The organism is Sphingobacterium sp. (assembly GCF_032065005.1).
In the GTDB taxonomy this organism is placed as follows: Bacteria; Bacteroidota; Bacteroidia; order Sphingobacteriales; family Sphingobacteriaceae; genus Sphingobacterium.
Window position 1 is genome coordinate 346028 of the sequence record NZ_DAMBMM010000004.1, and the last position, 57671, is coordinate 403698.

At 41.1% G+C, this 57671-nt stretch carries 48 protein-coding genes (2 of these 48 running past the window's edge); 34 read left to right on the forward strand and 14 right to left on the reverse strand.

Annotated elements, in window-relative coordinates:
- The 3 genes in view from RT138_RS08890 to RT138_RS08900 are tightly spaced (at most 40 nt apart) and all read left to right on the forward strand, a layout consistent with a single transcriptional unit that may run on beyond the window.
- Positions 1 to 243 carry the 3' end of a DUF4254 domain-containing protein gene (locus RT138_RS08890; RefSeq protein WP_313190383.1) on the forward strand. It extends 363 nt beyond the left edge of the window, so the window shows 243 of its 606 coding nt (coding positions 364–606); its start codon lies beyond the left edge, outside the window; its stop codon occupies positions 241 to 243.
- A 9-nt stretch (positions 244 to 252) separates the two neighbouring features.
- Positions 253 to 1269 (forward strand): glycosyltransferase family 9 protein, encoded by a 1017-nt coding sequence (locus tag RT138_RS08895; RefSeq protein WP_313190384.1) that lies wholly within the window; start codon positions 253 to 255, stop codon positions 1267 to 1269.
- A 40-nt stretch (positions 1270 to 1309) separates the two neighbouring features.
- Positions 1310 to 2425 (forward strand): glycosyltransferase family 1 protein, encoded by a 1116-nt coding sequence (locus RT138_RS08900; RefSeq protein ID WP_313190385.1) that lies wholly within the window; start codon positions 1310 to 1312, stop codon positions 2423 to 2425.
- Here the strand turns inward: RT138_RS08900 and RT138_RS08905 are convergent.
- The gene (locus tag RT138_RS08905; protein ID WP_313190386.1) at positions 2422 to 3450 is read right to left on the reverse strand and encodes a hypothetical protein; all 1029 of its coding nucleotides are present in this window, start codon (positions 3448 to 3450) and stop codon (positions 2422 to 2424) included. The two genes, RT138_RS08900 and RT138_RS08905, sit on opposite strands and share 4 nt — an antisense overlap.
- Entirely contained in the window at positions 3451 to 4527 is a 1077-nt protein-coding gene (locus RT138_RS08910; RefSeq protein WP_313190387.1) for a glycosyltransferase family 1 protein, read from the reverse strand.
- 144 nt (positions 4528 to 4671) lie between these two features.
- Here RT138_RS08910 and RT138_RS08915 point away from each other — a divergent pair, with 144 nt between their 5' ends.
- From RT138_RS08915 to RT138_RS08935, 5 genes are all read left to right on the forward strand, one after another.
- Positions 4672 to 6708, forward strand: a complete 2037-nt coding sequence (locus RT138_RS08915; RefSeq protein ID WP_313190388.1) for a glycosyltransferase — start codon at positions 4672 to 4674, stop codon at positions 6706 to 6708.
- Positions 6709 to 6786: 78 nt separating this feature from the next.
- Positions 6787 to 7272 (forward strand): histidine phosphatase family protein, encoded by a 486-nt coding sequence (locus RT138_RS08920; protein ID WP_313190389.1) that lies wholly within the window; start codon positions 6787 to 6789, stop codon positions 7270 to 7272.
- A gap of 21 nt (positions 7273 to 7293) precedes the next feature.
- Entirely contained in the window at positions 7294 to 9303 is a 2010-nt protein-coding gene (locus RT138_RS08925) for a thioredoxin domain-containing protein (RefSeq protein ID WP_313190390.1), read from the forward strand.
- 20 nt (positions 9304 to 9323) lie between these two features.
- On the forward strand, positions 9324 to 9824 hold the full coding sequence (locus tag RT138_RS08930) for a peptidylprolyl isomerase (RefSeq protein WP_185210923.1): 501 nt from the start codon (positions 9324 to 9326) through the stop codon (positions 9822 to 9824).
- Positions 9825 to 9905: 81 nt separating this feature from the next.
- The gene (locus RT138_RS08935; protein WP_313190391.1) at positions 9906 to 11375 is read left to right on the forward strand and encodes a sulfatase; all 1470 of its coding nucleotides are present in this window, start codon (positions 9906 to 9908) and stop codon (positions 11373 to 11375) included.
- 6 nt (positions 11376 to 11381) lie between these two features.
- Here the strand turns inward: RT138_RS08935 and mnmD are convergent, their stop codons facing one another.
- Positions 11382 to 12047 carry a tRNA (5-methylaminomethyl-2-thiouridine)(34)-methyltransferase MnmD gene (gene mnmD, locus RT138_RS08940; RefSeq protein WP_313190392.1) on the reverse strand — a complete coding sequence of 222 codons (666 nt, stop codon included), beginning with the start codon at positions 12045 to 12047 and terminating at the stop codon, positions 11382 to 11384.
- A gap of 60 nt (positions 12048 to 12107) precedes the next feature.
- Between mnmD and RT138_RS08945 the strand changes: the two genes are divergently transcribed.
- From RT138_RS08945 to RT138_RS08965, 5 genes are all read left to right on the forward strand, one after another.
- Entirely contained in the window at positions 12108 to 13340 is a 1233-nt protein-coding gene (locus RT138_RS08945) for a dicarboxylate/amino acid:cation symporter (protein ID WP_313190393.1), read from the forward strand.
- Between the two features lie 284 nt (positions 13341 to 13624).
- Positions 13625 to 14044, forward strand: coding sequence for a cytochrome c maturation protein CcmE (locus tag RT138_RS08950; RefSeq protein WP_185210929.1), 420 nt, complete (start codon positions 13625 to 13627; stop codon positions 14042 to 14044).
- Positions 14045 to 14066: 22 nt separating this feature from the next.
- On the forward strand, positions 14067 to 16535 hold the full coding sequence (gene ccsA, locus RT138_RS08955) for a cytochrome c biogenesis protein CcsA (RefSeq protein WP_313190394.1): 2469 nt from the start codon (positions 14067 to 14069) through the stop codon (positions 16533 to 16535).
- Positions 16535 to 17314 carry a Rossmann-like and DUF2520 domain-containing protein gene (locus tag RT138_RS08960; protein WP_313190395.1) on the forward strand — a complete coding sequence of 260 codons (780 nt, stop codon included), beginning with the start codon at positions 16535 to 16537 and terminating at the stop codon, positions 17312 to 17314. Before ccsA ends, RT138_RS08960 begins: the two co-directional genes overlap by 1 nt.
- A 172-nt stretch (positions 17315 to 17486) precedes the next feature.
- The gene (locus RT138_RS08965) at positions 17487 to 19040 is read left to right on the forward strand and encodes an FMN-binding glutamate synthase family protein (RefSeq protein ID WP_313190396.1); all 1554 of its coding nucleotides are present in this window, start codon (positions 17487 to 17489) and stop codon (positions 19038 to 19040) included.
- Between the two features lie 7 nt (positions 19041 to 19047).
- Here RT138_RS08965 and RT138_RS08970 read toward each other — a convergent pair whose 3' ends face one another.
- Positions 19048 to 19491 carry a MarR family transcriptional regulator gene (locus RT138_RS08970; RefSeq protein ID WP_313190397.1) on the reverse strand — a complete coding sequence of 148 codons (444 nt, stop codon included), beginning with the start codon at positions 19489 to 19491 and terminating at the stop codon, positions 19048 to 19050.
- An 89-nt stretch (positions 19492 to 19580) separates the two neighbouring features.
- Here RT138_RS08970 and RT138_RS08975 point away from each other — a divergent pair, with 89 nt between their 5' ends.
- A complete protein-coding gene (locus RT138_RS08975; RefSeq protein ID WP_313190398.1) occupies positions 19581 to 20048 on the forward strand; it encodes a hypothetical protein in 468 nt (155 codons plus the stop codon).
- Between the two features lie 75 nt (positions 20049 to 20123).
- Here the strand turns inward: RT138_RS08975 and RT138_RS08980 are convergent, their stop codons facing one another.
- Positions 20124 to 20900 carry an amidohydrolase gene (locus RT138_RS08980; RefSeq protein WP_185210940.1) on the reverse strand — a complete coding sequence of 259 codons (777 nt, stop codon included), beginning with the start codon at positions 20898 to 20900 and terminating at the stop codon, positions 20124 to 20126.
- A gap of 70 nt (positions 20901 to 20970) precedes the next feature.
- Positions 20971 to 21948 carry a polyprenyl synthetase family protein gene (locus tag RT138_RS08985; protein WP_313190399.1) on the reverse strand — a complete coding sequence of 326 codons (978 nt, stop codon included), beginning with the start codon at positions 21946 to 21948 and terminating at the stop codon, positions 20971 to 20973.
- 113 nt (positions 21949 to 22061) lie between these two features.
- Between RT138_RS08985 and RT138_RS08990 the strand changes: the two genes are divergently transcribed.
- Both RT138_RS08990 and RT138_RS08995 read left to right on the forward strand, forming a co-directional pair.
- Positions 22062 to 23225: a glycosyltransferase family 4 protein gene (locus RT138_RS08990; RefSeq protein WP_313190400.1), complete on the forward strand. Its 1164-nt coding sequence runs from the start codon at positions 22062 to 22064 to the stop codon at positions 23223 to 23225.
- An 18-nt stretch (positions 23226 to 23243) separates the two neighbouring features.
- The gene (locus RT138_RS08995) at positions 23244 to 23558 is read left to right on the forward strand and encodes an iron-sulfur cluster assembly protein (protein ID WP_409529450.1); all 315 of its coding nucleotides are present in this window, start codon (positions 23244 to 23246) and stop codon (positions 23556 to 23558) included.
- A gap of 4 nt (positions 23559 to 23562) precedes the next feature.
- Here RT138_RS08995 and uvrC read toward each other — a convergent pair whose 3' ends face one another.
- Together uvrC and RT138_RS09005 are read right to left on the reverse strand one after the other, a co-directional pair.
- A complete protein-coding gene (gene uvrC / locus RT138_RS09000) occupies positions 23563 to 25365 on the reverse strand; it encodes an excinuclease ABC subunit UvrC (protein WP_313190402.1) in 1803 nt (600 codons plus the stop codon).
- A 67-nt stretch (positions 25366 to 25432) separates the two neighbouring features.
- Complete coding sequence (locus RT138_RS09005) at positions 25433 to 27694, reverse strand: transglycosylase domain-containing protein (protein WP_313190403.1); 2262 nt, start codon at positions 27692 to 27694, stop codon at positions 25433 to 25435.
- A gap of 223 nt (positions 27695 to 27917) precedes the next feature.
- Between RT138_RS09005 and RT138_RS09010 the strand changes: the two genes are divergently transcribed.
- The gene (locus RT138_RS09010) at positions 27918 to 29135 is read left to right on the forward strand and encodes a TCR/Tet family MFS transporter (protein WP_313190404.1); all 1218 of its coding nucleotides are present in this window, start codon (positions 27918 to 27920) and stop codon (positions 29133 to 29135) included.
- On the opposite strand, the gene ispF is transcribed toward RT138_RS09010, so the two are convergent.
- On the reverse strand, positions 29129 to 29614 hold the full coding sequence (gene ispF, locus RT138_RS09015; RefSeq protein WP_093098616.1) for a 2-C-methyl-D-erythritol 2,4-cyclodiphosphate synthase: 486 nt from the start codon (positions 29612 to 29614) through the stop codon (positions 29129 to 29131). The genes RT138_RS09010 and ispF overlap by 7 nt on opposite strands.
- An 836-nt stretch (positions 29615 to 30450) precedes the next feature.
- The gene (locus tag RT138_RS09020; RefSeq protein WP_313190405.1) at positions 30451 to 31272 is read right to left on the reverse strand and encodes a glycogen/starch synthase; all 822 of its coding nucleotides are present in this window, start codon (positions 31270 to 31272) and stop codon (positions 30451 to 30453) included.
- A gap of 145 nt (positions 31273 to 31417) precedes the next feature.
- Here RT138_RS09020 and panC point away from each other — a divergent pair, with 145 nt between their 5' ends.
- From panC to RT138_RS09060, 8 genes are all read left to right on the forward strand, one after another.
- Positions 31418 to 32266 carry a pantoate--beta-alanine ligase gene (panC, locus tag RT138_RS09025; protein ID WP_313190406.1) on the forward strand — a complete coding sequence of 283 codons (849 nt, stop codon included), beginning with the start codon at positions 31418 to 31420 and terminating at the stop codon, positions 32264 to 32266.
- A gap of 44 nt (positions 32267 to 32310) precedes the next feature.
- Positions 32311 to 32658, forward strand: a complete 348-nt coding sequence (panD, locus tag RT138_RS09030; RefSeq protein ID WP_094255370.1) for an aspartate 1-decarboxylase — start codon at positions 32311 to 32313, stop codon at positions 32656 to 32658.
- Between the two features lie 52 nt (positions 32659 to 32710).
- Entirely contained in the window at positions 32711 to 33073 is a 363-nt protein-coding gene (locus RT138_RS09035; protein WP_312696318.1) for a hypothetical protein, read from the forward strand.
- A 172-nt stretch (positions 33074 to 33245) separates the two neighbouring features.
- Positions 33246 to 35585: a TonB-dependent receptor gene (locus RT138_RS09040; RefSeq protein ID WP_313190407.1), complete on the forward strand. Its 2340-nt coding sequence runs from the start codon at positions 33246 to 33248 to the stop codon at positions 35583 to 35585.
- The gene (locus RT138_RS09045; RefSeq protein ID WP_313190408.1) at positions 35585 to 36058 is read left to right on the forward strand and encodes a thioredoxin fold domain-containing protein; all 474 of its coding nucleotides are present in this window, start codon (positions 35585 to 35587) and stop codon (positions 36056 to 36058) included. The genes RT138_RS09040 and RT138_RS09045 overlap by 1 nt, the downstream gene beginning before the upstream one ends.
- 76 nt (positions 36059 to 36134) lie before the next feature.
- Entirely contained in the window at positions 36135 to 36704 is a 570-nt protein-coding gene (locus tag RT138_RS09050) for an FKBP-type peptidyl-prolyl cis-trans isomerase (protein WP_313190409.1), read from the forward strand.
- A gap of 306 nt (positions 36705 to 37010) precedes the next feature.
- Complete coding sequence (locus tag RT138_RS09055) at positions 37011 to 38657, forward strand: NAD+ synthase (RefSeq protein WP_313190410.1); 1647 nt, start codon at positions 37011 to 37013, stop codon at positions 38655 to 38657.
- 43 nt (positions 38658 to 38700) lie between these two features.
- The gene (locus RT138_RS09060; protein WP_313190411.1) at positions 38701 to 39258 is read left to right on the forward strand and encodes a DUF4136 domain-containing protein; all 558 of its coding nucleotides are present in this window, start codon (positions 38701 to 38703) and stop codon (positions 39256 to 39258) included.
- Positions 39259 to 40046: 788 nt separating this feature from the next.
- Here the strand turns inward: RT138_RS09060 and RT138_RS09065 are convergent.
- From RT138_RS09065 to RT138_RS09080, 4 genes are all read right to left on the reverse strand, one after another.
- Positions 40047 to 40418, reverse strand: coding sequence for a DoxX family protein (locus RT138_RS09065; protein WP_313190412.1), 372 nt, complete (start codon positions 40416 to 40418; stop codon positions 40047 to 40049).
- A 105-nt stretch (positions 40419 to 40523) separates the two neighbouring features.
- Complete coding sequence (locus tag RT138_RS09070) at positions 40524 to 41564, reverse strand: GntR family transcriptional regulator (protein WP_313190413.1); 1041 nt, start codon at positions 41562 to 41564, stop codon at positions 40524 to 40526.
- A gap of 39 nt (positions 41565 to 41603) precedes the next feature.
- Positions 41604 to 41918, reverse strand: a complete 315-nt coding sequence (locus RT138_RS09075; RefSeq protein WP_313190414.1) for an L-rhamnose mutarotase — start codon at positions 41916 to 41918, stop codon at positions 41604 to 41606.
- A 13-nt stretch (positions 41919 to 41931) separates the two neighbouring features.
- Positions 41932 to 44742, reverse strand: coding sequence for a family 78 glycoside hydrolase catalytic domain (locus RT138_RS09080; RefSeq protein WP_313190415.1), 2811 nt, complete (start codon positions 44740 to 44742; stop codon positions 41932 to 41934).
- Between the two features lie 271 nt (positions 44743 to 45013).
- On the opposite strand from RT138_RS09080, the gene RT138_RS09085 reads away from it, so the two are divergent.
- From RT138_RS09085 to RT138_RS09125, 9 genes are all read left to right on the forward strand, one after another.
- Positions 45014 to 45328 (forward strand): GIY-YIG nuclease family protein, encoded by a 315-nt coding sequence (locus RT138_RS09085; protein WP_313190416.1) that lies wholly within the window; start codon positions 45014 to 45016, stop codon positions 45326 to 45328.
- Positions 45329 to 45579: 251 nt separating this feature from the next.
- Complete coding sequence (locus RT138_RS09090) at positions 45580 to 45942, forward strand: hypothetical protein (protein WP_313190417.1); 363 nt, start codon at positions 45580 to 45582, stop codon at positions 45940 to 45942.
- 414 nt (positions 45943 to 46356) lie between these two features.
- Complete coding sequence (locus tag RT138_RS09095) at positions 46357 to 49446, forward strand: TonB-dependent receptor (protein ID WP_313190418.1); 3090 nt, start codon at positions 46357 to 46359, stop codon at positions 49444 to 49446.
- 10 nt (positions 49447 to 49456) lie between these two features.
- Entirely contained in the window at positions 49457 to 50941 is a 1485-nt protein-coding gene (locus tag RT138_RS09100) for a RagB/SusD family nutrient uptake outer membrane protein (RefSeq protein ID WP_313190419.1), read from the forward strand.
- A 42-nt stretch (positions 50942 to 50983) separates the two neighbouring features.
- Positions 50984 to 53665, forward strand: coding sequence for a c-type cytochrome (locus tag RT138_RS09105; RefSeq protein ID WP_313190420.1), 2682 nt, complete (start codon positions 50984 to 50986; stop codon positions 53663 to 53665).
- A gap of 8 nt (positions 53666 to 53673) precedes the next feature.
- A complete protein-coding gene (locus RT138_RS09110; RefSeq protein WP_313190421.1) occupies positions 53674 to 54747 on the forward strand; it encodes an aldose 1-epimerase family protein in 1074 nt (357 codons plus the stop codon).
- Positions 54748 to 54758: 11 nt separating this feature from the next.
- On the forward strand, positions 54759 to 55970 hold the full coding sequence (locus RT138_RS09115; RefSeq protein ID WP_313190422.1) for a hypothetical protein: 1212 nt from the start codon (positions 54759 to 54761) through the stop codon (positions 55968 to 55970).
- A gap of 23 nt (positions 55971 to 55993) precedes the next feature.
- The gene (locus RT138_RS09120; protein ID WP_185210995.1) at positions 55994 to 57034 is read left to right on the forward strand and encodes a sugar phosphate isomerase/epimerase; all 1041 of its coding nucleotides are present in this window, start codon (positions 55994 to 55996) and stop codon (positions 57032 to 57034) included.
- A gap of 18 nt (positions 57035 to 57052) precedes the next feature.
- Positions 57053 to 57671, forward strand: partial view of a Gfo/Idh/MocA family oxidoreductase gene (locus RT138_RS09125; RefSeq protein WP_313190423.1) — the 5' portion only. The gene runs 542 nt beyond the window's last position; 619 of the gene's 1161 nt are visible here — the first part of the coding sequence; the start codon lies at positions 57053 to 57055; its stop codon lies beyond the right edge, outside the window.

Consider the following 57671-nt stretch of genomic DNA (forward strand, 5'->3'; position numbering starts at 1 on the left):
TTAGCCCTGAAGATCTACCATATGGAACAGGAAACCCTACGTAGTGATGTTTCTAAGGCACACCAAGATGCTTGTCAGCAAAAGTTAAATGTGCTGTTGGAGCAACGCAAGGACCTTTCCCAGAGTATAGATGAATTGCTTGCAGACATTGAAGCTGGCAAAAAATTCATGAAGGTGTACAAGCAAATGAAAATGTACAACGACCCGAACTTAAATCCTGTACTTTACGGGGCTCAAAAATAATTTCCTGAGATGAAGCGAATCTTGGTCACTAGATTTTCTGCAATGGGTGATGTCGCCATGGTTGCTTCGGTTTTAAGGGAATTCCAAGAACAACATACGGACACTGAAATCATTATGGTTTCACGTCCGTTTTTTTCTGCTTTTTTCGATGGAATACCGCGCTTGATCTTCCACCCTATCGACCCCAAGGGAAAACATAAAGGTTTACCTGGTTTAATAAAGCTATTCAAGGAACTGAAAAAGTACAAGACGAAGCAGGTTGCTGACCTACACAATAATATTAGGTCAAGGTTTTTGGACGTCCTTTTTCGGACTGCGGGATATCAGGTTCAAATCCTAGATAAAGGGAGGCCGGAAAAGAAAGCTTTAACACGAACCAAAGACAAGGTTTTTAAGCTCTTGAAGCTGACTACAGAACGATACGCTGATGTTTTCAGGAAATTGGGATATAACCTTCACTTAAGCCATCAATTGGCAAAGCAACATCGACTGATTCCTCCGGGTATGATGCCTATTCTGGCCTCAAATGCGAAAAAAGTTGGTATATCTGCTTTTGCTCAGCACCCCTATAAAGTTCTTCCCACAGAAAAAATGACCGAAGTAATCCATTCCTTATCGGATTTAGGGGTTCAGGTTGTGCTTTTTGGAGGTGGAGCAAAAGAGAAAGAGATTACGGAGAACTGGGAAAAGCAATTCCCCAATGTGCATTCTGTAGTAGGAAAATATAATTTAAGTCAGGAGTTGGATATCATTGCCCATCTCGATCTGATGGTAAGCATGGACAGCTCAGGCATGCACATGGCCTCCCTTATGGGTATTCCTTGTGTATCAGTATGGGGAGCAACCCACCCTTATGCCGGATTTTTGGGATATGGTCAGTCATTGGAAGATTGTGTTCAGGTGGGACATCCCAATAGACCGAATTCTGTTTATGGCAATAAGTCCTGTCTTTGTGATGGCGTAGAGGCAATTGATTTAGTAAGTAGCGAAATGGTTGTCGAGAGGATAAAAAAACACTTATTTTAATTAAATTCACGAAATTAATTACCTGAAAAAGAAATTCTGAATGTTGACAATAGGATTTGACGCCAAAAGATATTTCCTAAACTATACTGGCCTTGGTAATTACAGCAGGGATTTAATCAGGATACTTGAAAAACACTATCCTGAGAATAATTATATTAAATACACGCCAAAACTTGGGGATAACCTGACGTCCAACCAATTGACTGATAGAAAAATTCAATTACCGACTTCCAAGATTTCGAAAATGCTTCCCATGGTATGGAGAAATTGGAACATCATTTCTGATCTAAAGCGGGATAAGGTTCAAATCTACCATGGACTATCCGGTGAAATACCCATTGGACTGCAAAAGGCAGGAATTAAATCAGTCGTTACCATTCATGATCTAATCTTTTTACGATATCCGGAATTATACCGAGCTGTGGACAGATGGATTTATGATAAAAAGGCGAAATATGCCGTGGAAAATGCCGATCGAATCATAGCCATCAGTGAACAGACCAAACAGGACCTGATTTCATACTACCAGGTTCCCGAAGATAAAATATCGGTGATCTATCAGGTGAGCCATCCTGCATTTAAAACGGAAAAGACTGAGGAGGAAAAAGAAAGAATTCGATCAAAATATAACCTCCCAAGAGATTTCGTATTGAATGTTGGTTCCATCGAACCGAGAAAAAATGCATTTCAAATAGTAAAGGCCATTGAAGGATTGGATATTCCCTTGGTAATAATTGGGAAAGAAACCCCTTACACCCAGAGTATAAAGGAGTATATCGCTTCAAAAGGGATGGAGAAGCAAGTTGTATTTATGAAAGGATTAAGTATGGAGGAATTGGCCACGATATACGCCATGGCTAATATTTTCATTTATCCTTCCAAATTTGAAGGATTCGGCATTCCAATCATTGAGGCGCTCTACTCAGGCACACCCGTTATTACGACCAATTCTGGCGTGTTCCCAGAAGCAGCAGGACCTTTCTCGAATTATATTGATCCGGAAAATGTTGCAGAAATAAGAAAAAGCATACAACTGATCCTTTCTGATCCCGAATTAGCAAACAACATGGCCGTAAAGGGTAGAGAATATGTACAGCGGTTTAATGATGAATTCATTGCCCAGCAGATCATGGGGCTGTATCAGCAATTGGTTTAGCTTTTTGGAAGATCGATTTTTTGGTAAGGCTCAATATCCAGGACATATCTGATCCAGTTTTCAAAGGAGTATTTGTGTTTGATGTCTTCTGGTAATGGCTCGTATGGAGAATTGATAAATTCTTTCAAGCCTTCATAATTGTCCCCCTGCAGGAGGAAAAAGTTTGAAGGATTATAGAATTCATATTTTTTTATTTCTGGATTGTCTAATATTAGTTTTTTATCATTCCCGATTGCTTCGAAAACCCTAAAGGACAAGCCTTTGTGTACATCGTGCAAGAAATCAACCATAATCCTAGACCTATTCACCAAATCTAGGTTTTCCTCATAAGAGACATAATTCTTTGTCAATTCAAAGGATCTATCGCCATATTTCTTTTGAATCTTCTCTTTATCAGAATGGACCTTGATCACGGAATTAGAATGGATGTTTTTTAGATAGTCACTTAATTTTTCCAGTTTATTTATCCTAGACCGCACATAGTTCCCTAAATAATAAACATCGATATCCTTTTCAACATGGGGATCATGGCTATTGAGGTAAAAATTGCTGGCAGATTGAACCGAAGGGAAATTCAGGTCCGAAGGGTCAAAGACGAAAAATCGGTCGAACTCGGGAATTAAATCTTTTATCCCTGGAAAGCGATCTAATCCATCCCACTGGTAACCAACCAAGACCTTACTTTTTTCCTTGATCTTCTTAACGATATCCAAAGGGTAATAATCTGCTCGAAACATCAGGCAGTAATCAACGATCTCGTTCAATTCTTCTACGGCCTTGGTAATCCCTTGGCCAGTATCACGATATTTTAAATAGGGTTTGTATTTCCTGTCATTGAAAAAGACTTTCCTCAAGAAGTTAATGGTTCTATCAGCAAGGTTTTTATACTTAAATTTCCCAGTAAAAGGAATACCAATGACGCGAAACCCAAATAATTCCAATTGCTGTTTCACGGAATGGTATAGGAACCAATCTGGCATTGCCAATAAAATAGTTTTTCCTTCTCCAAACTTTACTTGACTCATTTAAGCTAATTCTTTATAAATTTTCCAATAAGCTCCAGCTGCTTTTTCCCAGCTAAACATTTTACTTCTTTCCACTACTGCAAGTTCCATTTCCATTGAAAACTGGAAAGAACATAATTCTTTTCCGTATTCAATTAAATAATCTTTATCAAAGGATTCAAGATATCGCACTACATTTCCTCCAATCTCCGGAAGACTGGTGGAATTTGATAATATGATATCCTTGCCAAAACTCATCGCCTCCACGACAGGCAATCCAAAGCCTTCAGTTTTTGAAGGGAAGCAAAAATATCTACAATTCTTTAAAAGGTAAACTTTTTCTCCCTCACTTATTGCTCCAATAAAATAAATCCTATCCATCACGCCCAATTCCTTACCTAATTCAAGGACTTTCTTTTGATAGTTTTTGTCAAAGATCTCTCCTGCTATGACTAAGTTAAATTCATTTTTCACCAACAGATAGACTAAGCTTTCGATGTTTTTTTTCGGCAAGATTGCTCCTACGAAAAACAAATAGGGAACCGACAAGTCCAAAAGTGGGAAATTGATTGCTGTTGGGCTAACTGCTGGATTAATATTATTGCCATTGTAGATCACGGAACATGGTTTATTCCGCACATCTATATACTCCATAACTTCTTGCTTCACATATTCTGAAATGCAGACAATTTCATCCGATTGATCGACATTGGATTGAACCTTGGACAGGTATTTCTTTTGCTTATCCTTAGGTTTTTCCCGTAAAAAATTCAGATCATGGATCGTCAGGACCTTGGCTATCTTATTGTTCCTTGGTAGATAGTCTGTCATTTGGTTGCTGGCATGCCAAACATTTAGATCAACCTTGAAAGACTGGATATATTTATGGATCGGCTTGCTGTTTATGTAGTTAGGGGTTCCCTTCAAGATTTGGCTGTTTTGGGGAGCATAAAAATACAGTTTTAGGGTAGAGTCGGAATCAGCGATATCAATTAAGGCATTTCCCAATTGAAGGCAAAAATGAAAAAGTCCAACGTTTCTATATTTTAAACGTTCGACGTCGAAACAAACATTTGCAGGTTGTTCTGGGATCATCATCAAACATAAAAAATATTCACAGGAATTTGATGGTTTAGCATTTAAAATCGACTAGTTCTGTAGCATTTTTATTATAAATTTCGTCTAAAATTTACTTACGGTTAGATTTTTGATAGTTATTATAAAATACTTTACAATATATAAATGGGTTTATCTAAGCAGATCAGATTATATTTCGAGAAAAAGAAACGACTAAAGAATACGATCAATGAATTTACAATAAATGTTCAAGAGCCTGATTTAGTTAAAGAAACCCTTGTTTTTCCTGAAACGAAACAACCCTTAGTCTCTATTATCATTCCATATTATAACATGGAAGCGACAACTAGAGCCTGTATAAAATCCATCCATCAAAATTTACCCGAGAATAGCTTCGAACTCCTATTAATCAATGATTGCAGCCAAGATGCCATCGATTTTTCGGATATTGAGAACACCGTTCAAATAACCAATGATACCAATTTAGGCTTTTTAGAGAGTGTAAATAAAGGTATTAGGACAGCAAAAGGCGATTTCATCTATTTATTAAACAATGACACCCTCGTGAATAAAGGTTTTTTAGATGAATTGGTCAATGTATTCAACACGAAAGAGGATGTTGGAGCAGTGGGATCTATGATCTTGAATACCGATGGTTCCCTTCAGGAAGCTGGTTCGCTTTTATTAAGTGCGGAAAGAATCCATCAGGTCAATAATGTTCCTGCATATTTTCCAGAAGTTAATTATGTGTATGAGGTGGATTATGCATCTGGATGCAGCCTACTCTTCAGGAAAACGGATGATCTAGGAAATCTCAATCTATTAGACCCTATTTATAAACCTGCATATTTTGAAGAAACAGACCTTTGTTTTAGAATAAGATATGACCAAGGGAAGAAAATTTACTTCAGTCCATTTTCAAAAGTGATTCATTTTGACGGTCTGACCTATAAGAATAAAAGTCAAGAGAAAGCGCTTCAAAAAGAAATGATCTTTAAGAAAAACAAGGAAATATTTTATTCTCGCTGGGGCAAATACCTTGATAAAATAAAGTCTAATACCGTCGAAGAAAGGAAGTTGGAAATCAATAACAACAAACAGATAATTTTCTTTCACGACCAAATGCCTAAAGTTGACAATAATTCAGGAGAGATACGGTTTACAGAGATCATGAAGGAATTTTGTGAATTGGGCTATCAAGTCACCTTGATTACAACGCAGAACAAATTTGAGAATGATTCGAACGAGTTTTACCAGAAGTTAGGGATTTGCGTGGTTTATGAGCATCATGCTAAAAATGATGTGGTTCAATTTTTAAAAAGAAGTGTATTCCATCAGCCGATCGTATGGTTCCATACGGCCATTAGTTTTAATAAATATTACAAAACTGCCCAAAAGTACATTCCAAATGCCAAAGTAATCTTTGATATGGTAGACATCCATCATTTAAGATTTAAAAGGGCATTAGAGTTTGAGGAAAACAATAAAGAACTCAAAAAGCTCTATAAAAAGTTTTACCAGTATGAATTGGAAGCAGCCGAAAAAGCTGATATCGTAATTCCAATTTCTGAACAGGAAAAGATTTATATGGGTAAATTCTGTGACGACAGGAAACTTCATGTGATTTCAAACATCCACTATCCAAGGATCAAGATAGAAGAAACACCGCGCTTCCAAGATCGTTCAGGAATCCTATTTGTCGGATCTAAACATACTCCAAATATTGACGCTGTAAATTACTTGATTGATGAAATCATGCCCGCGGTTTGGAAAGTCAATCCAGTAATAAAACTACATGTTGTAGGAGACTTGGATGAACATATTGATGAAGAAAAGAAAACCTTAAAAAACGTTGTTTTCCATGGTTTCGTTGAAGATATAGAACCTTTTTACCTCAACACGAAGTACATGATCGCTCCACTTCGTTACGGCGCAGGCGTTAAAGGAAAAATCGGCCAAGCCTTTGAATATTATTTACCAGTAATCACCAACAAGATTGGGGCAGAAGGAATGAATCTTCAAGATGGAATCAATATTCTTGACGCCAATACGACAGAGAAATTCGCTGAGCAAATCTTACGCTTGTACAATGATGAAGTGCTTTGGAAAAAACTGCAAGATAATTCTGAGAAAAGTTTGAGGCCATTTTCGGTTGAAAAGCTTAAGGACAGCATACAATTCATTGAGAATTACAGGGTTTAGTTATAATACTTAACAATTTCAGAACGATTTGTTAATTAATATTTCTTTATCTTGGTGTTTTAACTAGGTATTCAAAACATGAAAACATTATATCTTATCAGGCACGCCAAAGCTGAAGAACACTCTTTTTCAAAAGATGATTTTTATAGAGACCTACAAAAAAAGGGCAGAGAAAGAGCGGAAAGGATTGCTCAAAAGCTAAAAGACTCTTTTAAAATAGATGAAAAGACCCTTGCCATCTCATCCTCTGCAAACCGTGCCATCCAAACAGCAGAATTATTTTGTGAAGTGCTTGGCTACCCTAAAGAATCCATCCACCAGACGAGAGATATTTATGAGGCCCATTTTATGGATATCCTAAAAGTGATCAATAGCGTTCCGGATGAATATGATACCCTGTTGATATTTGGTCATAATCCAGGGCTTTCTAACCTGACCAACTATCTGAGCCATTCTGAAATTGAGCTGGCTACTTCCAATGTATCAATTTTACAGCTTGAAGGTGATCTGACCTTTGAAATGTTAGGAGGAGGAACTGCCAACCTAGTAGGATTATTAAAATAATAGTTTTTACCTTCGTATGTTATGGCAAACAAACTACAAGGTGAAAGTTCCCCATATTTAAAGCAACATGAACACAATCCTGTTCATTGGTTTCCATGGGGTGAAGAAGCATTAAATAAGGCAAAAGAAGAGAACAAGTTAATCATCGTTAGCATTGGCTATTCGGCTTGTCACTGGTGCCATGTAATGGAGCGCGAGAGTTTCGAAAATGAGGCCGTCGCGCAAACCATGAATAAGTTTTTTGTTTGCATTAAGGTAGATCGAGAAGAACGTCCGGATATTGATCAGATCTATATGATTGCGGTTCAATTAATGACCAATTCCGGTGGCTGGCCCCTAAACTGTATCTGTCTCCCAGATGGCAGACCAATCTATGGCGGAACTTATTTTAAGCCAAATGATTGGCAACAGATTCTGCTACAGATTGCGCAAATGTGGGAAGAAAAACCTGAGGTTGCCATAGATTATGCTGAAAAACTTACCCAAGGCATCCAGCAAGCTGAAAAACTCCCCATACAGAACATTCCTGAACAATATACCCTAAGTGATATCGTCCAGGTCGTAGAACCGTGGAAGGAGCAATTTGATGGTAAAAACGGTGGTTATACTCGTGCTCCTAAATTTCCTCTTCCCAATAACTGGATCTTTTTCTTACGTTATGGTTTCTTAAACCATGATAAAGGGGTGGTAGACCATGTTCATTTTACATTAGAAAAAATGGCAAATGGTGGCATCTATGATCAGGTTGGGGGTGGATTTGCCCGCTATTCTGTGGATGGGAAGTGGCATGTCCCCCATTTTGAAAAAATGCTCTATGATAATGGTCAGTTATTGAGTCTCTATAGTGAAGCTTATCAAAACAGACCCCAAATATTATATAAAAACATTGTTGAAGAAACCATAGCTTGGGCTGAACGCGAAATGCGGGATCCAAATGGAGGCTTCTATTCAGCACTTGATGCTGATTCGGAAGGTGTAGAAGGTAAATTCTATACCTTCGACTATGCAGAGTTTGATGTTTTGGGTGAAGATGCTGAACTCGCGAGAAACTTATTCAACATCAAAAAAAGTGGAAATTGGACTGAAGAACAAATCAACATCCCATTTGTAAACCCCGAGGATAATCAACTCATCAAGGAAGCGGGTTACAGTGAGGATGAATGGCAGGAGCACCTAAAAGAAATAAAAGCAAAACTCCTTCAATATAGAAGCAAAAGGATTAGACCAGGATTGGACCATAAACAGTTGACTACCTGGAATGCCTTGTTCATGAAAGGGTTAATTGACTCCTATAGGACCTTTGCTAATTCCCATTTTTTAGAATTAGCGGAAGGCATTGCAACCTTTATCGAAGAGCATTGTTGCCAAAATGGCAGACTTCTTCATCAGCCGTCAGACCACAACAGAACAATTTTTGGTTTTCTAGATGATTATGCATTTACCATTGAAGCCTATATAGCTTTATACGAGGCAACCTTTGAGGAAAAGTGGCTTGAGCGTGCAAAATCTTACCTAGAAATAGCGATATCCCAGTTTTTTGATGAGAATGAAGCTGTATTTTATTACAGCAGTAAGGACGCTGAAGTTCTGATTGCGAGAAAAAGTGAGATTATGGACAATGTAATTCCGGCTTCCTCTTCCACAATAGTGCGTTCATTGTTCAAACTCGGCGTATTATTTGATAATAGTAGGTACACGGAAATTGCAGATCGAGTTTTTGCCAATGTTTTTCCTCATATTAAATCCTATGGTTCGGCCTATTCAAATTGGGCAATCCAACTCTTAGAACTCCACTTTGGCGTTTGGGAGATCGCAATCACGGGAGATCAAGGTGAGGCTTGGCGAAAGGAATTAGATCAATATTACATCCCCAACAAAATCACTTTAGGGGGAACAAAAAGCAGTCTTCCTTTGTTAGAGCATAAAAACACAGTGGAAGACAAAGCATACCTTTGTCAGAAGAAAACCTGCAGCCTTCCACAATCGTCAATTACGGATATTATAGAATTAATAAATAATAAACAGGGATAGATTCCCACAATCTAATCAGAATGGCAGTAGAAAACAACAATGTAGTAACATTGAATTACGTTCTTCACACAATTGAAGATAACGGTGAAAAAACATTTGTAGAGCAAACAACGACTGAAAATCCTTTAACATTTTTATATGGTGTAGGCATGATGCTTCCTAAATTCGAAGAAAACATCGCTGGTTTAGCTGCTGGTGACAAAAAATCATTCGAGTTAGAAGCGGTTGATGCTTATGGCGAACGCGATGATCGTGCTATTGCACAATTACCTGCTGATATGTTCAAAGAAACTGGACTTCCTCCAGTTGGTGAAGTTCTTCCTTTACAAGACAACCAAGGAAACCAATTCCGTGCTGTTGTTGTAGAAGTAACTCCAGATGCAGTTGTTGCTGACTTGAACCACCCAATGGCTGGTAAAAAATTAAACTTCGATATCGAAATCTTAGACACTCGCGAAGCTACTCCTGAAGAATTATCTCATGGACATGCTCACGGTGCCGATGGTAACGAAGGACACTAAGAAAATTTAACACAAAAAAGGTCGCTGGGGTTTATCTCAGCGACCTTTTTTTGCTTATATTAGTTAAAAGACCTAAGCCCTATGATTTATCGAATTCCCTTGCTGCTCGCAATAAGCATCCTCTTTAACAATGCTTTTGCACAGAAAAATCTGACTAAGCCTAATATTATCCTCGTCTTTATGGATGACCTTGGCTATGGTGACCTTGGTGTTACCGGAGCGTTGGGATATCATACAACAGAATTGGACAGGATGGCAAATAATGGAATCCGCTTCACCAATTTCCTTGTACCTCAAGCGGTCTGCTCAGCCTCTAGATCGGCATTATTGACGGGTAACTATCCTAATCGGATGGGGATCAGTGGAGCATTTATGCCTTCTACTGGAGTGGGCCTGAACCCAGATGAGATCACCATGGCTGAATTGCTCAAGAGCAAAGGCTACAGCACACAGATCATCGGCAAATGGCACCTTGGAAGCGAACCGGAATTTCTTCCTACCAAACAAGGCTTTGACGCCTATTATGGAATCCCCTACTCCAACGATATGTGGCCAGTAGGCTTTGATGGTAAGCCTGCTAAACCTGATAGCTATGTTTCAAAATACCCTGTATTACCTCTATTGAAGATAAAAAATGGACAAAGTATTCCAGATACGGTGTTGAAAATTAACAACCTTGAAGATCAAGCGGTATTAACTGAAAACTACACTAAACAGGCTCTAGACTTTATCAAAGCCAATAAGGACAATCCATTCTTTCTGTATTTAGCCCATAGCATGACCCATGTGCCCATTGCTGCTTCAAAAAAATTCCGAGGTACATCTGATCAAGGGCTATATGGGGATGTCATGCACGAAATAGATGATTCCATGGGGCAGATTTTCCAAACCTTAAAATCAAATGGCCTGAGCGACAACACGATTGTAATTTTTACCAGTGATAATGGGCCTTGGCTTAACTTCGGCAATCATAATGGTTCATCAGGAGGGTTTAGAGAAGGCAAAGGAGCCAGTTGGGAAGGTGGGCAGCGTGTCCCTTGCATCATCTATTGGCCAAACATGATTAAGGAAGGTCAGATCAACAACAACCTTACCAGCAGCATGGATATTTTTGCTACGGTTGCTGAGATCGTGAATTATAAAGACAATCCTAATCAAATTGATGGAATTAGCTTCTTGGCACAGATCAAAGATCCTAAGGCAGAAGCTCCACGCAAATCCATGTACTATTATTACAACCAGAATGACCTGGAGGCAGTCCGTTTTGAAAACTGGAAGCTGGTCTTTCCACACAAGTCCAGATCTTACGAAGGTATACTTCCCGGAAATGATGGCTTTGGAGGCAATTACAAAGAACTAGAAATAAAAACCATGGAGTTATACGACCTCCGCCGCGATCCTGGAGAACGGTACAATGTCATCGAACAGAATCCAGAGGTATTAGAGAAATTACTCGAAATTGCTGATGAAGCCCGTAGAGATCTTGGAGACAACCTGACCAAGGCTGAGGGACAAAATCGAAGACCTGTAGGGAGAATCCCTAAAAAATAAGAAATCCTAAAGCTTGGTTGCTCTCAACATTTCACGTTTTCCGGGAGCACCAGGCGCTTTTTCAATGCTAAAACCCAAAGCTTTCATCGCTCGTTTTAAGTTGCCCGTAATGGCATAAGTCACAAAGACACCTCCCGATTTCAGGAATTGGCAAACATGAGCTAAAGTCTCAGGAGTCCACATTTCTGGCTGATGAATCTCTGCAAAGGCATCAAAATAGATAACATCAAAAAGTTCATCACTATGAAATTCCATCACTTTCTGATGAGCAACTTCAACCTGTACAGTATCTAAAAGTTTGGTTCTTGAATTGATTGCATTTGGGTATTTTTCAACAAAACTCTCCCAAATAACGTCAGCAACATATTGACCATAATCAGACTGCTGAATCAATTCTTGGCTCAAGGGGAAAGCCTCAATGCCAACATAATCAAGGGAAATCTGATGCTGATGGCAATAATCTGCTGTCATCAAGAAATTCAATCCCGTCCCGAATCCAATCTCCAAGACAGATGCCGAACCACTTGATTCCTTCTCCAACCAATACCGTAACCCTGTATTCAAAAATACATGGACACTTTCTTGATGCGCACCATGTTTAGAATGGTAATGCTCTCCCACCTCCTCATGGTACAAAGTTTTTGAGCCATCTGCTGTTTTAACGAATTCCATTATATATTTTTGGCAAATCTAAAATAAAAACAACTATTTTAGCTTGAGCAAATTACTTAAATGAAAGAAATCCTAAAAAATTACGGAAGTATCATCTTACTTCTAATAGGTATTACTATTGGTAGTCTGATCGGAATATTCTTCCCTCAGGCTGTTGATATCCTTAAACCCATAGGTGATATTTTCTTAAACTTACTCTTCGTTTCCGTAATCCCACTTCTATTCTTTGCCATTTCATCTTCCATTGCCAATATTGAGGACAGTAACAAACTTGGAAAGACCATAGGGGTTATGACAGCGGTATTTATCGGAACGATTATCATCGCAGCCATAGCGACCATCGCTGGACTTTGGGCATTTCCTGTCACCGCCATTTCAGATGGTTCGGCAGTCAATGAAGCCCTTTCCACCAATGCCGATGAAACATGGGGCGACCGAATCGTGCGTTTTTTGAGTGTTGATGAGTTTGCCAACCTGCTTTCCCGAAAAAACATTTTGGCCTTTGTCATCTTTGCCCTTTTGGTCGGAACGGCAACCCGTAAATCTGGTGAGATGGGAAAACAGTTCACTGCCTTCTTGAATGCTGGAAACAAGGTTATGGAAAACCTTTTGATCTTGGTCATGAAAGCTGGCCCTGTTGGATTAGGAGCATATTTCGCCTATCAGGTAAAGACCTTAGGTCCTGAACTCTTTGGATTCTATGCCAAGCCATTAGGGTTCTACTATGGTTTTGGAGTCGTATTTTTTATCGTATTCTTCAGCCTTTATGCCTTTGTTGCAAAAGGTTCATCAGGCGTAAAGTCTTATTGGAAACATAATATTTCACCATCATTAACAGCCATCAGTACCTGCAGCAGCTTGGCAACTTTGCCCGCAAACCTGATTGCTTCCAACAGGATTGGCATTCCAAAAGAAATATCTAGTATCGTGGTACCTTTGGGAAACACCCTTTACAAAAACGGATCCGCCATTTCATCTATCCTAAAGATCTATGTCGCTTTCTCCATCTTAGGATGGAATTTCTTTGAGCCAACCACCTTGATTACCGCAGTAGGCATCACCGTCTTGGTCTCTATGGTTGCTGGGGGGATTCCCAATGGAGGATTTATCGGAGAAATGCTAATGATCTCCATCTATGGAATACCAAATGAAGCAGTACCATCTATATTGATTATCGGCGCCTTGGTAGACCCATTAGCCACCGTCCTGAATGCAACAGGTGACACCGTCGCCGCAATGTTAGTCACCAGATTCTCAGGAGAAAAATTTAACCCAGAACAAGCTGAAGCTTAATAAATAAGGATAAAAGAATATAGGAAAGCTCATTCAAAAACAATAATTTGACTGAGCTTTCTTATTTGAATCACTTTTATTACAAAAGCCTGAAATTAGATTTTTCTGGAAATCAAGAACCAAACACCTTCGAAACCTTCACAAAAGGCTATATTCAAGACACTTACAAAATTTAACGTAACTTAAATAGAAACATTCTAAATAACTCAATTTCATTGCTAAATTCATTCCTTGCACTACTATTTCGTAATTTTGCAGTTGGTTAATATTATATTCATATAGAGATGAAGAAAAGTTCGATCATTTTAATTGTAATTATAGCGATAGCTATTGCGATGATACTTGTGATCTATACCGATTCTAGTACATATTCAACATTTACTGAGGCGAGGGAAAAGAAGACAGAGATCTATGTAGTAGGTGTTTTGAATAAACAAAAAGATCTGCATTATGATCCTGTGAAGGATGCAAATCATTTCTCTTTTTACATGTTTGACAATGACAGTACAGAGTGTCAGGTAGTATTCAATGGTTCTAAACCTCAGGATATCGAGCGTTCTGAACAAATTGTTTTGACCGGTAAAATGGAAGGTAATGTTTTCCATGCCAGCAAGATTTTGATGAAATGTCCTTCGAAATACAATCAGGATCAAATGGAGGTGATTGAAACATCATCTACCCCAGCAACAGCATCAGTCAATTAACAATTCAATACCTCAATATTCTATGGACGTAAATTACGTTGGAGAAAATCTACTTCCAGGTCAAATTGGACAGTTTTTCGTAGTCCTTTCTTTTGGAGCAGCATTATTATCCTTCATTTCCTATTTCTTTGCAACCAAATACCCTGAAGAAAAATCTTGGAAACAATTAGGGCGTATTGGCTTTTGGCTTAATGCCCTGTCAATCGTTGTGATTGGTGCCACCCTTTTTTATATCATCTACAATCACCTTTTCGTATATCACTATGCCTATGCGCATTCATCGATGACCCTGCCTACCCATTATATCATTTCATCATTCTGGGAAGGGCAAGAGGGAAGTTTTTGGCTATGGATGTTCTGGCAAGTGGTCATAGGGTCTATCCTAGTATTCAAGGCGAAAAGCTGGGAAAGCCCGGTGATGACCTTTGTCATGCTATGTCAACTTTTCTTGGCGTCCATGCTGTTAGGTGTAGAGGTCTTCGGTTCCCGCATTGGTAGTTCACCATTTATTTTGCTTAGGGATGCCATGAACTGGCCTATCCTAAAGGATCCGAATTACCTGAGCATGATCAAAGATGGCCGTGGATTAAACCCATTGTTACAGAACTATTGGATGGTTATCCACCCTCCTACCTTATTCTTAGGCTTTGCATCCATGATCGTTCCTTTTGCTTACGCAGCAGCCGGACTTTGGCAAAAACGCTATAAAGAATGGATCAATCCAGGATTGCCTTGGGCATTATTCGCAGTGATGATCCTTGGTGCAGGTATCATCATGGGATCTTTCTGGGCGTATGAAGCACTGAACTTTGGTGGCTTCTGGGCTTGGGACCCTGTTGAAAACGTATCGATCATTCCTTGGTTGACCTTGATTGCTGCCGTTCACGTCATGGTAGCTTATAAAAACACTGGACATGCTTACTTTACTGCCGTATTCTTGGCAATGATCAGCTTTGTCCTTGTAATCTATGCTTCGTATCTGACACGTAGCGGTATCTTGGGCGAAACATCGGTACACTCCTTCACCAGTTTAGGGATGTCCGGGCAGCTTATCATCTTCAACCTTATTTTCTTGATCATTATGATCGTGTTATTGGTTGCAAGAAGAAAAGAAATGCCAAGCACCAAGAAAGAAGAAGAAATATATTCACGCGAATTTTGGTTATTCATCGGTGCATTGGTCCTTACCGTTGCCTGTGTGCAGATGATCGCAACGACCTCCATTCCCGTATTCAATGCATTGTTTGGAACAAAGGTAGCCCCTCCGGTAGACCCAATTCCTCATTACAACAAATGGCAAGGTGCATTTGCAGTTGTTGTCATGCTATTAACTGCATTTACGCAATTCCTAAAATACAAACGTACCGATAGCAAAAAGTTTTGGGCAGCTACTCTGGCATCCTTTATCTTCGCTTTGGTCATCTCAGCAGCTATCGTTTACTTCACAAATATTTACACCAATATCATGTTCATCCTGATCACCTTTACTTCGGTGTTCGCAATCTTGGTGAACTTAAGGGTATTGGGTGATTCGTTCAAAGGTAAATGGCGCTTGGCAGGATCAGCTGTATCCCATATTGGTTTTGGTCTTTTGCTAATCGGAGCATTGATCGCTGCAGCTACCAACGAGGTGGTTTCTGTAAACAGCAGTAACTATATCGCCGTAGCAGGATTTGACCAAGTAGAAAAACCAGGGGACAACCTGTTCTTAACAGAAGGTGAACCTGTTGATATGGGAAAATACAAGATCACTTACATCGGTGACTCTGTTGCCAAACCTAACGTCTTTTATAAAATCAAATACGATGAAATCGACGAAGAGACAGGCAACATCAAAAATTCCTTTGTCTTAAAGCCTTTTGCGCAGAACAACCCGCAAATGGGTGGATTGATCGGAACTCCAGGAACGAAACATTTCCTTACCCATGACATCTATACGGTTATCACCGCAGCAGCTTCTGATTCCCAGAAACCAGCTGAACAGGATGCTCAGGAAGGAAGTGCTGGTTTTGAAGACTATGAAGAACCTGCAACCTATGAGGTCAATGTTGGTGATACCCTTCGTTATAGAAATGGATTCTATGTGATCCAAGGCATCAACAAGGATGCTAAATTGGAAAACATGCCAAAGGCTGACGATGACATTTTGGTTGGATTAAAGATCAAGGTGGTTGCTTCAGATGGCAAGGAATTCCCTGTAGAACCAATCTTTTTGATCAAAGGTGGCAATACCTTCGATTTCTATAAAGATGTCCCAGAACAAGGGCTAAGATTCAGATTTACGAAGATTATGCCAGAGAAGAACAAACTGGAATTAATGGCTTACCAAAAACCTCTTCCAGAAAAGAAATGGGTGGTATTCAAAGCCATCAAATTCCCTTATATCAACTTCTTCTGGTGTGGTACCATCGTCATGACCATTGGTTTTGGAATGGCCATTTATCGTAGACTAAAAGACAATAAAATTAAAGAAGCTAAACAAGCAGCATAATGAATATCGTCCTTATCGGCAGTGGAAATATTGCGACCCACCTTGGGAAAGCATTCACTGATGCTGGACATCATGTTGCTCAAGTATATTCTAGAACATTAGCCAATGCCAATGCATTGGCTAATGTTTTATCCGCTCAGGCTATCGATAACTTCGCTCAATTGGACTCCAAGGCCGATCTCTATCTATTGGCCGTTTCTGATTCAGCAATCGCTGAGCTTGCTCAAAACCTTCCGAATGATCTGGAAGGCATCATTGCCCATTGCTCAGGTGCCACTGAAATTGAAGTTCTCAAGAAGTTCAAAAACCACGGGGTGATTTACCCTATCCAGAGTTTTTCCAAGGACAAGGAGGTAGATCTGAGCCATACCCCCTTCGGCATTGAAGGAAACAATGAAAAATCCGCTCAAGCACTCTTGCAAATAGCCAGCGAGATTTCAGATTATACATTCGCTTGCAATTCACAACAGAGGCTTGCCTTGCATGTCTCCGCTGTTTTTGCAAACAACTTCAGCAACGCTCTTTTCCAGCTTTCCTATGACCTGCTCCAAGAGCATAATCTACCCTTCGATCTCATCCGTCCGATCATCCAGGCAACGGCAGAAAAAGTGCAAAATCACGAACCTAGACAGGTTCAGACAGGACCTGCAGCAAGAAATGACAAAACAACCATGGTTACGCATTTCAACTTTCTTAGCCCCCATCCTGATTGGCAACTTATTTACCAAAAAATATCGGACCTTATTATTAAAACAAGAGAGAATAATTCAGAAAATTAACAATTCAATAAATCTTTAAACTTCTTACTAATTTTTTCATAATACCCTCTGAACTTGCTAATTTTGCATGCAAATAACCGGTTATAGGGTTCTTGTTCCGTTTATGGCACATTTATGGCGGAACCTAGACTGTGGTAATAAATTATAATAAGTTTAGCATAATAATTTCATCATGCAGGTAAGAAAACTCATCCTAGGGATCATTATTTTAGTAAACCTAATAATTATCTCTTTTGGTGTCATCTTTACTCCAAAATGGTTTTGGTTGTTACTGATTCCATTCCCGCTCTTAATCATCGCCCTATATCACAGTTTCCAAACGAAACATGCGATCTTAAGAAACTATCCCGTGGTTGGATACTTCCGTTATTTCTTGGAGTCCATCCGCCCAGAATTAAGACAATACTTCTGGGAGTCTGATACAGATGGTAGACCTTTCAACAGACGTCAGCGTTCTATCGTTTATCAACGTGCGAAAAACCAACGTGAAACTGTTGCCTTCGGTATGCAAAGCGACCCGCAGGCTGTAGGAAACGAATGGGCTGCACACAGTATCTTCCCTGTTCATATCGAAGATCACAATTTGCGTACTACTGTAGGTAATGCAGCCTGTAAGCAACCTTATAGCTTAAGCGTGTTCAACATCTCCGCAATGAGTTACGGAGCATTGAGCCGCACGGCCATTACTGCCTTAAATAAAGGTGCAGCCTTACAAAACTTTGCCCACAATACCGGTGAAGGTGGTATTTCACAATACCATATCAACGGTGGTGACCTGATTTGGCAGGTGGGTACCGGTTATTTCGGCTGTAGGGATGAAAATGGTTACTTTGAACCAAACCTTTTCCGTGAAAAATCGACCCGCCCTTATGTGAAAATGATCGAATTGAAACTTTCTCAAGGTGCTAAGCCTGGTCATGGAGGTATCCTTCCGGCGGCAAAAAACACCCCTGAGGTTGCTGCGATCCGTCACGTTGTTCCGGGTACAGATGTAATGTCTCCACCGGCACACAGTTCATTCAAAACTCCTGTAGAGATGATGAACTTTATCCAAAAGCTGCGTGAACTTTCCGATTACAAACCTGTAGGTTTCAAACTTTGTATAGGTGATAAACAAGAGTTCATCGAAATCTGCCAGGCGATGCAAGAGACCCAGATCATGCCTGACTTCATCTCTATCGATGGATCAGAAGGTGGTACCGGTGCTGCTCCTTTGGAATTCACGGACAACTTGGGTATGCCGCTTTACGATGCCTTGGCTTTCGTAACTACGACCTTGATCAACTTCGGATTGAAGAAACATATCAAAATCATCGTTTCAAGTAGAATCGTTACGGGATTTGATATCCTGAAAGTGATCGCTTTAGGTGCTGATGCATGCTATAGCGCACGTGGAATGATGTTCGCATTAGGCTGTATCCAAGCCCTGAAATGTAATGAAGACGTATGTCCGGTAGGTGTTGCAACGCAACAGCCTCACCTTTACAAAGGATTGGACGTAGAAGATAAATATGTGCGTGTAGCACAGTTCCACCGTAACACATTACGTGCTACCGTAGAAATCATGGAAGCCTGTGGTTTCAATAGCCTCGATGAGGTCAATGCTGACAAATTCTTCCGTAAGGTCGATAGTCAGAATACACTAAGCTTCCAAGATATTTACTTTAAGAATACAGGTAAATTGGTAAACAACCGCAGCGACTTCGCTCCGGAAGTATTTGATTAAGCCAATCTTACTTCAAGTTATTAAAAACTATCTCCAAAAGCTGTTGGGCCTGTTTCATAGAGTTTCTATCAACACCCGCCATAGCTTCAGAGATAGTTTTTTCTGCTTGTTGCATACACTTATCCTTGATTTTATGGCCCTGCGCCGTTAGATAGATCTGGTTTGCCCGTTTGTCTCCAGAACTGCTCACCCGCACCAATAGCTTCTGTTTTTCTAGATTGGAAATCAATCGCGATACACTGGGTTTGTCGCGAAAGGTCAGCTTGGCAATCTCCTGTTGGCTCAATCCTTCCGATTCCCATAGGAAATAAAGGACGCTCCATTGCTCCGCTGTAATATGAAGTCCACTATCCTTAAAGTTCCTTTGCAAGCGTCTGCCAATTGCTGTTGAAACTCTCCCCGTTAAGAATGAATAGAATTCATTTGCATAATAAATCTCATTTGTTATCATATCAGGTTAATTTGGTAATAAAGTTGTTGATGCAATTAAATGATTAATTGCTGTAATTGCAAATTATTTATCTATGATAAATAATTTCAATGAAAAATTTAGCTATTTTTATAGATATGGATAATCCTATTTTAATCATTCTTATCGTTATCGGCAGTGTAATCTACAAGATTTACCAAGGCTACCAAGAAGAGCAAGAAAAAGCTAAAAAAAGATTGGAAGAGCTCAAAAAGAAACTTCCAAACCAAAATCCATTTCAACAAACTAAACCAGCCCCTGCCCCTGTTCAGACCACTAAACCGGCTCCAAAACCTGTCGTATTCCAAAAACCCAAACAGGTAGAAACCTATAGCGAGATTCCATCTTACGATGAAGTGGAAATAGCAAGGCAAAGAAAAATAGAACAGAAAAGATTGGCTGCTGAAAAAAGACTCAAAGAAGAGAAATTGAAATCCGAAAGAAAACCAATGGAAGTCATAGACCTAGAGCCTCAACACTTTAACCTCCGTCAAGCCATCGTCCAACAAGCAGTCTTAGAAAGACCGTATAAGGATTGATAATAACCTCTTGATCCTCTGAATCAGAAATAAATTGAATTTCAAATTGGCCTAACTCTTAACTGTTCAAATGAACTATAAGAATTTAAATTGGTCTTGGTCCTTCAGGAAAGGAAATTGCTCTCTACTTTCCTCCAAATCTTTAGGGTTCAGGGTAAAGGTATACAGGTCTTCATCTTCTGGCTTATAGTAAACTACATCACCATTCGGCGAGATACACATCGATCCACCTGAATAATATACTTCTTTCCCATCATGGCCTACTCGGTTCACACCGATTACAAATGCTTGATTTTCAATAGCACGTGCCGGTATCAATGCACGCCAATGCGATGATCGCTTGTCTGGCCAACTCGCCGTATAGACCATCAGATCATATGCCCCATTCTGATTCCTCGACCAAGTCGGAAATCGCAGGTCATAACAGATCATCGGACAGATTCTCCAACCTTTCAACTGGAAAATAATACGCGATTGTCCTGCAGTGAAGACTTTATCCTCGCCGGCCATTGAAAATAAATGTCTTTTATCGTAATGTACAAAGCTGCCATCTGGCGACATCCACACAAATCGATTGAAATACTTACTGTCTTCCTCAATGATCAAGGTACCTGCAACTACACATTCAAACTTCTTCGCTGTCTCATACAACCAATGCATGGTCTTGCCATTCATGGTCTCTGCACATTTTTCCACATTCGTGGTAAAGCCTGTATTGAACATCTCTGGCAAAATAATCAGATCCGTTTTCTCACGCAATGAAGACAGCCTTAAACCTAAATTCTGAAGGTTCTTATCTACATTCTCCCAAAAAAGGTATGCTTGAAATATGGTGATTTTTAGTGGCTCCATTAATGTCCTTAGCTCTATTAATTCTTTTTCTGTTTTCACCAAATTATAAAAATCTTGGCAATTTTCATAATTAGCGTGTACGGTGCATCAAAGTATCTGCTAAATTCTTCAATTCCACCTTCTGCGATTCAGGAACGGCAATTTCTTCCAATTTATTGTAAGCCAGATCCATAAATCGCAACTTAATTTCTTCAGCATGCCTGTCGATATTAAATCTCGCATATAGATTTTTCATTCGGCTTACTTTCTCTGTATCTTTTATATCATCCGAATTGATCAGTTCCCCAAACTCTGCCCTAGCGGAATCATCAATCAAATGCTCTGTCTTTATCCTTAAATACGTCTTCTTGTTGCATAGGATATCACCGCCTACCTGCTTTCCAAAGGTCTTAGGATCCCCGTAAACATCTAGGTAATCATCTTGAAGCTGAAAGGCTATTCCCAGATTCACTCCAAAATCATAGATCAATTGTTGCTGCTGCTCATCAGCATGCGCCAATATCGCTCCCATTTGCAGTGCTCCACCAAGTAAAACCGATGTTTTCAAACGGATCATATTCAGATAATCATCCTCAGATACATCTGCCATATTCTCGAAATCCATATCCAATTGCTGCCCCTCGCAAACTTCCAAAGCGATCTTACTGAACACATGCAATAAGCTTGGGATACGGTCAGCAGGACTTTTTCCCAATTCTTGATAGGCTTTCACCAATAAGGCATCGCCAGATAGGATCGCAACATTATCGTTCCATTTCTGATGAACTGTTTCCTTGCCTCTTCTCAAGGGCGCCCGATCCATAATATCATCATGTATCAACGAGAAATTATGGAAATATTCTATGGCGATACTTGCAGGAAGAACCTCCTCCAAATTTTCCTTGCCAAACAACTTTGCTCCCATCAGGACCAACATCGGTCGGATGCGCTTGCCAGCCAAGGAAAGGATATAAGCTATTGGATCATATAAGTCGGCAGGTTGTTTTGGAAACTCAGCATTTTGAATATATCCAGCAATCAACTTGCCATAGGGATGCTGTTCGAACATAATCTTGTAAAATTAGGACGAAGATAACAATTTGAGACGGAATAGCTGAAGCCTTAGGATTTGATTTTAGCCTTTTAACATGTAAATTGCAGGGAATTTTTAAGGATCTACTCATGCGCATACTCATCATACACAATCAATACCAACATATAGGCGGCGAGGATTTTGTCATGGGTCAAGAAATGGAAGCTTTAAGAAAGAACCATGAAGTAGATCTTTATACCGTACGCAATGTCAGAGGGACAAAAGGATACCTACAATATCTGCTCTACCCCATAAATTGGCCCGAGGTAAAAAAAATCAAGGAACGCATCGAAGCCTTCAAACCGGATATTGTTCATATCCACAATATGCATTATGCTTTAGGTCCGCTGTTTATCCTTCATATCAAAAAAATGAAGATCCCAATGGTCATGACCCTGCATAATTTTAGGTTGATCTGCCCTTCTGCAACCTTGTTTTATGATGGAAACATTTACTTAAACTCCATCAATGCAGACTTCCCATGGGATGCCGTTAAGAAGAAAGTATTGGAAAACTCCTTTATCAAAACCTTCTGGACAGCTTTCACCTATTGGGTCCATAGAAAAAGAGGTACCTTCAAGGCTATAGACCGCTACATCGTCCTCTCTGAATTTTCCAAATCCATCTTTGCAAAGTCCAAGTTCAATGTTCCAATGGATAAATTCACCGTCAAACCAAACTTCGTAAAAGTAGCAGAGGTGAACAAGGAGTATACATCTGATTATTTTGTCTATGTCGGTCGATTGTCGGAAGAAAAGGGCATCATCCCTTTATTACACGCTTGGAAAGCAACCAATCATCAGATTAAGATCTATGGAACAGGGCCTTTACAGAAAGAGGTGGAATTGATCTGTAGCCATAGCCCAAACATGCAATACATGGGTTTCCAGGACAAGCAGACCTTGAGCAATCAAATTGCATCCGCCTCCGCAGTCATCGTACCATCAGTATGCTACGAATCCATGCCCTTAGCCGTTCTGGAAGCATATGCGCTGGGTACACCTGTCATTGCCAGTAGTATTGGCATTTTAAATGAAATGGTTGTACCTTTGTATACCGGGTTATTGTTTGACCCTCACAACCATATCAATATGGTTCAGACCTTGGCAGAATGGATATCACTCCCCAAAGAGAAGATCTTGGAAATCAAAGCAAACTGCCAAAAAGAATATTTAGATAAATACAGCCAAGCCATTGTAATGGATGAACTTGAAAGAATCTATGCAGAGGTACTGGCTGATTCAAAAAATTAAGATATGAATATAATCATCATGGATAGGTTGGGCCTTGCTCCTCAAATTCAAGAAGCCCTTTCCACAATTTACGACCCCGAATTAAAACCCGCTAACATATTGGATCTAGGATTGATCTATGAAATCATAACCAAGGAAAATAAAAAAGCGAAGATCGTCATGACATTGACTGCCCCTGCTTGTCCTGTGGCCGGACAGATCATGGATGAGGTGCAACAAAAAGTTGCTGCAATCGAGGGTATCGAAGAGGCTGTAGTTGAACTTACCTTCGATCCACCTTGGACGAAAGACATGATGTCTGAAGAAGCTAAACTGGAATTAGGATTTATGTAAAAATCTAGCTTTTATCAGCAAAATACGTTTTAAGTGCTTGCATCTGTTTTAGATTAAGCACTTTTTTTAATTCTTCTTCTGACGCTTCCCGAACTTTCTTCACCGATTTAAAAGTCTTCAATAGTTTCTCGACCGTAACCTTGCCAATGCCTGGAATATTGTCCAGCTCCGAAACAAAGGTTTTCCGACTCCGCTGGTTTCTGTGGAAAGTAATACCGAACCGATGCGCTTCATCCCGCAGGTGCTGAATGATCTTTAAGGTTTCCGATTTTTTATCTAGATATAACGGATACTGGTCTCCCGGATAATAGAGTTCTTCCAATCGTTTGGCAATACCGATTACAGTGACCTGCTTCTCTATCCCCAACAACTTCAAACTCTTCAGGGCAGCTCCCAATTGCCCCTTACCCCCATCAATGATGATCAGTTGCGGCAACGTCTGGTCTTCATCCAAAAGTCTTCTATAACGCCTGAAAACAGCCTCCTCCATCGTCGCAAAATCATTCGGCCCTTCAACAGTCTTTACATTGAAATGCCTATAGTCTTTTTTCGAAGGTTTGGAATCCTTGAAGACCACGACCGCTGAAACAGGATAGTTACCCTGTATATTCGAGTTATCAAAACATTCTATATGTTTTGGCAATTGTGGCAAGCGAAGGTCCTTTTGCATTTGCTTCAAGATCCTGTCCGTCTTCACCTCGGGGTTGAGCTTCTCATATTGCAATAGGCGCTCCTTCTTAAAGTAGGCCACGTTCTTTTGTGAAAGCTCCAATAATTTCTTTTTATCTCCTAGTTTAGGCACATGGAACTTGATATCTTCATTGCCTTCAATATCCAATTCAAAAGGAACGATGATCTCCCTGGAATGGCTTCTGAATCGCGATCTCAACTGTGGAATGGCAATGGCCAATAATTCTTCATTGGTTTCATCCAACCGTTTTTTCAATTCGACGGTCTGGGTCTGGATCACGACACCGTTTACTACCTTCAAGAAGTTTACAAAGGCATAATTATCTTCAGATGCAATACTGAATACGTCCACATTCGTAATGGAAGAACTAACCACGGTGGACTTGCTTTGATAGTTGGATAGCTTATCCAACTTGACCTTAAGTTTATGCGCCCCTTCAAAATCCATTTGTTGAACGGCTTCGTTCATTTGTTCCTTGATCCGATTGGTTACCACCGCTATCTTACCATTCAAGATATCCTTGATGTCAGAAAGGTTCTCATCATAGTTCTCCTCCGATTGATACCCTTCACATGGGCCCAAACAGTTTCCTAACTGATATTCCAAACAGACCTTAAACTTTCCTTTTGAAATATTCTCCTCGGTCAGGCTCAGGTTACAGGTACGCAATGGGAATAACTCCCTGATCATGTCCAAGATGATATGCATCATCCCTACAGAAGCATAGGGTCCGTAGTATTTGGAACCGTCCTTGATGTATTTACGGGTCCAGAATATTCTCGGAAAGGGTTCATTCTTGATGACGATCCAGGGATAGGTCTTGTCATCCTTAAGCATGACATTATATCGAGGTTGATGCTTTTTGATCAAGTTATTTTCCAATAACCAAGCATCAATTTCGGTATCGACAATGGTAAAGGCAATCCGCCTGATCTTACGGACCAATACCCTAGTTTTGCTGTTGAGTTGGTTTTCGTTGACAAAATAAGAACCAACCCTATTCCGCAGGTTCTTCGCCTTCCCTACATAGATCAGCGTATCATCCTTGTCAAAATACTGATAAACCCCTGGTTTATGGGGAATCTTGGTCAATTCTTTCTTATAGTCAAATTCCATCGTAGCAAAAAAAACAGACCTTTATTTCTGAAGAATAAAGGTCTGGTCTAATTTATTAAAGAAACGGTTAAAATCCTAACCTATCGTCTTCCAATATTTGTGAATCGCTCTTCGAAGGATCATTTCCATAGAATTGCGAGAAGTTGGAACAGTTCATCTCAAACCTCGTGATTCCTCCTGGAGGCTGAGGAAAATCTTCCTGCGTATAATTCAGGTCTTTATCCTTGTACACCTTATTCATGTACAGACCAAATACCGGCATCGCTGCAGCGGCACCTTGTCCATATTGCATACTGCTAAAGCTGATTCCACGATCCTCTGCACCCGTCCAAACTCCAGTAACAAGTTCCGGTGTAATACCGATAAACCAGGCATCCGAGTTGTCGTTGGTTGTACCTGTTTTACCTCCGATTGGGTTTTTCAATCCACCAAAGTTAGGGTCCCATCTCAATCGTGAACCAGTACCCCCGTCCACAACACCTTTCAGCATATCTACCATTGCATAAGCAGTCTCACTGTTCAAGGCTTTCAATACTTTAGGGGCCTTTTCATAGATCGGAGAACCGTTTTTATCTTCAATTCTCAAGATCATCGTTGGCTCTACCCAGGTTCCTTGGTTTACAAATGCAGAATACGCTCCAACCATATCAAATAATGATGCATCATAGGATCCCAAGGCTATGGATAGGTTGCTCGGAATATTCGAGTTCACACCCATACGTTTGGTCAGATCTGCAACATTGGCTGCACCAACCTCACTGATCAGATAAGCTGATGCAAAGTTTTGGGAGTATTTGATTGCATTTTTCAAGGTAATAGGGTCACCACCCTGGGTTGTTCCTCTTGGTGTCCAATCGCCATAAGTACGCATATGGTTGGGAACCGAAACACATGGTCCATATCCATTATCGATGGCGTATGCATAGACAAATGGTTTCGCAGTCGAACCTACCTGACGGGTACCTAATTTTACTTGGTCATATTTGAAATGCTCAAAATCAACACCACCAACCCATGCACGGATATATCCTGTTTGAGGTTCCATGGATATCATCGCATTACGCAAGAATAACTTGGTGTATTTGATGGAGTCCATCGGAGACATTACCGTATCCACCGCGCCCTTCCAGGTAAACAAGTTCATCGGAACTTTCTTCTCAAAATCTTTCTTGATCTGATCCTCCGATAGACCTTCCGCTTTCAAGACTCTATAACGGTCCGAACGTTTCATTCCCGTTACCAATAGATTGGCATTCTTTCCAGTAAAGGCATTCCTTCTTCTCCATTGCTTGTCAAATTCATTCTGCAGACGACGCATCCACTCTTTTTGAGCTTCTTCTGCGTATTGTTGCATCTTGTAATTGATTGGCGTATATACTTTTAATCCATCACGATCTAGGTCGTATGGGGTTCCATCTGGTTTGGTAATCGCCAGACGTTGGAATTCTTTCTTGATCTCCTCTTTTAATACCGCACGGAAATAAGGCGCCAATCCTTCACCATAATTCGAGATCGTCAATTTCAAGCCCAAAGGCTGCGCTTTATACTTATCGAATTCTTCATTGGTGATATAGTTCTGGTCCCTCATGTTCTGGAGCACCAAATTTCTTCTCGCAATCGCTCTTTCTGGGTAACGAACAGGAGAATAATATCCAGGTCCCTTCAACATTCCGACCAATAGCGCTGATTGATCCGGTGTTAATTTGTCCGGAGTGGAATTAAAGAAAGTCCTTGCTGCTGATTTTATCCCAAAAGTATTGTACGCCCCGAAATCAACCGTGTTGAAATACATCATCACAATCTCTTCCTTGGTATAGTTTCTTTCCAAACGAACGGAGGTAATCCATTCCTGGAATTTCTGCATGATACGTTTTAAGGAGTTCTTTTCCCTTTTTTCAGCGAAAAGATTCAGGGCCAACTGCTGTGTAATGGTACTACCACCTTGCTTGTTTCCAGCCAAGGTCAACAGTACAGTTGACATGGTACGTGAATAGTCGATTCCAGAGTGTTCATAAAAACGCTTGTCCTCTGTCGAGATCAAGGCTTGAACCAAGGATGGAGCCAACTCGGTATATTTTACGTTTGAACGGTTGTGAACAAAATAGGTTCCTAAGACCCTATTGTCATCGGTCAAAATTTCTGAAGCTAAATTACTTTTTGGATTTTCAAGATCCTTGAAGGTAGGCAACTTACCAAAAATACCAATTCTAACACTCAGGAGGAATAAACATGCAAAAGCCACCAAACCCAACAACACCTTCCAAAAGACCCCTGTATATCGCTTTACATCCTCTTCTGTAAGTTTACTACTTTTTGATTCTCTCTTCATTTGATAATTTAATGAAACAACGAACTTATCCTTACTACTTTAAGTCCATTTCCCTATAAACAGTAAGTGTGCCAAATCTCATTTGGCAACAACAAAAATACCATATTTTTCCCGATGTAAATAAATCTTAACCTTTATAGTTCCAAAAAATGTGGTCTAAGGGCCAAATTTCTTTCCAGAATCCGTTATCAGGGGCAAAAAAAACAGTATATTAGAGTAGCATATGCCGAAAATAAAATCTCAAGCCGGGTTACTTTTTATATTTATTACTGTAGTTTTAGACTCCATTGGTTTAGGAATTATTATCCCTGTAATGCCTGCCCTGATCAAGGAACTGATCCACGGCAACCTCAGCCAAGCTTCTGCTTATGGTGGCTGGTTGACTTTCTGCTATGCTTTCACCCAGTTCTTCTTCGCCGCCATCCTCGGAAATTTAAGTGACCATTATGGCCGAAGACCTGTCCTGCTCTGCTCCCTTTTTGGATTTACCATCAACTACCTCCTGATAGGATTTGCACCCAGTATTTTCTGGCTCTTCGTCGGAAGATTGGTCGCTGGAATCACCGGAGCTAGCCATACCGTAGCCGCAGCCTATATTGCCGATGTCTCAACCAAGGAAAATAAAGCCCAGAATTTTGGCCTGCTCGGTGCCGCCTTTGGTCTTGGATTTATTATCGGACCGGTGATCGGTGGAGTTTTAGGGCATTATGGCCCTCGATACCCATTCTTTGCCGCTGCAGGGCTTACCTTTCTCAATTTCCTTTATGGTTATTTTGTGGTTCCCGAATCATTGCCTAAAGAACACCGCAGAAATTTCCGCTGGATCAACGCGAATCCGGTAGGAAGCTTCCGCCATATCAGAAAATATCCCGTGATCATGCCCTTGGTCATCTGTATTTTTTTGATCAATATTGCCGCACATGCCGTGCAGAGTACTTGGTCCTACTTTACCATGGAAAAGTTCCATTGGGATGAACGGATGGTGGGTTATTCCTTAGGGATTATTGGCGTCCTGCTTACCATTGTCCAAGCTGGACTGATCCGCGTTATCATCCCTAAGATTGGAATTCCAAAGAGTATAATTTTTGGGCTATTGCTGAATTGTATTTCCTTACTTGGTTTTGGATTGGCGGGAGGCACCTTAGCCCTTTTTGTCTCCAGTATATTTTACGTATTTGCCGGAATCGCCGGACCTGCCATGCAGAGTTCCATCTCCAACCATACTCCAGCCAACGAACAAGGACAGATTCAAGGCGGTTTGGCCAGTATTATCAGTCTGACGGCCATCATCGGACCTTTACTCATGACCACCTTATTCTCCTATTTCACCAAAAAAAATGGCCCGATATATCTACCGAGCGCACCTTTTTATCTTGGAAGTCTTTTAGCTTTGACAGCAGCTGTTATTGCCATCAATTACTTTAGACGATTTAATCAATAGTTTGTTTTCTCCAACAAACAGACTGCATAGGCTACCACACCTTCTTCCCTACCGATAAAGCCCATCTGCTCATTTGTCGTCGCTTTTATGGAAACATCCTCAACAGATATTCCGGCAGCCTCCGCAATATTCGCTTTCATCTGCGGAATATAAGGTTTGATCTTTGGCGCCTCTAAACAAAGCATCCCATCAATATTGCCCAACTCAAAGCCCTTATCCTTAATCAACTTGATGCAATGTCTCAACAGGTCCAAACTATTGGCTCCCTTCCAGCGATCATCCGTATTGGGAAAATGGTATCCGATATCTTCCAGATTCGCAGCACCTAAAATCGCATCGCAGATCGCATGCGCCAAAACATCCGCATCCGAATGCCCAAAAGCTCCCGCATGATGATCCAAGGTTACACCGCCAACAACAAAAGGATGTCCTGCCTTCATCTGATGGACATCAAAGCCAAATCCTACTTTAATTTTCATGTACGAAGATAAGGAATATTATTGAACCAGGATGCCCATCAGCTTCGCTCAGGGTATGGGATAAGAGGATGGACCATGATCTAGCCTAACATTCCATTGGACAGGTGTAAATTTTGTAGGAGCGTATCGAATACGCCCGCTTTATATTTTGAATAAATATTAGGATTGCATTACCATGTCTTTCTCAATCTTCGATTGAGAAAGACATGGTAATGAGACGAAAAACCATACAGATTCTTCACTGATCGTTCAGAATCAAAATGTGCAAAGGAGAGATTCAGAGTGAAACGAAGAATCAGTTTATTTTATATTTTTAAGAGAAGTGTCATCGTGAGCAACGCGAACGAACTATTTTCTTATTCAGAAAGATTTATTGAAAAATATTTCACCCACGCTGTGGGTTGGCAATTCCAAACATCCAGGTTCTATAAATATTTCACCCACGTTGTGGGTTTTTAGTGCCAATATACAAACATCTATCCTTCCGAAGAAAGCCCTTTAGCCCCCGGCTCATTTCCAGTGGCGGAAAGATGGAAAGAATGCCGATGCCCCGTGCGATGGGATTGGCCTTGGGATGCTTTCAAAAAATTCTCCATCAAAAGGGAGAATTTTGAAGGAAGATATCCCCGACAACAAGGCATTCTTGTCCATGTGCGGATGACCGTGCGAAAAGCCACCTTAAATGGGCCGAAGCCTTTTGGTTACTTTTGGGCTTCAAAAGTAACAAGAAGTTTGGTATACCTTAGCTCTGCCGTTGGGTATCCTGGTTCAAACAAAAACCAAAAAAGGGCAGAGAAATGATCTCTGCCCTTTTTTGGTCTCTTTTTATCCTCAGCTTAGGCTGAAACTTCTTCGTTTACGAACTCATCATATAGTTCAGAAAAGGCTTCATAGTCCTCATCTGACGAAGGTTCGAAGGTACGGATGTTATTTTCTTGGATGTAAGAAAGAATTTCCGGATTGATGTCTGCGTCGGCTTTCACGGCAACGTCTGTAAAGGATAGAGCACCTTTATAGATATCAACATAACTGCCAGATCCATAATCCTTCAATTTGCTTGCATCAATGTCTGACTGTGCAGCCATCTCAGCATACTTGCTTCCTAAAGAATCGTTTCCGAATTCTTCATTGTACAAGGAGAAGAACACTTTGGAATCTTTGAATGTAGGATCATCCTGATAAACTGTTTTCAAGTAAGCAGGTACCATCGCGGTAAACCATCCATGACAGTGAACCACATCTGGCGACCATCCTAGTTTCTTAACGGTTTCCAAAGCGCCTTTACAGAAGAATAATGAACGCTCATTATTGTCTGCAAAGCCCTTACCATGCTCATCACGAAAAACTTTTTTCCGCTGAAAGTACTCTTCATTGTCCAAGAAGTACACCTGCATCCTTGCCGCCGGCAATGATGCTACCTTAATAATTAGCGGATTATCATTATTGTCCACCACTATGTTCATTCCCGACAACCTTATCACTTCATGAAGACGATTTCTGCGCTCATTAATATTACCAAAACGCGGCATCAGAATTCGGATTTCGAACCCTTTTTCTTGCATAGCATGTGGTAACTGGCGTGTTATTTCAGAAATTTTACTTAGTTCAAGGAAAGGCGACATTTCATGGGTTATAAACAAGATTTTCGTTTTTGCCATCTCCAACTGTTTTTTATATTATTGAATAGTAAAATCGGTCTACAAAGATACAATTAATTTATCAATTTTACAATTGATTAAAAATCATCATTTTATAATTTAAACTTTATTCCCCATTTTTGCACCTTATTTCTAATTTTTGACCGTGAAAATTTTTCGCACTAAACAGGAACTCCAACATGAACTTGCTGGAATCCGCCAACAAAATCAAGTCATCACCCTGGTACCGACCATGGGTGCGCTGCATGAAGGTCACCTCTCCTTGATCAACTATGCTAAACCACTGACCGACATCACAGTATGTAGCATTTTTGTCAATCCAACTCAATTTAATGACCCGAAGGACCTGGAGAAATACCCACGCCCTATAGAAAATGATATCGCCCTGTTGGAGTCGGTAGGCTGTGATATCCTCTTTATGCCGACCGTTGAGGAAATGTACCCTGAAAACGACCCTCAATGGCATATCGACCTAGGAAACCTAGACCAAATCTGGGAAGGCGAACACCGCCCAGGACACTTCCAAGGTGTTACACAGATCGTTTTTAAGCTCTTTGACCTGGTAAAACCAAACCAAGCTTGCTTCGGCCAAAAAGACTTCCAACAGGTCATGGTCATCCAACGCATGATTGACATCAAAAACCTGGACATCAAACTCTTGATCTGCCCTATTATCAGAAGTGAGGCAGGTTTGGCATTGAGTTCTAGAAATGCACGCCTTTCTGAGGAGGGTAAAGAAAATGCCCTGACTTTAATTACTGCGCTTCGCTTTATCCAGGACAACCTTAAGCAGAAGTCCGTCGCTGAGCTATTGGATGGAGCAAAAGCAATTATTGCTTCCAACCCTGCTGTGGAATTGGAATACCTAAGCATCTGTGAAACGAGTACCTTGGCCCCCGTCGAAAATATCGAATCAGGCAAAGACTATGTTGCACTGATCGCTGCATGGGTTGAAAAGGTTCGTTTGATCGACAACATATTACTTTCCCGTTAGAATAATTTTTAAGCCGTTTTATATTAAAAGAGTAACTTTGCATCATGATGATAGAAGTAATGAAATCAAAAATTCATAGAGCTCGCGTTACGCAAGCTGAATTGAATTATGTGGGAAGCATAACCATTGATCAAGACCTGATGGATGCTGCGGATATTATTGCCAATGAAAAAGTACAGATTGTCAACAATAATAATGGCGCCAGGCTTGAAACCTACGTCATTCCAGGTGAACGTGGTACCGGAACGATCTGCTTGAACGGAGCTGCTGCCCGCCTGGTACAGGTTGGCGATATCGTAATCATTATTTCTTACGCATTAATGGAACGTGAGGAAGCGAGAAACCACAAACCATTGCTTGTGTTCCCTGATGAACACAATAAAATCGTTTAAACACTGATCTTAGCAATTTAATTGCTAATTTTAGCAGATATTTGACCAGTGCATGCATAGACTAACCTCATACCGCCAATTCGTTGCCCATTTCCTTCTTGTATGGATGTGTGGCATCATCATCTCTGGCGTAGTCTTCATGCACAAAGAGGTCACCTCAACCGGTGAGATCGTCACGCACATCCACCCCTATAACCTTGGCGAAAAGAATCATCATCATCACCATTCCGATGCTGAAATCCGTTTCTTAGATATCGTCTACCAAGGTTCTTACTTACATTGGTCCCCATTTGTTTTTGAAGTACCGATCTTACCTGAATTCAATGTCTATGAATTCGGATTCAAGACCTTTAATATTATTTTCCAAATCCACGATATCCGTGCTGGACGTGGCCCCCCTTCCATTTTAGCTTAATCAATATTTTTCTTTTTGAACCTATTGGCTCCAATCCCATTTGCTATGGGATCATACTGCTCAATCAGGTTCGCAATTCATTAATTTATGTAGTGGCGCGAATGATGCCCTACCCTATTTGGGTTCCTGTACTTTCAGGAATTCAAGTGCAATTGAACAGTTAAAATTATATATGAAATTATTTCTACTCAGGAATTTCCTGATCATTATATGCCTTGGCCTAGGCAATCAGGCGGTTTATGCCCAAATTTCAGGTCGCGTAATCAATGACAAACAACAAGCTGTCCCTAATGCAACCATTCTATTGGATGGCACCAAAGTGGGAACTTCAACCGATAGCCTTGGATATTTCGAACTGGATACCAAAGGCCAAAACAGCAAAAGCCTTTCCGTAAGAGCGGTAGGCTATCAAAATGCTAAAAAACAGTTCAGTGCAAACGAATCAGGATTGAACATTGTCCTGCATGAAGACAACTTAAACCTGAACGAAGTGGTAGTCAGTGCTTCCCGTTACGGTATGGAAAGAAAAAAGGCGCCGGTAATCGTGAATGTATTGAGCCCAAAACTATTTACCGCAACACAGTCTGTTGCCATGTCTGAAACCTTGAACTACCAACCTGGGGTTCGGGTGGAAAACAATTGCCAAAACTGTGGCTTTACCCAAGTGCGATTAAATGGAATGGAAGGGGCCTATTCACAGATCCTGATCAACTCACGCTCTGTTTTCTCAGCCTTAAACAGTGTGTATGGCTTGGACCAGATCCCAACATCCATGATAGACCGCATCGAGGTGGTACGCTCCGGTGGTTCGGCCCTATTTGGGGCAAATGCCATCGCCGGAACGATCAATATCATTACCAAAGACCCTGTTGAAAACGATTGGCAGATTAAATCGACCAATTCCATCATCGATGGCCAAGCTTGGGACAATACCATTGATTTCAACACTTCCTATGTAGACAATGACCTTAAAGCAGGTGCTACTTTCTACGGAATGCACCGTAACCGTCAGGCCTATGACGCAAATGGCGATGGATTTTCGGAAATGACCAAATTGAAGAACATCACCTTTGGTACCAAAGCCTTCTATAAGCCTTCTGAATTCAATAAAATTACTTTAGACTTAAGTGCCTTGAATGAATTCCGAAGAGGTGGTGACAATCTGGACAAAGCTCCCCACTTTACCGATGTAACGGAACAGTTAAGGACAAACACCTTCATCGGTGGCTTGACCTATGATCAGTATTCTAAAGATTACAAACATAAACTGTCCATATATGGTTCTGGCCAGATTACCGATAGAGAAAGCTTCTATGGTGGTCTTGGAGGCGGCAGAACTGCTCAAGACAGCGTCCTGGCTTCCAATGCATACGGTGATACCGATGATTTTGCCATGGTTGTAGGTGCGCAATATACCTATACCTTCGAACGCGATGTCATAACGGCTGGGGTGGAATACAACAACAATAGAACTAAGGACAATATCCCTGGATACGATAGACTGATCGATCAAAAGACCCATGGGGTGGGCTCTTATGCGCAATACGAGTGGAATATCCTCGAGAACCTTAAAACATTGATTGGTGCCCGTTATGATTACACCTATGTAGATGGAAACTATAAATTGGCCGGATACAACAGAAATTCTGCCCAAAACTTTGGCACATTCAGCCCTAGGTTTACCTTACTATATGACATTACGGATTACCTGCAATTCAGGGGTGGATATGCCCGAGGATTCCGTGCTCCACAGGCTTTCAACGAGGATATGCACGTCACTTCCATCGGAGGGCAACAAGTGTTCGTATTGATCGGCGAAAACCTAAAGACTGAATATTCCAATGCCTATACAGGTTCATTTAACATAACCAAAAACTTTGGTTCGGTACAGACCAGTTTATTATTGGAAGGTTTCTATACCGATCTTCAGAATCCATTCACCAATATCATGACTTCCCAAGATGAAAACTTGATCATCCAGGAAATGCGCAATGGATCCGGAGCGAAGGTATATGGTTCAAACGTGGAATTGAATATTGCTCCATCTGCAAAATATAGTTTCCAGATGGGCGGAACGGTTCAGCGATCTGAATATACCGATGAGCAGCTCTTGTATGAAGGTAAAACTCCGGCAGAAAATATCAGCAGCAAAAAGTTTGTTCGTACACCAAATGTGTACGGATACTTTAATGCGAACTGGAAACCATTGGAACCTTTTAACGTTGACATCACTGGTGTTTACACCGGTAGCATGATCGTGCCCCATGTCTTGGAAGGGGAAGAGATGATCTTGAAAAACTCTCCAAATTTTGTGGAGGCTAACTTCCGTTTAGGTTACACATTCTCCCTGAAGAAAGATTTCAGCATTGAAGTGTTCGGTGGAATGCAAAACGTCTTCAACGCTTTCCAAAAAGATTTTGACAAAGGCGCTTTGCGTGACTCCAATTATATCTATGGACCATCAAGACCAAGGACAATTACCTTCGGTATCAAGGTAGGACATTTCCACTAATGAAGTTGTTACAATATATATGCATAGCCATCCTATTGATGACAGGTTCGCTCCAAGCTCAAGAGCGGAACGAGCCTGCCGTCAATTGGCTTTCCTTTGAGCAATTGAGTGATTCTTTGACGGTTAGGCCCAAACCCGTATTGATTTTCTTTCATACTGATTGGTGTTCCTATTGCAAAAAGATGCTAGGAGAGACCTTTAATGACCCAAAAGTGATCGAAAAGCTCAATTCTGAATATTATGCCGTAGAGTTTGACGCAGAATCCGTAGATACCGTGAGGTTCGACGGAGAGATCTACGCAAGTGAATTAAAATCCAAAAGGACTGGAAAATATCACCCCTTGGCAAGTATTTTAATGGGCAGCAAAAACAGGGCTGTTTTCCCTACTACCATTATCTTAGACACCGATTTTTCCATGAAATTCAAAAAATTTAATTACTTAAGTATTAAGCAACTATTAAATATTTTATAAATTTATACCCGCAACTGTAGCGTATTAAAAAATTCATGCGTTATCAGAAGCATTATTAATGATACTAAAAACAAATATGAAAAACTTAAAATTATTCTTAGTTGCTCTTTTGGCGGTGGTAAGTGTTTCTTCTTGTATGAAGACGGAAACTAATGATTTTGATTATGAAGCTAATCAAAGAAGAATCGATTCAACTTTGAAAGCTCAAGCTCCACGTATTGAAGCTTATGCAAGAGAGAAATTTGGTGACAACATAGATTCAGCTTATGGTATTTGGTACGAAGTATTGCCTACTACCGTTGATAGTGCTGCATTCGAATATGTTTCTGCAGGAAATGGTTGGGTACCAGTAACTGCTAACGTAAAATATAAAGGTGAATTAATGGATGGAAAGGTGTTTGAAGAAAAAACAACTGCTACGCAAATGACCATCAACAGATTAATCACTTCATGGATGGTGATGTTCTACCCTAAAGCTTCATCAGGTTATTCTGGTGTTTTACCTCATGGATTATTAAAAGGAAATAAAGTGAGATTTATCGCTCCTTCTCCTCTGTGTTATGATAACCAAGCACAAGAAAATATCCCTGCGGATTCACCGCTGATCTTTACTATTGAAGTAACGGATATCAGAAACGCAAACTAAGCGCAAAAAATCAAATAATATTTACAAAAAGGCAATCGAAAGGTTGCCTTTTTCTGTTGGAACTCAACTCAAAAAACTAGATAAAAATTAGGGTTTCATTCGAGACTCATTCGAGACACATTCGGGAAATCCTTTCAAAGTACTCGATTCATTTTGCGAAAATTCCGAATATGGGTCGAATAAGATCAAAACAACAGAGTAACTTCTAAATTCATCCTGAAATTTTCCTGTATTTGTTACCTGATGGCGTAAAGGCTTTAGGCGATAACTAAATTAAATTACTATTTTTACAATAAAAGTCAACACATGAAGATTGCTTTATCACAGCTCAACTACCATATAGGAAATTTCGAAAAGAACAATCAAAAAATTATCGACAGCATCCAGAAAGCTAAGGGTGAAGGTGCTGAACTGATCGTATTTGCTGAATTGGCAATTGGAGGCTATCCTGCTAAGGATCTTTTGCGAAACGCTGCATTTTTGCAGCAATGCTATCAAAGCATAGAGAACATTGCTGAACATTGTCAGGACATCGCCTGTATCATTGGCGCACCAGTTCCGAATCAAGACGGAGAAGGAAAGTCCCTTTACAATGCCGCTGTTTTGATCGAACAAGGAGAAGTTAAGCAAATTACCAAAAAGAGCTTGCTTCCAGATTACGATGTTTTTGATGAGTACCGCTATTTTGAACCTAATGCACAGGTAAGCTGCATCAAATTCAAAGAGAAAACCATTGCCTTGACCATCTGTGAAGATCTTTGGGATGATGATGGTCCGAATTCTTATGTTGGCGACATTATGTTGGAGTTAGCTAAAGAGAACCCCGACCTGATCATCAATATTGCAGCCTCACCGTTTTCATACACCCATTTTGAAAGCCGAAAAAATGTATTGAAACGCAATGTGATCAAAGCAAGCGCTCCTTTAATCTATGTCAACCAAATCGGTGCCCAGACGGATATCATTTTTGATGGTCGTTCCTTGGCATTGAACAAAAAAGCTGAGGTGATTTTGGAATTAAAGGCATTTGAGGAAGACCTACAGTTTGTGGAATTGATCAACAATGACCTGAAATCGACTGTAGAGTATGACTCACGCAAAACCTCGGAAATATCATTGATCCATGATGCCTTGATCTTGGGACTAAGGGACTATTTTCAAAAATCAGGGTTTAAGTCTGCGGTACTTGGGCTTTCAGGAGGCCTGGATTCAGCATTGGTTGCTGCATTAGCCTGCGAGGCCCTAGGTCCTGAAAATGTCCTTTCGATTCTGATGCCTTCAGTTTATTCTACGGACCACTCGCTGAAAGATGCCTTGGACCTAGTGGAGAATACCGGATGCCAACATCAGATTATACCGATTAAAGATATTGCAGCGGCCTTTGAGTCTACTCTTGAAGAAACCTTTGCTGGCCGTGAGAAGGATACCACCGAAGAAAACATTCAGGCGAGAACCCGTGGCACCCTGTTGATGGCGATTTCCAATAAATTTGGAAACATCCTATTGAACACCTCCAACAAAAGCGAAGCTGCTGTTGGATATGGCACGCTATATGGCGACATGGCTGGCTCAATCAGTGTCATTGGCGATGTTTATAAAACGCAGGCATACGAGCTGGCAAAATACATAAACCGTGAACGGGAAATTATCCCTATCAATACAATTGTTAAACCGCCATCGGCAGAGTTAAGACCTGATCAGAAGGATTCGGACTCCTTACCCGATTATGATCTTTTGGATGCTGTCCTTTTCCAATTGATCGAAATGGAAAAATCCAAGGAGGATGTGATCAATTTAGGCTTCGAGGAAAGCTTGGTAAACAGGATCTATAAACTGCTTTGCAATGCGGAATTCAAAAGATTCCAAGCCCCTCCTATTCTGCGCGTTAGCCCTAAAGCATTTGGCCCAGGTAGGTCCATGCCATTGGTTGCAAAATATTCGTTTGGTGGTTAAACTTTTTAAGGTAAAGCACGTCTAATAAAATAAATTGAGATTTATGAAAAAGTATTGGTCAATCATGCTACTTGGGGTAGTCTTCATATTAGGCTCCTGTAGCTCCTATAAATATAATACCACGAGAGTCCAGACTTTGGACTTCGCACAATATAAAACATATGGTTGGTTACCTCCTGTAGATTCCCTTTCCAAGAACTACTTTACGAACGATATCGCCAGAAATAATATTCTGTCGACAGCAAACCGTGAATTAGAGGCTAGAGGAATGCGCTACAGCAAAGAAAATCCAGACATCCTGTTCCGTTATATCACGATTGTGAACAACAAAAGCAGAATGGTGTACGGTAATACAGGCTGGGGTTGGGGTGGTCCTTGGGGATTTAGTCCTTGGTGGGGCTACGGCTGGGGCGGAAGATCTTATCCGGTAGGTAAAGAAAAAGTCCGCTACTCCCACTTGATCATCGAAGCCTTGGACCGAAAATCAAATTCGGTGGTATGGCAAGCGAGAGGATCAGGTGAAATTCAAACCCCTGAAAAATCAATCAATAATTTACCAAAAGTGGTAGAAGGAATTTTTAAGGAATATCCAGTGAAATAGGAAAAACAAAAAAAGCGAGCGATGCTCGCTTTTTTTGTTTTTGGATTTGAGATGTGAGAGAGGAAAGAGTGGAAAGGGGCTAACTTTTTAGCTTTATTTGTCATGTTGAGAATTTAAAATTTAAACTAAATTTATCGGAAGGTGATGACAGCATGTTGGCAATGAAAATCTATTAGCTCTTTTATTTTTAAATATAGAACCCCATTTGGGGTTCCATTATTTTAGCTGAAATGGCACGTTAGCCTGAAAGTCGCGCAAAAACGATGTTCGATTAATCAAACATCATTTTTGCATTAGCCCTATATTGTTTACCATCCATGCTAAAATAATTCATCCCCGCTGGGGATGTATGGCGGATAAAAGATATTCTTCTGGAAAATAAATATAGGTCTAAATACCTAGGAACACAGTTCTGTCAAACTTGTCATTGGCAGGAACGAAACAAATCGGAACTATACCCTTTATTTCCCTCTGCTTGTCTTGTTGAGGAACGAAACAAATCGGAACTATAAATACTGATAATCAAAAAATGATACCATTGATAATCAAAAAATGATACCATTGGCGTACAGTTCTTCAATCTTCGATTGAAGATGACAGACCATTTTTATAAGAACCGTACAGATTCTTCACTCCTCGTTCAGAATTGGAAATGTGCTAAAAAACCATCGGTCAATTATTTGTATGATACAGTTTAAATCTTGGTCTATCCTCCCATCCCGTACCCTGAGCTCTGCCGAAGGGCATCCTGGTTCAAACAAAGGAATGGAAAAGGTTTCCAGAAGGTGCTATTTTATCATAGGCAGGTATCTCTTCCAGTTGTCGGCTATGATCCAGATATCAATCAGCCCCAATACGGCAGCCATTGGCGCTCCTGAAGGATCTAAGGTAGTATGGTGAAGGAAGACGCCTATCAAGATAGGCAACAGAATTATTGCCCCTAATGCACGCGTTTTGGGGATAGCGACCAAGAGACCACCGATAATCTCCATCGTACCGACCAAGGGGATAAGCCATTTCAATTTCACTAAAGCTGCTGTGATGGATAATTGTGCTTCAGTCAATTCAGGTGTCGGAATGATATTGATAAACTTGGCTGTTCCGAAGAATATAAAGGCCAAGCCGAATAGCGTAAAAATAACAGTCTTAACAATTTTCATAAGATTATTGATTTTGTGACCTGATATTGAACAGATTACAGAACAAATTGTTTACGACTGGAAGCAAGTTTTGGATGATCCTAATTTACTAAGTTTACTAACTGATTAAATAGATGACCTTTGCTTCAGGTAAAAAGGAACTTCTACATGGTCTTTCGATTTGTTCTTGATAAGCTCTGCCGCCATCTTACCCATCATTTCAAAATCTGTGGAAATCGTGGTGATCCCATTGAGGATAAATTTCTTTAAGGGGGTTTCATTATAGGAGATTACGCCTACATCCTGCCCTATCTTGAGGTTCTTTTTGATGATCTTGTCCAATAGCTTAACCAGATCATCTTCTGCGATATTGATATAACAGCTGCCCAATTCAATTTTTTCCTTCTCCAATTCACTGACTAGAGAATGGTTGAACGCATATTGCTGGGCAAATTTATAGAAACCCTTGATAATCGCCTTGGGATAGTCGCTATTGTCCGGAAAGATCAGGTTCAGGGTATGGTACTTACTCAATGAAGGTAGGGCTTCTTCCAATGCCCCATAGATATCCTTCTCATAATTCTCATATACCGCTGCAAAATCCCCTTGTATATCATCTATGTACTTACCCAATAGGATCAACTTTTCAGGTGGAATCAATTTATTGATAATTTCAGGAGCCTGATCTCTTCCTTCCTTAAAATGGGGGAAGAGCACATAATAATCATACGTCTTCGTCAGTCCTCCTAAAAGTGTCCGCAGATAGGTGATATCTGAGTTATATACAAAAAGATCGAGGGCGGCATCATCTTCCAATTCTCTTGCAAAGGAATCATAAACCAACTTTTTGTGGGCACTGAGTTTATTCAGGAGGATCGCGATCTTCTGTCTCTGTTTGACATCTGTGGTCGCAATGTAATATCCTTTACCCGGAATGGAGGCGATGACTTCCGCATTTTTTAGGAACTTATAGGCTTTTTCCACGGTATCCCGGGAAATATCCACATAGACGGAAAGCTCATTGATGGAGGGTAACATATCCTCTTTTTCCAATGCACCATTCTTGACCGCATCGATTATAGCACTGGCTAGCTGCTTGTATTTCGGGGTAGCAGAAAAGTCACTAATCTGAATGGTCTTTAAGAAATCAGTTACCTTGGAAGTCATAAGATGTGTATTACAATATAGGTTTACTTTGTATACATCCTAAGGTAAGTAAAATACTTGTTTTAAGGGAAAAGTTTTTGGTGAATAATCTGCATTGGTTTCCATCAGATCCTTCATATAGGCCCACCATTCCTTCATAATGGGATCTGCCTTTAATTTTTGTTCTTCAAATCCCTCGGCCAAGGTCTGCACCGCAAAGAGATCCAAAGTCTCCGAATCTAAAAAAATGGAATAATCAGAGATCCCATTCTCTTTTAAGAGTTTTGCCAATTTAGGCCATATCTCCTGATGCCGACGAAGATATTCCGCTTCATTGCCCGGCAGGAGTTTCATTTTAAAGGCTACCTGTTTCATAAATCTATTTTGATTAAAGAGCTGTTCTGATTGTATACTTACCCGAGCCAAGTTCGACCAAGATTCCCCCATCTAGTTTCTTTAAGGAACGCACTAGGTTGTTTCGATCGATGGGTTCTCCATTTATTTTTACATCCTTTAAATCCTCTGTATTTATACTGCAATAGGCGACCACATTGACTGGGATCTGAATTTCCTGTACGACCTCCTTTTCCGATCTGCTCCAAGCACTTTTGATGTTGCCCGCTATGGAACGATAGGATCCCAATACTTCATTGATTCCAAAATCACCAATTTCAGGCTGTATATAGACCTCCTGGAAGCCATTTTCCTTCAACTTTATGCCCAGCATATGCTCAAATATCCATTCGTTTACCGAACCGAAGGCATAATGTGAGAAGGAATTCATAGCGGCATTATGGACAAAGCCCTTATCCTTACTATAGCTATCCCAACGTTCCCAAATGGAAGTAGCTCCATTTACCACCTCATAGCCTAGAGATGGGTACTCTGTGCTTTGCAAGAGCATATAAGCTTTATCAGTTGAACCAGAGGCTGTCAATGCTGGCAGAAGCGGTTTGAAACCCAAGAATCCTGTACTCAACTTATTGCCATTGGCTTCCAACAACTCACGGAGGTATTTACCTGCCAAGGCTTCATCCTGCTCATCCAATATTCCTGAATACAATGCATTGGCATAGGCGGTTTGGGTATGGCCAGAAAAGCCGTTTTGACCTTCCACATAGCCTTCCCCCTTTCCATAGAATTCGGCATTGGTTTTCAGTTTTCCTTGTTCGTCCATATAATGCTGCTTGAACCCCATCTTAACAGCAAAGGACTCCTTTTCATAATCCGTAGCCAGTTGCATATCTCCTATTGCACGACACATCTCAGCCATCAATTTATTGCAGTAGAAATAATAGGTTGTGGCCAATAGATCTGGACTTGTCTTTTCTCCTACAGATAACCAATCTCCGAATCCTCCTTTTGGGTTTACATCTTCAAAAGATCCTTCCTGCAATACATGTCCTTTTGTTCTGGCTTTTAGAAAAGCCATAAATTTCCTCATAAATGGAAGCGACTCCCGAACAATCCGAAGGTCATTATAGGCTTTAAAATATTCATAGGTGCAGATAATCCCCGCCTCAGACCATCCCGGTGAGAAAGAATCGGATGCTCTGATTGCAGCTACCCCTTCCGCATTTATAGGCATGGGGGCATAGATGGGATAGGCACCATTGGGCCATTGGGAATCATTCAGGTCTTTGATCCATTTCTTGTGGAATGGTGCAACATCGGCATTGAAGATTGCCGAACGCATATATACTTGGGCATCGCCCGTCCAGCCCAACCTTTCATCCCTTTGGGGACAGTCGGTCGGAATATCTAAATAATTAGCTTTCTGGGTCCAAAGGATATTACTGTACAGCTGATTTAGCATGGGATTGTCGGATTCAAAACTTCCGACCTGGTCGAGATCCGAACTCATCACCAAGCCTGTCAAGAAATCAAGGCTAGGTTCCGCTTTCAATCCGGTAACTTCCACGAACTGGAAGCCATGGAAGGTGAAGCTAGGGATCCACTCCTCATTCTTAGAACCGTTTAGGATGTATGTATCCGTAGCTCTTGCTTTTCGCAGATTATCCGTCATCAGCTTACCATCAGGAAACAGCATTTCTCCATATCGAAAGACCAAGGAATCTCCTTTGCTGCCATTGATCTTTAGCCGGATATTACCAGCGAAGTTTTGGCCAAAATCCACGATATACTGACCATCAGCAATTTTCTTAATGGACTTGGCGGATAATTCCTGCAATACCCGCACTGGATTACTAGGATAGATTTCTAGTTTCTGCCCTGCTTGTTCAGGGAATTCTTGGATATCGGTCCATGCTGTTGCATCAAAACCTACTCTGTTCCATCCCTGTGGTTCCTTTCTGGCATCATGCTTTTCCCCTTCCAAGAAATCTGATTCCAGTATCGCAGCGGTACTGTATTTCCAACTTGAATCTGTAGCAATATGCTCCTGGCTCCCATCCTCGTAGGTTACATCGATCTGTGCCTTCAAAAGGGGGAATTTTCCATAGAACTGGTTTACCTGTTGGGAACCGACCAATATGGCATAGCCTAAATAGCCGGCATACCAGCCACTGGACAGTATGGCACCAAACACATTGTTTCCATCGCTCAATTGGTCTGTGACATCATAGACATTGTAATATACCCGCTTGTTATAGTCAGTCCAGCCTGAGGCAAAATAATCGCGGCCTATCTTTTCTCCATTGACATAAAAATTATGGAGTCCAAGGGAGCTGATGTATAATCGCGCGGATTTAATCTTCTTCTTAAGGGAGACTTCCTTTCGCAAATATGGCGAAGGTGGTAAATGATATTCTCCTTTAATGGCTAAGTGGTTTAAATCAACCCCGATCCACTTTGCTTTCCAATCCTCAGGATTAGGTTTCGCCAATTCCCAATATTGAATTTCCGACCATTTGCCAACTCTATCCTTTTCATCCCAGGAGCGGACCTTCCAATAAACACGCTGTCCCGGCTGAAGTAACTTTCCGGCATATTCAATTTGATTGGTTTGGTTGCTATTGACCTTTTTGCTATCCCAAAGGTCTGCTTGGTTCTTTTTAAGCAAGGCTTCCGAACTGGCCACCATAACCTGAAAAGCTAATTGAGATTGGTTGAAACCCTTGCCTTCAAGCTCCCAACTCAGTCGCGGTTTACTTTCTTCTACATAGGGATTGATCTTATATTCTGTACGCAGGTATTTGGGCTGTATGCTTGCATACGAAGCTGCAAGGTTTAACAACAAACCTAGACAAATAATGCATACTATCCTTAGAATCCCCATACGTTATGATTTAATCAGGTATAATTTTTTAGGTACTTCAATTTCGGAAATTACCTTTCCATTTTCATCCTTTTTATGCAATAGTTTTATCAAGTGGGTAATTTTTGGAAGAAAAGCAGGATGGATTAAAGATAGGAATAGGTTAGGGAAAGACTATCCTGTTCTATCAGGCGAGGGGATTAATTAATAAAAAGTAAAGTTTTAAGTAATACAGAACCCCTACCTTATTGACATGAAGCCAATCAAAAAATTATATTTTGTCTATATAATTACAAATCTATCAAGGACTGTCCTTTACACTGGAGTTACCAATAATTTGAGATATCGATTATATCAACATGAGTTTCAAAATTATGGAATGAATAGTTTTACAAAAAAATATAAGATAAAATACCTCTTGTTTTATGAGATTTTCGAGAATATACGTGCGGCTATTAATAAAGAAAAAGAAATTAAGGGATGGACCAGAGCGAAAAAAGAAGCATTAATAAATGATTTTAATCCAGAATGGAAGTTTCTTAACGATGAAGCAGAAGAATTACACTAGATCCTAAACCAATTCCTGATTAGTGAGTGAAAAAGTGTTTTTGTGAGTTTCTTTTATTTTGTCATGTTGAGGTACGAAACATCTCGGAACTTTATGGAACTTATATCAAACACTTACTCCGGGACCCTTCTTGCATCAGGGTGACACGACTAAAACACAACCCATCGGTGTGTCATGTTGAGGCGCGAAACATCTCGGAACTTTATGGAACTTATATCAAACACTTACTCCAGGACCCATCTTGCATCAGGGTGACACGACTAAAATACAACCCATCGGTGTGTCATGTTGAGGCACGAAACATCTCGGAACTTTATGGAACTCAAGTCAAAATCGTACTCCGAGACCCTTCTTACATCAGGGTGACACGACTAAAATACAACCCATCGGTGTGTCATGTTGAGGCACGAAACATCTCGGAACTTTATGGAACTCAAGTCAAAATCGTACTCCGAGACCCTTCTTGCATCAGGTTGACACGACTAAAAATGGGTCCACCCCTCCTCCCCTTCAACCTCTCCTCAAAACCCTTTTACAGGACGGTGCAGGATGCTCAACCTAAAGTGGATAGCTATATTTGGATTACAGCCAAAGTATTGGCAACCTATAACTAATAACTGATTCCGGTAGCTCTTCAACCTAGACTGCCAATAAACCAAATGAAAAACGAAAACATGTATTACTTAGAAAAAGGATGATCTGTTATTGAACAATAACATTGAAAAAGACCCATAAAAAAACCGACAGTGTTCCCGCACTATCGGTTCAATATCAATGGTCTTTTTAAACTAACCAAGAGGGTCGAAACTCTTTATTGTTTAACCATTTAACTTTGCAAAGGTATGCAATATGACCAATTAAACAAAACTAAAAACCATCGATCAATTGCGCCTATCGTAACATTTAGGAGGGTTTTAGGGTTCACATTCGGAAATGAACCCCAGAAAAGATTCCTGCAATTATCGTTGATCTTTCCTGCTTTGATTCTATCGCAGGCTGGCTATTCCGAGGTCAACAATTATTCTACTATGAATAAAGAAACACACAACATTTCCGTGGAACATAACACGGGCATCAGCAACTTAAACATGTTTGGCCAAGAGAAAATCAAGGTCACAGGAACGGTTAGTGATGCCAATGGGGTTCCTATTGCTGGTGTTTCTGTTCGCGTAAAGGGCACGAACTCGGCGACTGCAACCGATGAAAACGGAAATTATGAAATCGAATTGAACAAAGGCCAAACCCTGACCTTTGACAATATTGGTTTCACTTCGAAGGAAATCGTTGTCAATGCTGCTGGTACACAAAACATTGCATTGGACAGTAGCAGTGAGGATATCACCGAAGTGGTGGTCGTTGGTTATGGTAGTCAGCAGAAAAAGGACGTTACTGGATCGATTGCCGCTGTGTCCATGAAAAATGTAAAAGGACAGGCTATTGCTAGTCCTGACCAGGCATTAACGGGACAACTTTCGGGAGTACAGGTCAGCAATTCCAACGGTACTCCAGGAGGGGGACCAAGAATTCAGATCAGGGGAATTGGAGCAATTGGTGCTGGTAGTCAGCCGTTGTATGTTATTGATGGATTCCCGGTTCCTGGATCTTCCAGTGAAAGGGGAAATCCTTTGGCAACCATTAATCCCAATGATATTGAGTCGATGACTGTATTGAAGGATGCTTCTGCTACGGCAATCTATGGTTCTAGGGGTTCTAATGGGGTAATCTTGATCAATACCAAACGTGGTACGGATGGTAAGATGAGAATCGATGTGGCGGCAAGTTCCGGCCTTCAACAAGTCCCTCAGAAAGGTAGACCTAACCTGATGAATGCGGCAGAATTTGCGCAATTCAGGAAAGAGGCCATTGAGGATAAAATCAGGTTCGAAGAAGGAAGGGAACCCACAATAAATGATATCCCTGAAGAATATAGAAACCCTGCTGCATTGGGTGAAGGTGTGGATTGGTATGATGCAGTTACCCGGATCGCTCCGATGTCGGATATCAACGTGAATTTCTCTGGTGGTAATGAAAGCATTCGTTCTTTTGTTTCTGCAGGATATTTGAACCAGAAAGGCGTGATGTTGAACTCAGGCTTTGACCGTTTCTCCATCCGTGCGAATGTGGAAGGGAATTTTGCAAAGAAATTAAAATTAGGGATGAACATCAACCCTACCCTATCCTACATTGAAGGTGGAATCAATGGACAAGGAAGGGATGAATTCTTTGAAATCACGACTCCTGTCGCTAAAATATATAACGATGATGGCTCCTATGTTCCGTATATTCAATCTGCGGGAACTTTTGGGAACCCCAATCCTGTGATGTTCTTAAATGAGCGGACCAACAAAAGCTCCAAATTGAAACTATTGATGAGTACCTATGCTGAATATAGCTTTCTGGACAACCTAAAGTTCAAGACTACCTTCAACGTAGACTATCAAGATGAAAGTGGCGAGACCTTTAGACCTTCCACGCTACCTAATCAAAATGCCCCGGGTGCATCTATTCCTAGCGGAAGTTATGGAAGAGGCCAATACATCAACTGGGCAAATGAAAACACCTTAAACTACGATTACTCTTCAGATAACGGACATTCGATTTCTGCATTGGCTGGTTATTCCATCCAAATGCAAAAGAACAAGAATGCCAACTTCAACGGTGCCCAATTCCCAGATGATGACATTCAGACCTTGAATGCTGCAGCAAGAATAACCGGAGGAACAGGAATCGAAGACTGGGGATTGATATCCTATTTAGCTAGGGTTAACTACTCCTACCTAGATCGATATATCTTGACAGGGTCTTTCCGTGCTGATGGTTCCTCAAGATTTGGTAAGGACAATCGCTGGGGTTCTTTCCCATCGGTTGCAGTCGGTTGGCGATTATCCGAAGAAGCTTTCCTGAAAGATAAAGAGTGGATCGATGAGTTAAAACTGAGGGCTTCTTATGGACGTTCCGGTAACTTCAATATTGCCAATTATGCTTCTTTAAGTAGCATCGGTGCATCCAACTATATATTTGGAGGCGGATTGGCACCAGGCCGTGTGATGAACAGCCTTGGAAATAGCTTCCTAGGCTGGGAAAGGATGAAGGAGTTGAACATTGGTTTGGATTTCACGACATGGAATAACCGTTTGACTTTGACTGCCAACTATTATAAACGTAACACCTTAGATCTATTATTGAATACCCCAATCCCTAATTCATCAGGATTCGGGTCCGTGGTAGAAAATCGTGGTGATGTCGAAAACAAAGGTTTTGAGTTTTCAATCAGTTCAGCAAATATTGCCCGTGAAAACTTTACCTGGAATACCGACTTCAATATTTCCTTCAACCGCAACAAAGTCATTGCACTGGGCCGTAGTACAGACCCTATTTTCTCAGGACAGAGTTCGGAAGGAAACTTTACCAATATCACCGAAATCGGTCAACCGGTAGGTATGATCATCGGCTATGTGGTAGAAGGAATTTATCAAAATCAAGCAGATGTAGACAATAATCCAGCATTCCCAGGGGCTATCCCAGGGAACTTAAAAATGAAGGATGTGAATGGAGATGGCCAGATTACCCCGAACGATGACTTTGCGGTAATCGGTAACCCTTATCCTGACTTCAACTTTGGTATGACCAATACCTTGACTTATAAAGCATTCGATTTCCGAGTGATGATGGTCGGTTCAATGGGACAGGAAATGTTGCATGCAACCAGGTTCTATACAGACAACATCGACGGGGTATTCAATGTGCGTAAGGAGGTTGCTGATCGTTGGAGGTCAGAATCTAATCCAGGTAGTGGTCTGGTACCAACAACCAATGGTACTGGTAGAGGCCGTGTGATGTATCGTGATACCCATTCCCTATTTGTCCAAAAGACAGATTACTTATGGATCAAGAACATCACGATCGGTTATTCCCTACCTAAGAGCATTGGCGGAGTGTTAAACAACCTTAGGGTTTATGCCAACCTTCAGAATCCATTCTTATTTACGAATTATGATGGAAATCCAGAAGGCACGAACATAAACAGAGGGGATATAAGTCCGTTGGTACCAGGTATCGACTATTCGGCTTACCCTGTTCCAAAGATTTACACATTAGGGTTGAATTTCAATTTTTAAGACAAGGATTATGAAACTAAGATATATTCTATTAGGTCTAGGGTTATTGAGCATGAGCTCCTGCAATAAATTATTGGATGTAAAACCCTATACCTTTTCAAGTGGAGAGAACTATTATGAAAATGAAGGACAGATCCTTCGTGCAGTTAATGGTGCATACAGCAGGTTGCAGGTGCTCTATACGAGTGATTTCAATGCAATGACAGAGATGAGATCGGACAACACCAATTATCAATATGATGAAACGGACCGTGGCGTGCAGCAACGCGAAGAAATTGATGAATTCTTGATCACCTCTTCCAATAACTACGTGAATACCACCTGGGTAAACCTTTACGTTGCGATCCAACAATCCAACGCCATCATCAGCAGAATTGACCAAGTACAGTTCTCGGATGAAAAATTAAAGTTACAATACCTAGGAGAGGCGAAGTTTTTGAGAGCATTTTCGTACTTTCATTTAGTCAGACTTTTTGGAGAAGTTCCATTGCTGACAAAAGAGGTTGCAAATCCTTCGGATGCATTCTCTGATGGCAAGAAAGGAACAGTTGACGAAATTTATGCAGTCATTATCCAAGATGCTAAAGATGCCATCGCAAACTTACTTCCAACCTATGATAAAGGTAGCGTTGGAAGGGCGACCAAGGGTGCAGCTTATACCTTGTTAGGCGAAGTCTACCTAACGAGAAAGCAATACGCTGAGGCAGTAACCAATTTTCAAGAAGTAACCAAATTAGGCTATTCATTGATGCCAGATTATGCATCCTGTTTTAGTCCTAATTCAAAGAATAATGCAGAGTCAGTTTTTGAAGTACAGTTTGACCAATCAGTAGAAGGTGAAAACAGCAACTTCATATTCATGTTCGGCCCTAGAAATGCCAAGATGCAATTGGTCGGTTTCTCCGGAACCTTAGGCGGAAGCAACATTCCTACACCGAGCATATATAATGCCTATGAACAGGGAGATGCGCGTCGTGATAAGTCTATTCAAATGTTCAACGACCCTTCAAATGCAGCATTTCAAGAGTCAAAAGCATTTGGAGGTAGTATGCCATTTATCAAAAAGTACTATCACGCACCTTATATCGAGGATGGAAGATCGAATGAAAACTGGCCTATCTATCGCTATGCCCATGTGCTATTGATGTTGGCAGAGGCGCAGAACGAAGTCGGATCGGGAGATCCTTTGGCAAACCTGAATATCGTGAGAAAAAGAGCGGGATTGAAACCTTTGTCAGGACTAGCCAAAGACGCTTTGAGAACAGCCATCGCAAATGAAATAAGAGTTGAGGTCGCCTTTGAAAACCATAGGTGGTATCAACTTCTGAGAACTGGAAAAGCCATTGAAGTGATGACTGCACATGGTATCGAGGAGAAGAAAAGATTGACTCGACTAAGCAGTGCTTCATATAATATCCAACCGTTCAAACTCCTGTATCCGATTCCTCAGCGTGAGGTTCAGATCAATGGAATCAAACAGAATGAGGGTTGGTAGGCATTTTTAAGCTGTTATAAACTATATCAACATAAAAACCAAATGATAAAAACGAAAAGAGCACAATTGTATTTGTTTGCCTTGTTCCTGTTCATATTCGCAGGAGCATGTAAGCAAGAGAAGGAAAAGGAGGAGGTAAAAGAACCCAATCCTAAAACGGATAAAATAACATTGCCCGATGGCTTTGAAATCGAGCATATCTACAGCCCTTCTGATGACAAAAAAGGATCTTGGGTTTCCATGACTTTTGATGACAAAGGTCGTATGATAACATCGGATCAATTTGGTGGTCTATTCCGCGTTGAATTGCCCCCTCTTGGTTCAGATTCAACTGTTAAGCCGAAAATTGAAGCATTAGACTTCCCTATTGAAGGCCGTGACCCTAATGATACGACCAGCAATAAGGTAGGGATGGGCTTTGCGCAAGGTTTGCTATGGGCATATAACAGCTTATATGTGATGATCAACCACCGTCCTAATGAGAACCTTTCAAAAGGCTCTGGCCTATATAGACTTCAAGACACCAACAACGATGATAAATTAGATAAAATCACGCAATTGATGGAATTGGAAGGCGAAGGGGAACATGGACCGCACAGCATCGTGTTAGGACCAGATTCCATGATCTATGTGATCGCGGGTAACTTTACTAAAATCCCAAAAATGGACAATTACCGTTCATTACCAAACGATAAGGTGGACAATCTGATTCCTTATATCCTTGATACCCATGGACACGATGCGGATTCACATCTGAATGGTGGATGGATTGCTAAGACAGATTCAGAAGGAAAATCCTGGGACCTTATTGCATCGGGAATGCGTAATGGGTTTGACTTAGCCTTCAATAATGAAGGGGAGTTATTTACCTACGACTCCGATATGGAATGGGATTTCGGAATGCCTTGGTACCGTCCGACAAGGATTTTACATGTTCCTAGTGGTGGTGAATACGGCTGGAGAAAGGGGGATGCAAAATGGGACGAAAGATTCTTGGACAATCTTCCTGCGACGCTAAATATCGGTCAAGGTTCTCCTACAAACTTCATCAACCCTAGCCAAGCTAAGTTTCCTGATAAATATAGAAACAGCCTGTTCGCATTTGATTGGAGTTTCGGTATCATCTATGCCATCCAATTAGAACCAAATGGAGCTAGCTATACTGCGAAAGCGGAAGAATTCATCTCAGGTTCTCCACTACCTTTGACCGATGGAACAATTGGTCCCGATGGAAGTCTTTACTTCCTTACTGGTGGTAGACGTTTAGAATCTGACTTATACCGCGTATACCATAAAGACCGTGATAAGATCAATAATGAGGTCAAAAAAGCTGAGCCTAATGAATTGGTGAAATTGCGTAGAGAGATTGAGCAATACCACAGACCTTCTGCTGCAGGAACTGTGGATAAAGTTTGGGAATATTTAGGTCATGAGGATAGATTCATCCGTTATGCAGCACGTCTAGCAGTAGAACACCAACCATTTGACACCTGGAAAGACAAAGTTTTTGCAGAACGCAACGTGGTTAGATTGACTGAAGCGATGGTAGCGATGGCACATGTTGCTGATCCTTCCCTACAGCCTCAGATCATGAAAAAATTGGCCACTATTCCAGTTGAAAAGATTACACCGAAGATGTTGGAAAACCTGCTAAGGGTTTACGAAATTGTCATTGCCCGCATGGGAAAGGTCAATGATGCTGATGCAGCTGCCTTGGCTCAAAGGTTAGAACCTTTCTATCCTGCCAAATCCAACTATACCAACAGGGAACTGTCCAAAATCTTACTTGCCCTTAACAGTGAACCGGCAGTTAAGAAGACGCTTGACATTTTAGCCAATGCAAAAGATGACACTACCCAAACCAGCTTTATGAACTCTTCGGATTTAATCCTGAGAAATCCACAGTATGGATTGGACATTGCTGATATGTTGGCCAATATTCCACCTGCACAACAGATCTTCATGGCTACTGCATTGAGCAATACCAGTGTGGGTTGGACCCCCGAGCTACGTGAGCAATATTTCAATTGGTTCTACAAAGCTTTCGGCTATAAAGGAGGTAACAGTTACATCGGTTTTATTGACAACGCACGTAAAATGGCATTGAAAAACGTACCGAAAGACCAACTTGCCATGTACGGTAAGATGTCAGGAGATTCATTGATCAATGCTCAAGGAAATAGATTGGCTGAGAAAGTAGAGGGTCCGAAGGGTCCAGGAAGAGCATGGGAAATTGATTCGGCACTGAAGGTAGTGGATGAAAACACCGGTGTTCGCAATTTCAACCGCGGAAGAGAACTGTTCATTGCTGTTAAGTGTGGTTCCTGCCATACCATCAAAGGTGAAGGTGGTTCCGTAGGTCCTGATTTAACCCAATTAGGTACCCGTTTTTCTAAACGCGATATGTTAGAGGCGATCATCGAACCTAGTAAGGTGATTTCCGATCAGTATGAATCCAAAGTATTCAATCTGAAAGATGGAACGAATGTATTGGGCCGTTTGATGAGTGAGGATGAACACAATTATGTGATATCACAGAATCCTTATGCTCCTCAAGTGACCAAGACCATTGCGAAAAACACAGTTAAATCCATGAACCGTTCCGAGGTATCGATCATGCCTCCAGGTACATTGAATGTAATGAGTCCTGATGAGGTTAAGGATATCATGGCATACCTGATGTCCGGCGGTAATGAAAAAAGTGAAGTTTATAACAAAAAATAAGTAAGGCATTGGAAAACTCAAAGCAAGACTGGTTGAACAAAGTCTCCCATGTGACCCAAGTTGGAGGCATAGAAACTTCCATTTTGGATAATGGAAGGGGGAAAGGAACGCGAATAGCTTGGATCAATACGGGAGCAGGACTACGATTCAAGGTAGTCATCGACCGCGGTATGGACATAGCGGATGCTTCGTTCAATCAGTTTAACTTGAGTTGGCTGAGTCGCTTGGGCGTCACTGCTCCGCAGCCCTTCTCAGACAAGGGAATCGATTGGTTAAGAACCTTTGGAGGTGGATTACTGACGACCTGTGGGGTCACCCATGTTGGAGGTCCGGAACAAGATGAACATGGACAACGCGGCCTGCATGATCAATTCAGCAACAGCCCCGCAGAGCTCATATCCATCAAGCAGCCCGATCTAGCCAACGGCGATTACGAAATGTCCATTACTGGAAAAATATTTCAAGGCCATCCCCTAGGAGATAACATCGAGATTACGCGCACAATACGATGCATTCTAGGTCATCCAACCATTTATTTGGATGATGAGATTCAGAATATCGGTAATATCTATTCTTCCCATATGATTTTATACCATTTCAACTTTGGGTGGCCTTTCATTGATGCGGGAACCAAACTGCTCTGGAAAGGAGCTTGGCAATCTCGCGAAACCGGCGCAGACAACAAGATTTTCAAAGAAGGACAAGACTTCCGAACCTGTCAAGAACCAAGGGAAGACCACAGTGGTTCAGGGGAAGAAGCAGCATTGATAGATGTAGATAGTGATGAGCAAGGCCAAGTAGACTGTGGAATCTTCAATGAGAAATTAGGCTTTGCCTTAAAATTAAGCTTCAACAAGAAGCAGCTGCCGTGGTTGACCAATTGGCAACATTGGGGCAGAGGTGAATATGTAACAGGTCTGGAACCTGGTACCAACCCCCCTCTCGGGCAGAAACTGATGCGCGAACGAGGGGAATTAATCCAATTGAAACCCGGAGAAAAGCGGAAATATAACTTAGAAATCAGTATATTGAATAACCCCGACTCCATTACGGAATTTGTAAACAAGTATATAAACCTATAAAAATAATTAGAATGGAAATCATTGAAAAGGCATTCGAACAAGGCAAAGGAATATTGAGATTAGCACCTAACTGGGTGCCGAGATCTTTTTGTGTACCAGGCAGAAGGATAAAACTTCACCCCGATGACTACTATGTATTAGGCGGTGAACGTGGCGGTATTGATGAACGTTGGTTTTCATCGACCACTCCTGCGAAGAATGGTCCTTTGACGGGTGAATTTGAAGGATTGAGTTTTGTAGTATATGAAGAGAATGGCAAAACAGAACAGGTTTTATTAGCTGACTGCGTTGACCATTTAAAAGGAAAATTAATTGGTGACCGTCTTTGGGATGAATACCAAAGCTGGCCTATGTATTCCAAGTTCTTTGATAACATGGGACCACTACCCCACCACATCCACCACAATGATGAAAAAGCGGCGCTGATCGACCAACAAGGTAAACCAGAGGCATATTATTTCCCACCACAGTTAAACAACCATGGCGGTGATTTCCCGTACACCTTTATGGGAATTGCTCCAGGAACTCCGAAAGAGACTATCAAAGAATGTCTGGAGAACTTTGCCAAGGGTGACAACAAGATCACCAATTACTCCCAGGCCTACCGCTTGGAACCGGGTACCGGATGGGATGTCCCTCCTGGCTTATTGCATGCTCCAGGTAGCTTATGTACCTATGAGCCGCAAAAGGCTTCAGATGTATTTGCGATGTACCAATCCTTGGTGAATGAAGCAATCATCCCTGAAGAGTTATTGTGGAAAGGTGTGCCTGAAAACATGAAAGGCGATTATGATGCTTTGATGGATATCATTGACTGGGATCTGAACGTTGATCCGGATATGATGAAAAATAGATTTATGGCTCCCCTACCTGTAAAGGATGAAAAAGAGATGGAAAGCCAAGGCTATTCAGAAAAATGGGTATGCTATAAATCAACTGCTTTCAGTGCCAAAGAATTAACGGTATTCCCTGGACAAACCGTAACCATTACAGATGGTGCAGCTTATGGATTGATCATGATGCAGGGATATGGCAAGATGAATGATTGGACCATCGAAACACCAGCCCTGATCCGTTATGGACAACTGACTTTTGATGAATACTTTGTATCTGAAGAAGCCGCAAAAAGAGGAGTAACCATTCAGAACCATTCTACAACAGATCCGATCGTGATGTTAAAGCATTTCGGCCCAGACAATCCGGATTTGGTAATAAAAGGTTAATTAATGAATAAATAAACGTAGTTATGAGCAAGAACAATTTCCCAAAATTACACAATGCTACATGGCCAGGCATTGTTGGAAAAGGAGACCACGAACCCATCATTTCTTTGGATGAGTTATTGGAAAAAACAGCAAAAGCAGAAGTAAACGGCGTAAAATTCGATGGTGTTGACTTAGGATTATTTGATCCACATGTTAAGTTGGACACTTCGGACGACCATATAAAATCAGTGGTAGACAAGATTGGAGGAACCTATGGTCTAGCTATAGGTACGCTAGTTGCCCCTATCTGGCCTCCCGATGGTGGTTCAGCAATGGGCTCACAAGCAGACAGAGACCGCTTTGTAGAAGTGGTAAGAAAAGCTGCTGAGTTTGGATATAAACTAAGAAAAGAAGGAATCCGAACCAATAATGTAATCCGTGTGGACTCAGCGAGCAGTGTAGAGGAATGGGCGAAGAACCCAACGGAAAACACCAAATTAATTGCGGATACCTTCCGTAGAGCATGTGATGCTGCGGCAGAATATGGCGAGCGCCTAGCAGCTGAAGGTGAAATCTGCTGGGGTGGTATGCAAAGCTGGAAAACCATGCTGGAAACCCTAGAGATGGTAGATCGTGATAATATGGGCTTCCAAGCCGACATGTCCCATACTTTTCTTTATCTATTGGGCTATAACGCACCTGAAGACCGCATCTTAAAACCTGATTTCCAATGGGATGACCGTGAAGAATTGGAACGAGGACTTAAGTTCCTGACTTCAAAACTACGCCCTTGGACCATCGACTTCCACGTTGCCCAAAATGATGGAACCGTATTCGGATCAGGATCACACGATAAAACCGGAAGGCACTGTTTACCGACAGACCCTAACGGCCGTTTGGATATCGCTAAGGATGCTGGCTTCTGGATGAAGGATGAAAATGGCAATCCGACCAAAGCCTTCAACCATATCTGTTGGGATGGATGTATGTTCCCGAATGAGGTCATGCACAAACAAGAAACCTGGGATTCGATCTTGAAAACCTTGATCGAGGTTCGCGAGGTAAATGGATGGTCGGAGTAATCTTCAAAAGAAAAAATCATGAGCAAAAAAGAATTAAGAATTGGATTAATAGGATGTGGATTCATGGGAAGAACCCATTCTAATGGATATAAACGCGTGCCTAATTTCTTTCCAGACTTGGAATATACACCTGTCCTAAAGGCTGTATGTTCACGCAGTGAAGCCAAAGTGAAAGCCTTTGCGGAGCAGTGGGGCTATGAATCCTACGAGACCGATTGGAAGAAACTGATCGCTAGGGATGATATCGATGCAGTAGACATCTGTACCCCAAACAATATGCATATGGAAATCGCTGTTGCTGCAGCAGCTGCCGGTAAAATGGTGCTCTGCGAAAAACCGCTTTCCAGAACTTTGGAAGAAGGTGAGAAAATGGTAGAAGCCGTAGAATCCAATAAGGTAAAAAATACCATTTGGTACAATTACCGCCGTTTACCTGCCGTTACACTGGCTAAACAGATCGTCGACAGCGGCAAGCTAGGCAAGATCTTCCACTATCGCAGTAACTTCCTTCAGGATTGGACCATCAACGAGAACCTTCCACAGGGAGGTGCCGCATTTTGGAGAATGGATGCAGATGCTGCGGGTTCCGGAGTTACCGGTGACCTATTGGCACACTGTATTGATTTAGCGATGTGGA

Bases quoted from the DNA above. Each gene is read 5' to 3' on its own strand.
- RT138_RS08935 (WP_313190391.1), top strand. From the start codon at position 9,906: ATGATTTATCGAATTCCCTTGCTGCTCGCAATAAGCATCCTCTTTAAC.
- RT138_RS08950 (WP_185210929.1), top strand. From the start codon at position 13,625: ATGAAGAAAAGTTCGATCATTTTAATTGTAATTATAGCGATAGCTATT.
- RT138_RS08910 (WP_313190387.1), bottom strand. From the start codon at position 4,527: ATGATGATCCCAGAACAACCTGCAAATGTTTGTTTCGACGTCGAACGT.
- RT138_RS09095 (WP_313190418.1), top strand. From the start codon at position 46,357: ATGAATAAAGAAACACACAACATTTCCGTGGAACATAACACGGGCATC.
- RT138_RS08945 (WP_313190393.1), top strand. From the start codon at position 12,108: ATGAAAGAAATCCTAAAAAATTACGGAAGTATCATCTTACTTCTAATA.
- RT138_RS08970 (WP_313190397.1), bottom strand. From the start codon at position 19,491: ATGATAACAAATGAGATTTATTATGCAAATGAATTCTATTCATTCTTA.
- ispF (WP_093098616.1), bottom strand. From the start codon at position 29,614: ATGAAAATTAAAGTAGGATTTGGCTTTGATGTCCATCAGATGAAGGCA.
- RT138_RS08960 (WP_313190395.1), top strand. From the start codon at position 16,535: ATGAATATCGTCCTTATCGGCAGTGGAAATATTGCGACCCACCTTGGG.
- ccsA (WP_313190394.1), top strand. From the start codon at position 14,067: ATGGACGTAAATTACGTTGGAGAAAATCTACTTCCAGGTCAAATTGGA.
- RT138_RS09065 (WP_313190412.1), bottom strand. From the start codon at position 40,418: ATGAAAATTGTTAAGACTGTTATTTTTACGCTATTCGGCTTGGCCTTT.
- RT138_RS09020 (WP_313190405.1), bottom strand. From the start codon at position 31,272: ATGGCAAAAACGAAAATCTTGTTTATAACCCATGAAATGTCGCCTTTC.
- RT138_RS08965 (WP_313190396.1), top strand. From the start codon at position 17,487: ATGCAGGTAAGAAAACTCATCCTAGGGATCATTATTTTAGTAAACCTA.
- RT138_RS08905 (WP_313190386.1), bottom strand. From the start codon at position 3,450: ATGAGTCAAGTAAAGTTTGGAGAAGGAAAAACTATTTTATTGGCAATG.
- RT138_RS09085 (WP_313190416.1), top strand. From the start codon at position 45,014: ATGAAGCCAATCAAAAAATTATATTTTGTCTATATAATTACAAATCTA.
- panD (WP_094255370.1), top strand. From the start codon at position 32,311: ATGATGATAGAAGTAATGAAATCAAAAATTCATAGAGCTCGCGTTACG.
- RT138_RS09045 (WP_313190408.1), top strand. From the start codon at position 35,585: ATGAAGTTGTTACAATATATATGCATAGCCATCCTATTGATGACAGGT.
- RT138_RS09005 (WP_313190403.1), bottom strand. From the start codon at position 27,694: ATGAAGAGAGAATCAAAAAGTAGTAAACTTACAGAAGAGGATGTAAAG.
- RT138_RS08985 (WP_313190399.1), bottom strand. From the start codon at position 21,948: ATGTTCGAACAGCATCCCTATGGCAAGTTGATTGCTGGATATATTCAA.
- RT138_RS09070 (WP_313190413.1), bottom strand. From the start codon at position 41,564: ATGACTTCCAAGGTAACTGATTTCTTAAAGACCATTCAGATTAGTGAC.
- RT138_RS09100 (WP_313190419.1), top strand. From the start codon at position 49,457: ATGAAACTAAGATATATTCTATTAGGTCTAGGGTTATTGAGCATGAGC.
- RT138_RS08930 (WP_185210923.1), top strand. From the start codon at position 9,324: ATGGCAGTAGAAAACAACAATGTAGTAACATTGAATTACGTTCTTCAC.
- RT138_RS08995 (WP_409529450.1), top strand. From the start codon at position 23,244: ATGGATAGGTTGGGCCTTGCTCCTCAAATTCAAGAAGCCCTTTCCACA.
- RT138_RS08915 (WP_313190388.1), top strand. From the start codon at position 4,672: ATGGGTTTATCTAAGCAGATCAGATTATATTTCGAGAAAAAGAAACGA.
- uvrC (WP_313190402.1), bottom strand. From the start codon at position 25,365: ATGGAATTTGACTATAAGAAAGAATTGACCAAGATTCCCCATAAACCA.
- RT138_RS09055 (WP_313190410.1), top strand. From the start codon at position 37,011: ATGAAGATTGCTTTATCACAGCTCAACTACCATATAGGAAATTTCGAA.
- RT138_RS09035 (WP_312696318.1), top strand. From the start codon at position 32,711: ATGCATAGACTAACCTCATACCGCCAATTCGTTGCCCATTTCCTTCTT.
- RT138_RS08920 (WP_313190389.1), top strand. From the start codon at position 6,787: ATGAAAACATTATATCTTATCAGGCACGCCAAAGCTGAAGAACACTCT.
- RT138_RS08980 (WP_185210940.1), bottom strand. From the start codon at position 20,900: ATGGAGCCACTAAAAATCACCATATTTCAAGCATACCTTTTTTGGGAG.
- RT138_RS09075 (WP_313190414.1), bottom strand. From the start codon at position 41,918: ATGAAACAGGTAGCCTTTAAAATGAAACTCCTGCCGGGCAATGAAGCG.
- RT138_RS09105 (WP_313190420.1), top strand. From the start codon at position 50,984: ATGATAAAAACGAAAAGAGCACAATTGTATTTGTTTGCCTTGTTCCTG.
- RT138_RS09060 (WP_313190411.1), top strand. From the start codon at position 38,701: ATGAAAAAGTATTGGTCAATCATGCTACTTGGGGTAGTCTTCATATTA.
- mnmD (WP_313190392.1), bottom strand. From the start codon at position 12,047: ATGGAATTCGTTAAAACAGCAGATGGCTCAAAAACTTTGTACCATGAG.
- RT138_RS09040 (WP_313190407.1), top strand. From the start codon at position 33,246: ATGAAATTATTTCTACTCAGGAATTTCCTGATCATTATATGCCTTGGC.
- RT138_RS08975 (WP_313190398.1), top strand. From the start codon at position 19,581: ATGAAAAATTTAGCTATTTTTATAGATATGGATAATCCTATTTTAATC.
- RT138_RS08900 (WP_313190385.1), top strand. From the start codon at position 1,310: ATGTTGACAATAGGATTTGACGCCAAAAGATATTTCCTAAACTATACT.
- RT138_RS09115 (WP_313190422.1), top strand. From the start codon at position 54,759: ATGGAAATCATTGAAAAGGCATTCGAACAAGGCAAAGGAATATTGAGA.
- RT138_RS08990 (WP_313190400.1), top strand. From the start codon at position 22,062: ATGCGCATACTCATCATACACAATCAATACCAACATATAGGCGGCGAG.
- RT138_RS08925 (WP_313190390.1), top strand. From the start codon at position 7,294: ATGGCAAACAAACTACAAGGTGAAAGTTCCCCATATTTAAAGCAACAT.
- RT138_RS08895 (WP_313190384.1), top strand. From the start codon at position 253: ATGAAGCGAATCTTGGTCACTAGATTTTCTGCAATGGGTGATGTCGCC.
- RT138_RS09010 (WP_313190404.1), top strand. From the start codon at position 27,918: ATGCCGAAAATAAAATCTCAAGCCGGGTTACTTTTTATATTTATTACT.
- RT138_RS09050 (WP_313190409.1), top strand. From the start codon at position 36,135: ATGAAAAACTTAAAATTATTCTTAGTTGCTCTTTTGGCGGTGGTAAGT.
- RT138_RS09120 (WP_185210995.1), top strand. From the start codon at position 55,994: ATGAGCAAGAACAATTTCCCAAAATTACACAATGCTACATGGCCAGGC.